The organism is Rickettsia endosymbiont of Orchestes rusci (genome assembly GCF_964030945.1).
Lineage (GTDB): Bacteria > Pseudomonadota > Alphaproteobacteria > Rickettsiales > Rickettsiaceae > Rickettsia.
On sequence record NZ_CAXIQG010000002.1, the window covers coordinates 171300 to 228970 of the forward strand.

Below are 57671 nucleotides of genomic sequence, written 5' to 3' on the forward strand. Positions count from 1 at the left end.
TGAAATTAAGCGAAAATAATTCTATAATTACTATAGCAGAAGCAGGAAATATTACAATTGATGGGCCTTATAATATAAATAATATGAGCCTTCTTACAATACGTGGTCTTACTGATATTGAAGTTCACGACAATTGTAACCTTACAGTTACTAGTAGTGAATTACCCTTAAATAATATAGATATTATTCATGGTATTATAGATTTAAATAATAATTATGAAGGAACAGTGCCTGTAGCTGTTTCTGTAGGAGAAAATAGTAAATTGACTCAAACCGGTAAAGATTTACCAATGAACACAGTAACTATAGGTGCGCAATCAGATTTTAATTTTACTCATCATGGAGCTGATTATACTATTCATAATTCAGCCCCGGCAACTAATAGTGCGGCTAATGGAGCATACGTTGCTTCAATTACTGGAGCAGGAACTAAGATAGAATTTAAAAACCCCCATGAAAAATTAGATTCAATAATAGAAATTGCTAAAAACCTTGAATCAGCTAGCCTTAATGACTTTAAGAAATATGAAGAAGGTAAAGAAGAAAGTAAAAAATTCATAGATTTACTGTCAGGAACAAATAATTTATCTGATAAAGTGCAAAAGATTGATTCTCATATCAATCAGCATTATTTTGAGCTTACAAAGGTTGTACAACATAATAGTACTGTAGAGAGTGATCTAGGACTGCCTAATGAAATACTAGCACATATTAGCTCTTATTTAAATTTGAGTGATATAAAACTAGATTTAGCAGGAGAAACCCATAATTTTACAGGTGAGTAAAATTATAATTATTACAAGTACGGTGTCATACCGTGGTCAAGCCCACTACTGTACGAACGTTGAAAAAAGGCTGTGTCATGCCGTGACTTGATCACGGCATCCAGGAAAATAAAGCCATATTAGACTTATTTTAGAATCTTTTTATGATATTATAAGCTGGATTCCGTGGTCGTAGCCACGGAATGACAGAATTTTTACCTCTTTATTTAAACGTTCGTACAGTAGTGGGTCAAGCCACGGTATGACACCGCACGCTTTACAAAAATTCGATCCACGCAACAATGCCCCCTTACCCCAACATATACATAATAAGCGACAAAGTAATTACCGAGAAGAAAGTAGTAAATGTTATGATAGACGCCATTGATTCCGGATCACCGCCAAGTTGACGAGATAGTACGTAAGCCGTACTTGCACAAGGCAAGCAACTATATAGTACTCCCACGGATTTAGTAACTCCTTCAATTGACATTAACCATAAAACTATTACCGTTACGATCGGAAAAGCTATTAATTTAACAAAACCCGTTAATATTACGTTAAACAAAAGCTCTTTATGAATAGTGAAATTAAGACCTGCGCCGACATTCAACATTCCTATAGCTAAAGCAGCATTAGATAGACTATCTAATGTTTTTTTCAAACCTAGATGTAGTTCAAGGTTAGAATAATTAAACATAAACCCGAAAATAGTTGCGATAATTAACGGATTGCGAATTATTAGCTTAACCATTAAAAGAATGCTGGTTTTAAGAGTAGTAGCTACTGATTTATCGGGAATATAATAAGCAAAGATTATAACCGATAAAATATTAGTAAAAATAATCATATAAGAAGAGATGACGGCAACTATAGCCAGCCCTTCTTGACCTAGTAGCGGAGCGCTTACACCAAAGAAAATGTAACTATTATAACGAATTGAACCTTGAAATATTGAAGTGAATTGTATTTTATTAATATTATATTTTTTCTGATAAATAGCTAAAATAATCGAGATAATACAAGTGGATATAATAAGAGCGAATACTAATTTAATTATTGATGAAACACTTAGGTCGGCAGTGGACACATAATTAAACAGCATCGCCGGAAATAATACGAAATATGATAATTTTTCTATCCCTCGCCAGAATTCTTCCGAGGTCAACCATTTTGTTTTGATAATACTACCAAGGATAGTAATCAAAAAAATAGGTAATGTACTGGAAAAAATATCGTTCATTTGTTAATAGTTTTGTTTTTATTTTAGCGTTGATGTCATTCCTACGAAAGTATAATTTTGTTGTATAACTCTATGTCATTCCTGCGAAAGCAGGAATCCAGAAAACTATTCAATTAAATTATCCCATTCAGGATTAGTTTTTTCTATAAGTTCTATTTTCCAACTACGCTTCCATTTTTTCAAGTTTTTTTCTCTTGCAAGTGCTTCTTTAATATCAGCAAATTCTTCTGTATAAACAAGTTTTGTAATATTATACTTTGAGGTAAAACCTTTTATTGTTTTTTGTTTATGTTCATAAGCACGACGTATTATATTATTAGTAATACCAATATATAAAGTACCATTGCGGTCAGAACATAATATGTATACCCAATACATTTTTATTTTTTGGATTCCTGCTTTCGCAGGAATGACATTAGAGCTATGTGACAACGTTCGTACAAGTAGTGAGTCAAGCCACGGTATGACATAGTAAACATTTTTATCAGCACAACTATCAATACCCTAAGCACTTTTACCTAGCTTCTCATTAATCAATTCTATCGTTTCCGCTACTCCGAAAAGCTTAATAAAGGTTCCAAGCCTTGGACCTTCGCTTTGCCCAAATAGTATTTGATATAATTCTTTAAAATAATCACGTAAATTTTCATAACCGGCTTTCATGCCGATATCATATATTGCAGTCTGAATTTGTTCAGATTCTATATCACTCGTTAAACTAGTCAGCATTTTTAAAATATCTTCTAAAATAATCTTATGTTTGGCCGTCGGCATTAAATATGATTTATGCGTTTTAATAAAGTCATTAAAGTATTTTACCGCAAAATCTGCTAAATGATCAAGATATAAAGCAGTTGCAGGCGTTGCTCTCGGTTCATATCTTGTAATAAACGCCCAAAGCACTGATTTATCTGAAGGATTACATACTGATGCGAGGTTTAAAAGTAATGCGTAAGTGATGCCGAAAGTTTCAATTTTAGGAACCTGCCCGTGATGAATATGATAAACGGGATTTGCTAATCTCTTTACGGGGTCTTCTTCTGCATGATATTTTTTATTAAAAGTAATATATTCATCGACATTTTTAGGTATTATATCAAAATATAAGCGTTTTGCTCTGGTCGGCGATTGATACATAAAAAGCGACATACTTTCCAGCGGCGCATATTTTAGCCAATCATCGACGCTAATACTATTACCTTTAGATTTAGAAATTTTTTCGCCGTTCTCATCGAGAAATAATTCACAACATAATTGCACCGGCGGAACGCCCCCAAGAATTCGGCAAATCTCGGAATAAAGCCGTGCATTTGCTAAATGATCTTTGCCGTACATTTCATAATCGACGCTTAAAGCTGCCCAGCGCATACCGAAATCCGGCTTCCATTGTAATTTACAATGTCCTTTTGTTACCGGCACTTCTACAAAATTATCTTTTTCATTTTTATAAGTAACTGTTCCGCTACTAGGATCAATTTTTTCAATAGCCACTTGCAAAACTTTACCGGTTTCGGGGCAGATAGGCATAAAAGGCGAATAAGTTGCTTTTCGCTCCGCTCGAAAAGTCGGCAGCATCAACTCCATTATTTCGTCATATTTTTTAAGTACCCTAATCATCATCTCATCAAACATGCCGGATTTATAACAATGCGTGCTACTATAAAACTCATATTTAAAACCGAATCTATCAAGGAATGACCGCATTTTAGCATTCATATAATGACCGTAACTTTCATATTCACCGAACGGATCGGGAATAGCGGTTAACGGCTGATCCATATGAGCAGCTACCATTTCAGGATTCGGGATATTACTAGGCACTTTACGCAAACCGTCCATATCATCGGAGAAACAAATTAATTTTGTCGGGATATCGGATAATTGTTTAAATGCTTCCTGTACCATAATTGTCCGTGCATTTTCCCCAAATGTTCCGATATGCGGCAAACCAGAAGGTCCGTAACCCGTTTCAAATAATACATAACCTTTAGCCGGAACTTTGCCTTTTAAATGATCTAATATTTTTTTTGCCTCTAAAAAAGGCCAAGCATTCGATCTAATCGCCTCTTCAAATATTTCTGACATTTTTTTATTTTACTTGTACTATATTAACAATGAAAGACAATCTACACTAAATTTAATTAATTGTAAAATATGACTTGTGTTTTTTATAGTTTTATACAATTTTATTCTTTAAGATTATAATAAAAACCTCGTCATTGCGAGGAGGCGTTGTTGCATGGCTCGAATTTTCTATGTCATTCCCGCGAAAGCGGGAATGACATAGAAAACACTTTATCTATCCACGCAACAATGCGATAAAGCCTATACTTAGTTAAGAATACTGCATTTAAAAAGATTTAAATATGTTAATCGCTTCAGTTATAAATTTCATTAGAAAAGACAGTTTCCGTATTCTTCATTTAGGTCTAATTACGATTTCTATAATCGCTTTAGCTACCGCCTATTTCGCAGAATATGTATTACACTACACCCCCTGCCCTTTATGCGTATATGAAAGATTTCCTTATTTAACTTTAATTAAAATTTCTCTAACTGCTTTAATAATCAGAAAATTAAGCAAATATACCTTAGGTTTTATTTTCCTTACCTTATTTTGTTCTTGTCTATTATCCGCTTACCATAGCGGTGTAGAGAGAGGAATTTTTGAGCCGAGCGCTCTTTGCTCTTCAATGATTCATATCCCGAAAGGTTTATCTATAAAACATATCAAAGAAATATTTTATAGCCAGCCGATAACCTCATGTACCAAAGCAGCATTAAAGATATTCGGCTTATCAATAACCGAGTATAATTTGCTTTTAAATCTTTGCCTTTTATTTGGGCTATTAGTTATTTGGTTTTATCCAAAAGATAAAAATTTAGAATCATAAAGCAATTATTGACATTGAACAAGCAACCGATTATCTTTATACTAATCTCTTAATATATTTAGGTCATTTATGAATAAAAATTATTTGATACTTTTTTTTGCTGCTGCTATTTTAATAGGCTGCAAAGATAAAGCACCTACTAAACCAAATCCTGTTTTAACAATTGAGGCCGATCCGAGTCCGGCTATTATGAGAACGATAGAGGATACGAATAGGAATATAGGCAATAATATTTCAAGAGTTCCTACTCCCCCTACTCGTTAATATCTTTAAAATGGTTTATGTAGGCTTTCTTATACTAACTTGAAAGCCTTACGATCGATATGTTATAAATATAATGCTTAGTATAATTTCCCCCGCAAAAACCCTTAATTTTAAGGCTATCTCGTTTCAAGAGTCAACCGTACCGGTATTTTTAAGCACGACAAATTACTTGCTTGGCATAGTTAAAAATTATTCTCAAGAGCAATTAACGGAAATAATGAATATAAGTTCCAACCTTGCACAGCTTAATCGACAAAGATTTCAAAATTTTGAGAAGCAAGAGCTTAAACAAGCAATTTTTGCTTATGACGGTGATGTCTATAATAATATTAAAGTCGAAGAATTAAAGTATAAACAATTAAATTTTTTACAATCTCATTTACTAATTATATCCGGGTTATACGGCGTTTTAAGACCTTTAGATGTTATTAGACCTTATCGGCTAGAAATGGCAACTAAATTACCTGATATAAAGAACCTTGCCGATTTTTGGCAAGAAAAAATTACTAGCTATATCAATCAAACCCTTGAACAACATAAAAATAAGTATTTGCTTAATTTGGCTTCTATTGAATATTCTTCCGCTATTGCTATTAGCCATCTTCAATATCCAATGATTAATGTATTTTTTAAAGAAAATAAAAACGGTAAATTACAAACTATCGGAATAAATGCTAAAAAAGCACGCGGCAATATGGTTAATTTTATAGCTACCAACTCAATCGATAATCCTTGCGAATTAAAAAATTTTTCATATTTAAATTACAAGTTTAGCGTAGCCGATTCTTCAGAAAATAATTTAGTGTTTATTAAATAAGATTAACCCTGATACTATATCTTTCTTTAATTCAAATATTCGTTAACTCTACTTCCTCGTCGCTTAGATTAATATCTACCCCCTAAATAATCCTTAGCTTAGCTTTCAGGTTGAAATAGGCTTTGTTGCATGGCTCATAATTTACCGTATTATGGTTATTACAAGTATGGTGTCATACCGTGGCTTGACCGGCGTTGTTGCATGGATGGTTAAAAACGCTCTCGGTGTCATTCCCGCGCAGGCGGGAATCTAGATATTTAAGCGAATTATATAGTAAATTTTTATATAATTTTGTTTATTTTAAGTGTTTTTTCTAGATTCCCGCCTGCGCGGGAATGACATACTGCTGCTTTTATCGAGCCACGCAACAATGCTTTGCGAGGAGGGACGTAGTCTAGAGCGGCAATCCAGTCTTTGTCATGCTGAACTTGTTTCAGCATCTCTTACAAAATATCCTGAAATAAATTCAGGATGACTTAAAAAGTGTTTTTTCTGGATTCCCGCTTTCGCGGGAATGACATCCTTTTTATGGCAATTTCCAATTCACGCAACAACGCCTCCAGCCGCTCGCAATGACGATTCCGGTAGCCATACAACAACGCCGTTGAAATATCGTTCGTGTATTTTTAACATCACTACAACCGAAAATTAGATTAATATCTTAAGGAAACAACTTAATTTCCTTGATTATCTAAATTATTCTGTTACAGTACCATCCGTTAATGGTGTTTAAACTCCATCATTGCAAAACATTTATTAAACCTTAGTGTTATTATGCTAGGGGGCCGTTTCATGAGTGCTGCAGCATTAAATGCAACGGGAAATTATTGTTTTCAATGATTGAGTTTATCCCCTAGCACCCGGCTCTAATTAGTTTAAGATATGATTGAATAATTATAACAATCTCTTATATCTGTTTAGCTTTATGCTAAAATTACTATGCAAAAAAATTTTGCTTTTAAAGTAAAAATAAAATATTAAGCTACAGCTAAATTCAGAAAGCTTCAGACAAGATAAATTTAAAGACGAGCCTGCGCAAGCAGTACCAAAAGTACGTGAGCACAGGCGAAGGTCGAAAAATTTGCTTGTATCAAGCTTGGCGTTGTTGCATGGCTAGAATGTGACATACGGCACTTTTTTAGAGCCATGCAACAACACCATCAAGCGATCGAGATGACGCTGTACGAGATAGGAGGAAAGAGAAGTTGGCATCGTCAAGTTAAATAAAATAGCTTTCCCTTAAACTGATTTTTTACGATATATTTTCAAGAACACTATTATAAATAACATACTAAATAAAGCATTGCCTAAAAAAAATTGTGACCAAGGGATATATTTTGCACAAAAACCGCCTAAAGAAGCAAGCGTAATTCTAGCAAACGAGCTAAGAGAGGCAATTAATGAATATTCCGTTGCGATAAACTCACTATTACAAAGGCTGGCAAGATAGATAGTAATTACCGTTCCGGCGAGACCGCAGCAAAAATGTTGTATAGTAATAGTAGCTATAAATGCCGGAATATTATGCCCCATAATCGCAAGTATCATAAACATTAGAGGCGATAATAATTGGATAGTGCCGCTAATTAGCACACTTTTAAATATGCCGATTTTTGAGGTTAAAATTCCTCCTAATCCTCCCCCTATAATCATCACTACCAAACCGTATGCTTTGGAGATTGAAGCAATTTCATGAGCGGTAAAAGATAAATCAAGAAAGAAAGGGGAGCTCATAGCCATCGGCACCGAATCACCTGCTTTATATAGGAAAATAAATAAAATAGTTAGTAGCCAACGAGGCTGACTTAATTTTAACGATAAAATACTCTTGCGGATAACCTCAAAATATTGCTTTATCGATATTAAATGTAGAGTAGCATGGCGTTTTTCTTTCGGTTTCGGCTCTTTAATACATAAGATTACTATAGGTCCGGCTAAGGCTACGACAAATGCTCCTTGATAAGCCGCCTGCCAGCTAAAAATACTAGATAAATATAAAGCCCCGACACTAGCTATTAATATCCCAAGACGAAACCCTATACCGCCAAAAGTAATTGCGAGCGCTAATTCTTCTTTATTAGCAGGGCGCTCTATGCGATAAGCATCTAGTACGATATCCTGAGTAGCCGCGCAAAAAGAAATAATAAAGGCAATAATTGCGGTAATATATAAATTATCACTCGGATTAATAACTAAAAAACCTACTATAGATAATAATAAACATATTTGAGCCGTCAACGCCCAGCCTCGTCTTTGTCCGAATTTAGCACATAGAAACGGTACGGAATATTTATCGATAAAAGGTGCCCATATTATTTTTAAACAATAAGGAAATGCCGCTAAAGACATCGAGCCTATTATATCGGTAGTATATTTTGCTTCGGATAATTGATACGGAATAGTGAAAAATACTAAGGTAAACGCAAAACCGGAGGTTAGACCTAATAATAAAATTCCTATTAGATAATATCGATTGGGGTTAATTAATGTTATTAACAATTTTTTCATTTTATTTATTTGTAATATAGGTTTAGGCTTTGATGTTATTCTCTGCACTCTTATGTCATTCCCGTGAAAACGGGAATCCAGGCTTTTCTTTGTCATGCTGAACTTGTTTCAGCACCTTTAGTAGATCCTGAAATAAATTCAGGATGACTATAATTTTTCTGGATTCCCGCTTTTAGCTAGAATGACATAGAACATGCTTAACCTATCCGCACAACAATTTAATACTTCACTTCCAGCGAGTAAGGTGCTACTTTAGAAAATATTTTACCTACTACCGGTATTTTTGTTATAATAGTACTAATTAAGAAAAATGACGGGATAACATTTCCTGTGAGCTTAATTTGCTGTTTCTTAGTATCAATATTACCTTTCATCGTAAAATCAAAAAACGGTCCTTGCGCTTCTGCATCGGACAAGGTTATAATATTGCCGTTATAGCTAAACTTACCTGTCATATTTTCAAATAAAACATTTTTATTATTCACCACGAAACTAATAAAACCGGGTAGCGACACAAAAGATACTATTCGCGTTAAAAAAGGCGTATCCGTTATCACAAAACGTTTGATAGTAAACCTGCCGTCTAATATCGGTATTATTTCGCCTTTCTTAACCTCATATCTTTTGGTGTTGAGAGTAAGCTGAATATTACCGTTTTTCATATTATTATATAGACCGATTCCTCTAAGCAAGCTACCTGCATTATCACAATCAATTAACCATTGTTCAAAACCTTCTTTAGCTACCAGAGACATTTGAACTTTTTTATCCCCGATAGCTGCGTTTAAGGAGCCGGCAAAACACTTTACTTTATCGCAATTTATTTTTAAATCTAAATTATTGAGCATTACGTTATTCTTTAGCCTTACCGTTCCTATATTAGCTTTTAAGGAGATATTACGAGCCTCTCCTTCTTTTTCTAAAAATTGCAACATATTAGAGTGTGATAAATCAAGGTTAGCCCCCGTAAGCTCGCTAGTGAGACTATTCTTATTCATAGTAATTTTTCCCCTCAAGCTTGTTTGAGCGTAGTTAATGACCGGTAAAGTAATGTTATAGGTGTCATTTTTTATTAGAGTATTGCCGATAATTTTTAAATTATCTTCTCCCGAAAGGTTAAACTCAATATTATTGCTTGAAGAAGTATTGCTTAATCTAGATTTTAAAGTTAAATTGGCTTTTTTATGCAATTTTTTATGGATAGATATTTTATCGATATAAAATTCTAAATTATCTAAGTTAGAGCTAACATTGATAAAATTTTTATTATTTTTTTGTTTGTTATATTCAAAATTAAAAACGCTACTGCCGGAAATTAATTTAAATATTCCTATTTTTTGGTTTGCGGCAGTAATATTAGTTTTAATTTTTAACACACATTCATTAGTATTTTCTGCCATATTATGATCATACGTAAAACTACTAGTATAATCGTTAATCTTACCCTTGCCGCTAAAACTTATTTTATTATCTTTATAAGTGCCTTTTGCTTCAGCATTTCGTAACAATATATTATTATTAAAAGCATCAAGCGAAATATTTGTTAATATTGAAGAAACATTATAGCTATTCGGTATATCGGGACTAATAAAAATTATTAGTTCAATTACGGAGCTTGCCGTCCCTTTAATTTTTTTAAGATCGATACCTTGAGCTTTAGTATTTTGATATGCCTCTTCAGGAATAAAATCAATTAAATCTACGACTTCACCTTTGGCGGTAGCGTTAAAAATAAATTCCGATTTTGCAAGCCCCTTCCATTTAAAACTCATAATTCCGTTTGAAATAAGGCTTTTGCCGGTATAAGCCTGTTTTACTAAAAACTTTACATTAGGTCCGGACACCACAATATTAGTATCAATATTTTTAAGAGCCGGTAAGTCTTTATGATATTTATATTCAAAATCTGATATATGCAAATTGGCTTTTAACGCCTCTTCTTCTAAAATATCATCTTCAACAAAATTTTTATCGAGCTTTAAGCTAACTTCACCGTTCTGGATATAACCGGATTTAATATGTTTTTGTAAATATAATATTACCCCGTTATTTGGGATAATTTTTTCTATTGTTTGATAAATCATTATCGGGATATTTGTAGCACTAGCAGTTGCTTCAATATTTTTATCGGTTATTATGCCGTTAAACGATAAAAAAGCTTGCTCTTCAAAGGTAAGTTTACAATCAATCTTTTTTTTATTACCTTGCAAAGGATTAGTTTTATATAAGCATGCGGCTTGTCCAAGCGGTAAATTGGCACCCTTTTTATCGGCTAAGATATCGCTTCTTATTTCAGCTAAATTTAACTTAGTAATAGCACTCTTTTTTATTATATTTAAAGTATAATCACCGTTTATTTTAGTATTTATAATTTCTTCATTATTATTTGAGATAACGGCAAACTTATCGATATTAATATTAGCCGATAACGAAGAATGAGATATTAAATCATGCAAATTAAAAACAAGCTGAAAATTAGAAATTTCTCCTTGTGCATTATCTATAAAATTTAATGAAATTTTATTAATTGATAGATGATTTTCCTTAAATTTCAAATCACTTATTACGGCTTTTATATCTTGCCTATTTAAATAAAATTCGATTATTTTTTTAATCGGCTCATCCATATATCCTTTATTAGCTCTATATATAAGAAAAGTCATAATTATCGAAAATATAACAAGAAATATAAAGAGGTTAAGGAAAGTTTTTTTGATAAAATTCATTTTATAATTATATGTAGATATACTGCTCGTAAGTGAAGCATTGTCATACCGTGGCTTGACCCACTATTGTACGAACGTTGAAAAAAGGCTGTGTCATGCCGTGACTTGATCACGGCATCCAGGAAAATAAAGCCATATTAGACTTATTTTAGAATCTTTTTATGATATTATAAGCTGGATTCCGTGGTCGTAGCCACGGAATGACAGAATTTTTACCTCTTTATTTAAATGTTCGTACAGTAGTGGGCTTGACCACGGTATCCAGATTGTTACTTTCTGGACCCCGTGATCAAGTCACGGGGGGACAATTCCCAATTCTTAAAAGACGAGCAGTATAATTAAAAAAGTCTTGTCTAAATTAACGCTAATCAAGTATAAAGTATACTCTAAAGTTTTATAATACAAAATTAAATAATACATAATAAAAATTTTATGAATATTACCTTTATCGGTTGTGGTTATGTCGGACTCGTATCGGGGACTATAATGAGCTATCTTGGTCATAATGTCGTGTGTCTTGATACCGATCAATCTAAAATTGCTAAGCTAAATAGAGGTATATCGCCGATTTATGAAGCCGATCTTGATAAATATTTACGGCAATCGATAAAATCCGGAAGATTAAAATTTACCCGTAATTATGATGCCGAGCTTGCAACTGCCGAGGCGGTTTTTATTACCGTCGGGACTCCGCCGTTACCGTCAGGTGATGCGGATTTAAAATATGTTTTTGAAGTTATCGATAAAATTTGTAATCGGATAAATAAGGATTGTCTGTTAGTGGTTAAATCTACTGTTCCACCGACCAGTTGCAATAAAATTATTAGTTATTTAGCAGAGAAAAACTTTACATTTAATGTTGCGTCAAACCCTGAATTCTTAAGGGAAGGAACAGCCGTTAATGATTTTTTAGTTCCTGACAGAATAATTATCGGAGTTAATAATAAAAAATCGGAAGAATTGCTTAAAGAAATTTATTTGCCTCTAACTAACCAAAATATAAAGCTGCTAGTGACTGATTTAGTTACGGCAGAACTTATTAAATATGCTTCCAACAGTTTTTTAGCCGCTAAAATTAGCTATATTAATGAAATGGCAAATTTATGTGAAAAAACAGGCGCAAATATTCAAGACTTAGCTTACGGTATGGGTCTTGATCAAAGAATAGGCACAAAGTTTTTAAATGCCGGTCCCGGCTTTGGCGGCTCTTGCTTTCCGAAAGACATTTTAGCCTTAAGGGTGCTTGCTAAAAATTACCGTGCTGATTGTAAAATCCTTGAGGCGGTAATTGATAGTAACCGGAAGCGCCCTTTTGATATGGTAGATAAAATTAGCAATTTAATAGGTAATGATTTACTCGGTAAAAATATCGCCGTTCTAGGGCTTACTTACAAAGCCGGCACCGATGATATCAGAGCTAGTCCGGCAATTGAAATTATCAAAATTTTACTAACTAAAGGTGCGTATGTTAAAGCATTTGATCCTGTAGGCTTAGATAATGCTCAAAAATATTTTGAAAATGAAAATTTATTATATATAAAATCGGCAATTGAGACCTGCTCCGGAGCGGATGCAATTGTTATTACTACCGAATGGTCGGAATTTAATGAATTAAATTGGGAAATAATTTATAATTCGGTTAAATCGCCGATAATTATCGATCTTAGAAATATTTTAGATGCAGACTCAGTAAAAGCGGCAGGTTTTGAATATTACGGAGTTGGGTGTAGGGTATGATGAGCATCGTGTTCTGTCACCCCGTGGCTTGACCACGGGGTCCAGAAAAATTAAATACTGGATACCGTGGTCAAGCCCACTACTGTACGAACGTTTAAATAAAGAGGTAAAAATTCTGTCATTCCGTGGCTACGACCACGGAATCCAGCTTATAATATCATAAAAAGATTCTAAAATAAGTCTAATATGGCTTTATTTTCCTGGATGCCGTGATCAAGTCACGGCATGACACAGCCTTTTTTCAACGTTCGTACAATAGTGGGTCAAGCCACGGTATGACACCGAGCTATTTTATAAATCGAACAATAATTTATATACATAAAATGCAAGCTGAATTTGTACATTTAAGAGCGCAAAGTTCTTATTCTTTTTTAGAAAGCGCGTTAACGATCGACAAAATAGTTGAATTAGCCGTACGGCAAAAAATGCCGGCTATTTGTCTTGCCGATCGGGGTAATTTATTCGGCTCGTTGGAGTTTGCCTTGCAAGCTGCTAAAAAAGGCGTGCAGCCTATACATGGTGTTATTCTTAATATAGAGAATAATATCGATAAAGTAGCTATTGATAATATTAGGGGGTCATTTGACTATAAAGCCGATTTTGCCGAGATTCTACTTATTGCAAAAGATGAAATAGGTTATAAAAACTTACTTAAGCTATCTAGCTTAATCTTCACTAAAAATGATCGCAAAATTTGTGATCACATCACTTTTGACGACCTTATTACTTATAATGAAGGCTTAATTGCGCTTTGTTGTTATACAGACGGTATTATCGGTAAAAGCTTGCTCGCCAAAGATGAAACGCAGGCTGTCCTAGCCGCTCGTAAATTAAAAGAAATCTTCGGTGACCGGTTTTATTTTGAAATTATGCGGCATAATTTACCGGAAGAACAATTTATCGAAGCCGCTCATATTAAAATAGCATATGATTTAGATATTCCGCTTGTTGCTACTAATAAACTATTATTCAGTGATGCAAGCATGCATTACGCGCATGACGTATTATTGTGTATTTCTGCCGGCGTTACCAAAGAATATCAAGATCGTAAAACGATTAGCGATAATTGCTATTTTAAATCCCCTAAGGAAATGAGAGAGCTTTTTGCAGATTTGCCGGAAGCAATAGAGAATACCGTAAATTTGAGTCAGCGTTGTTACATAGCGGCGCATCCCAACCCGCCGATGCTTCCTAATTTCTCTACCGAAAATATTAGCGAAACGGATTTAATTAAAAAAGACGCAGAAGACGGTTTGCTTGCGAGATTATCGACAAAATTTAAATTAGAAAATATTTCTCCGAAGGAGCAAGAAACAATTAAGGAGGAATATTTTACTCGTCTTAATTATGAATTAGAGATTATTTGTAAAATGGACTTTGCCGGCTATTTTCTCATAGTATCGGATTTTATAAAATGGAGTAAGGAGCAAGGAATATTAGTCGGTCCCGGTAGAGGTTCGGGAGCGGGTTCAATAGTAGCTTGGAGTCTGTTAATTACCGATCTTGACCCGATTAAATTCGGTTTATTATTTGAGCGATTTTTAAATCCGGAACGTATTTCAATGCCGGATTTTGATATTGATTTTTGCCAAGAAAGACGTGAAGAAGTTATAAATTACGTTCGTTCAAAATACGGCAATAATAGGGTCGGTCAAATAATTACTTTCGGAAAAATGCAAGCAAAGGCGGTAATTAAAGATGTCTCCCGCGTACTTGGCTTAGCATATAGATATGCCGATTATTTAACGGAGCTAGTACCGTTTAGTGCCGTTCATCTCATAACTTTAGATCAGGCTATTAAGGAAGTCCCTGAGCTTTCAAGTGCGGCTAAAGGCAAAGGATTATATAATTTAGAGGGCGAAGAGGAGTTAATAAAGCAAGTTTTAGATACTTCGCTAATTTTGGAAGGACTACATAGGCACGCCTCTACCCATGCCGCGGGAATCGTCATAGCCGGCAAAGATTTAGTCGAAATAGTACCCGTTTGCAAAGATACTAATTCCGATATGTTAATAGTGCAATATTCGATGAAATACTCGGAAATTGCCGGTTTAATTAAGTTTGATTTTCTAGGACTACAAACTCTTACTGTCATTACCGACTGTAAAAAGCTTTTAAAAGAACAAGGCATCGAGATCGACTTTAATAACATGACGTTTGACGACGAAAAAACTTATCAAATGTTATGCAAAGGTAAAGGGGGCGGGGTTTTCCAGTTTGAAAGTGCGGGTATGAAAGATACGCTTCGGCGTCTAAAGCCTGATTCCGTACAAGACTTGATAGCTCTTGGCGCCTTATATCGTCCCGGTCCTATGGAAAATATCCCGACCTATATCGCTTGTAAACACGGCACGCAGCAACCGGACTATTTACATGAATTACTAAAGCCGATACTTAAAGAAACTTACGGCGTAGTAATATATCAAGAGCAAGTATTAGAAATTGCTAAGAAACTTGCCGGTTACACTCTTGGCAGCGCTGATTTACTCCGTAAAGCTATGGGTAAAAAAATCAAAAAAGAAATGGAGGAGCAGGAGGAAATCTTTGTTAAAGGGGCGGTAGCTAATAATATTTCAGCAAGTCAAGCTAAATCAATTTTTGCGACGCTTGCTAAATTTGCCGGATACGGTTTTAACAAAGCACATGCTTCGGCTTACGGAGTTATTTCGTATCAAACGGCTTATCTTAAAGCTAACTACCCTGCTGAATTTTTGGTAGCATGTTTGAACCTTGAGTTAAGTAATCACGATAAGATCGGCTTATTTTCGCAAGAAGCAAAAGATAATGATATCAAAATCATCCCGCCGAATATTAATATTTCCACCGGTTATTTTAGTATAGGATGTCATGCCCGCCAAGGAGGGAATGACATCGAAGCTACTATATCGGCAGAACAAAAGTCTATAATATTCGCTTTGGGCGCAATTAAAGGTGTTACCGTGAATTTCGGTAAGTTAGCGGCGGAGGAAAGAGAGAAAGGAGGGCGATTTACGACCATTATCGATTTCATCGAGCGTATGCCGCCTAAATCTATCAATAGTAAGTTACTGGAAAATCTTATCAAATCCGGTTGTTTTGATGAGTTACACGATAATCGTCAGCAATTATTTTTAAGTATTGCTAAGCTTTTAGCCTATTCAATTTCTTATTATGAAGAACAAGCTTCTAATCAATTTAGTTTAATTAAGGTAAATAGTTTAAGCCCGCAGCTTTTAATAGCAAGCGACCATGCCGATAAAAATACGCTAGCCTTTTATGAATTTGAGGCATTGGGATTATTTATAACTCATCATCCGTTATCGGAATATCAAGAAATATTTAATCGATTAAATATTTTAAGTTCGGCAAATTTGCATAATGATTTACCGCACGGCACTAGCCGAGTAACGCTTGCCGGCGTGATTCAGAAAAAAGATTCTCGCATGTCGGCAAGAGGAAGATTTATTACGCTACAGCTTTCCGATCCCGATGATATTTTTGAGTTAACTATTTTTAGCGAGGAGGTGTTACGCGATTATAATCACTTGCTGAATGTTAAAAGCCTAGTGATCGTTAATTGCGATATAATAAAAGACGAAGGTGGCATAAAGCTGACCGCTAAAAGCTTCATGTCTATTGAAGAAGCAATTAACAATCAGCAAATTGAGTTACAACTTTTCCCAAGTAGTTATACGGAATTGGAACAGATAGTAAGTTTATTAACAAAATGCTGCGGACTAGAGCAGAGTAACACAAAAATAACTTTATTCGTAAAAACGGAAGTAACTGACGGATTTGTAGCTAAAATAACCTTGCCGGAATCTTTTTGCTTACAAAGCAAAGACTTTGAGTTTTTAAAGAATTTTCAGTATTGCGAGAAGCTATAAGCGTTGTTGCATGGTTCTAAAAAAGTGCCGGATGTCATTCCTAGCTAAAGGCGGGAATGACATCCTAGCAAACCCCAAACGCCTACTTATTTGCTGCTTTTAATTTTTCTAAAACTTCCTTAGCATGATTTTTGACACTTACTGCAGGCCAGATATGAAGGATTTTACCATGGGTATCAATTAAAAAAGTTGCTCTATTAATTCCCATATATTTCTTACCGAACATTGATTTTTGAACCCACACCCCATATTGCTCGCACATATCAGAGTCTGCATCAGAGGCTAGGTCAAACTCTAAACAATATTTTTCTTTAAACTTATCATGTGATTTTAAATTATCTTTTGATACTCCTATAATTACGGCATTTAATTTTTCAAATTCCGGTTTTAATTTATTAAAATCCTGTGCTTCGATAGTACAGCCGGGAGTATCGTCTTTCGGATAAAAATATAGTATAACAAATTTTCCTTTTAAATCTGATAATTTGATATTTTTATTGCTACTTACCGGCACTGAAAAATCAAATGCAACATCACCTATTTTTAACATCATAAAACCCCTATATAATTAAAATTGTATACTATAATAAATTTTAACAAAAAGCATTTGTTTTTTATATAGTTTTTCTATTAATAATTTTTGTAGTAGTTGCTTTTTTATATAACATAATTTATTATTTAAATAACTTACATTTTAAGTTATAGTTTATAGTATTTATTTTCAATAATGAGGTTATTATGAAAACAATAGGCAAAGCGATTGAAGAATTACAAAATACCCTTAAAGATTCCGCTAAAATTATCGCTGCTGAATTTAATAAGAAATGCCATGATATAGCCGATAATTTATCTTCTAAAATAGATGAATTGAAAAAGCACGCTAAAGATAATAAAGATCGCTCTTTAGAATCGATACAAAAACAATATGACGGCATAAAAGAAAATATGACGGAATATCAAAAAGCGACAGGTAAGAAAGCAGAAGAATATCACAAGGTTTTAGTGAAAAAACTTAGTGAATTAAGTAAAAAAATCGAAGACTATAATAACAAACATAAAAATTAAAGCCCATTTAAAAATTATTTTGGAGTCCTAACAATGAAAAATAAAATTTTATTAACACTTGCAACAACTGCTGCTTTAGTATTTGCCTCTAACGCTTTTTCTTCAGCAACAACGCAAAACGAAGAGGATAATGCAGAAACTACCTCGAAAACTAGAACAGTAACCGAAAATCTTCAGGAATTAAAAGATAATTTGAAAGATTTAGCTAAAACCGGCATAGATAAATTTAATCAAAGCCTTAGCGATACCTATACTCAATTATCCGATCAAGTAACTGCAATTCAGGAAAAGATGAAAGATAAAAAAGATGAAGGAGCCAAAAAGCTACAGGAATCTTTAGATCATCTAAACAAAAAAATGGCAGAATATAAAAATGCTAATGCCCAAAAACAAGAAAAAATGCGCAAACATATTGTTAATAAGTTAGAAAAGCTAAATGAAAATATTAGCGAGTATAACGAAAAGGCAAAAGCAGATTCGTGATTTACCGTATTATGGTTATTACAAGTATAGTGTCATACCGTGGCTTGACCATGTGTTGTACGAACGTTAAAGAAAAGGCTGTGTCATGCCGTGACTTGATCACGGCATCCAGAAAAAAACTTAATAAAAAGAGTGGATACCGTGGTCAAGCCACGGTATGACACCGAACGCTTTGCAAAAAGGTTATATTTTATGACCGTTACCAAAGAAAAAATTACCGCTATGTTAAGCTCTAAATTGGGGTTATCAAACAGTTTATGCGAAGAAATTGTTAATGCTATTTTCTCTAATATTTTAGAAACAGCATTTACCGAAAAATTAACTTTAAAAAATTTCGGTAGTTTTGAAATTAGCGAAAAAAAACCACGACCCGGTATAAATTTCCATACTAAATTACCGGTTACTATAGAGTCAAAAAGAATATTGCGTTTTACCCCTTCTGCTAACTTAAAAACATTAATTAACGAATCTTCGGAAAAAAATGTCTCAAAAAAAGATACCGGAAAAAATATTTAATAAGAAACTAGATAAAAAATATTATTCTACTAGCGAAGCAATAAAATTTTTAAATATCTCTTCTCATCAATTAAGGTATCTAGAAGATAATATCCTTAATTTGAGCATTTATAAAATAAAAAACAGAAGATACTACACCGATAGGGATCTTAAAACTATACAAGATTATATAACTAATAATAAAAAAATATCGGTAAAACAAGATACTACTCCCCTCTCTTATAAAATCGATATACTGATTAAAAATCTTAATATTTTGTCAAATGATATTACAAAATTCCTTGCTAATTTCTCTGCGCCGCCTGTATAAATGCTTTACAAAAATAGTTGATTAATCTTTATAAATATAGTATTATACGTATAATACACGTATGAAAGGTATATTATGCAGAAGAAATTAACACTTACTATTGATGAAGCTGTTTATTATAAGTTACATTCAGTAATCGGTGAACGTAAAATTAGTAAATTTATAGAGCGTTTAGTAAAACCATATGTAATTAACGAATATCTTGAAGCAGCTTATCAAGATATGGCTCATGATATAGCAGCAGAGCAAGAAGCATATAACTGGGTAGAAGGATTGGCGCAAGATGGGTTTCATGAAAAGAGGTGAAGTATGGTGGGTAGACTTTAATCCTTCTATTGCCGGAGGAATATATAAAACAAGACCGGCGATAATTATTAGCAATGATTATTCAAATCAAGCATTAAATCGCGTACAAGTTATTCCTTTAACTAACAATACTAGTAAATGTTATCCTTGTGAAGCTTATATATTGCTAAACGGTAAACAAAGTAAAGCAATGGCTGATCAAATAATGACGATAAGTAAGACAAGATTAAAATCAAAAATTACAATAATTTCTAATAATGATATGCAGTTGCTTGAATATTCCCTTAGAATACAATTAGGCTTGTAGTACAACTAAATTCAGAAAGCTTCAGACAAGATGAATTTAAGGAAGAGCTAAGCTAGAGTACGTGAGTACAGGCAAATGTCGAAAAATTTGCTTGTATCAAGCGATCGAGAGGACGCTGTACATACAAAATAATATCAAGAGGTATCTTTATGAAAGAAAAACAAGTAAAGCCGATAATTATCGGTATAGCAGGTACTGAATTAACTGCGCAAGAAATAGAGTTATTTCAAAATCATCCTCCTCTAGGAGTAATTTTATTCAGGCGTAATATAAAATCGGAAACTATTACGGATGGTTTAGGTGAAAAAATACAAATTCAGGATAGAGAACAACTTACTAACCTTATCGGTAGTATAAAAGAGGTGTTAGGGGAGCATTGTATAATTTCCGTCGATCAAGAAGGCGGCAGAGTTAAAAGGCTTATCTCTCCTACTTTCAAATCAGCGCCTAGCGCTAAAACATTCGCCGATATAGCCGAGCAGAAAGGGATAGACATTGCAGTCGAAAGATGTAAACAAAATTATAAAGAAATAGCAAAAGAGCTTAAAGAACTAGGCTTTAATTTAAACTTCGCGCCGGTAGCGGATTTAAGACATGAAGGAGCGCATGATATTATCGGCGATAGAAGCTTCGGCTCTACTCCCCCTACCGTAATTCGCTTATGTCAAGCTGCACTTGAAGGGTTGGCTGAAGCAAAAGTAACCGGCTGCATTAAACACATACCGGGGCACGGGCGAGCTACAAAGGATAGCCACAAAGCCTTACCGAGCGTAGAAGCTTCTTTAGAAGAGCTAGAGAAAACGGATTTTTATGTTTTTAAGGAGTTGGCTATATTGCCGGTTAGCAAACTCGCTATGACGGCGCATATAATATATAAAGCACTTGATCCGGATAATCCCGCTACCTTATCAAAAAAAGTTATTAATTATATCAGAGAAGAAATCGGCTTTAAAGGACTGATCATTTCCGATGCGATAGAGATGAAAGCGTTATCCGGCGGGATGGCTGACATTACCGAAAAAGCTTTTGCCGCCGGCATTGACATAGTGCTTGAGTGCAGCGGTAATTTCGATAACATGACTGCGGTTTTTGGTGCTGCTCCGGCATGCGGGGTAGAAAATTTTTCCGAGTTGTTTATCGGTTGAAGTTTAAGCTTGTGCTTTTTCAAAAATTGCGGTGATGGCGTTGCCCGCGTGGACGGCTGAAGCCGCCATTGCGAAGAGGCAATGCCCACGTGGATCAAAAATTGCTATATTTCGGATATTTTTTAAAAGTACTGCGGTGTCATACCGTGGCTTGCCCCACTACTGTACGAACATTTAAATAAAGAGGTAAAAATTCTGTCATTCCGTGGCTACGACCACGGAATCCAGCTTATAATATCATAAAAAAATTCTAAAATAAGTCTAATATGGCTTTATTTTCCTGGATGCCGTGATCAAGTCACGGCATGACACAGCCTTTTTTCAACGTTCGTACAGTAGTGGGCTTGACCACGGTATCCAGAAAAAGCCTTAATAAAAAGACTGGATTCCGTGGTCGTAGCCGGCTTTGTTGCATGGATCGAATTTTCGATGTCATTCTAGCTAAAAGCGGGGCGTTGTTGCATGGCTACCGGAATCGTCATTGCGAGGAGGCATTTATGCCGACGTGGCAATCCAGTTAAACATATTTTTATACTAAACTTGTTTAGTATTCTAATTAAATCCCTCGTTACATTCGGGATAGCCTGGATTGCCGCGCTCCTTCCAGTCGCTCGCAATGACGAGTTTTTTATTAATTTTCGAGCCATGCAACAACGCCCGAAAGCGGGAATCCAGCCTTTTCTTTGTCATGCTGAACTTGTTTCAGCATCTATTAACAAGATCCTGAAATAAATTCAGGATGACCTAAAAAGTGCTTTTTTCTAGATTCCCGCTTCCGCGGGAATGACATACTAGTGCTTTTATCAAGCCATACAACAACGCCTACGGCTCCTCGCAATGACGACTTTGATATCCACGCTGGCAACGCCGGTCAAGCCACGGAGTTACACATAATTCCCCAAATTTTCCTTCTTAAAATACAAATCTAAGTAAATTTTAAATAAAATATTATCAAATAATTAAATAAATATATTGAAAATATCTAATTTTAATATTAATCTGTTTTTTAAATTTTAAGTTAAAGAATTAATTTCACCTATCATACCGGGTGTGTTATGGTTGTTATCAAATTGCAAAGCGTGCAATAATTTGAAGTTGCTAACAAAATGATTTTTTAAAATAAACACTCACGGCAACACTTATATTTTATATAACGTAACAGATTTATAAATTTAAAAAACAATTTGAATTAATCTCATATTTAGTTTTAATAGGAGGAGTACTTGATTCACGAAACTATTAACCTGCTTCAAAATATGCTGCATAAAAACGGAGTAGGTGCTGAAATATACGCCAGACTAAAGGATCCTTATTCTATTTTAAAGAAAATGAAAAGGAAAGAAATTACTATTGACAAATTGAGCGATCTTATTGCGTTCAGGGTTATTGTTGGTTGTAAAGCCGAATGTTATACGTCTCTCGATATAATTAATGATTTTTACCATTTTAGTTTAAAACATATCAAAGATTATATTGAGAAACCTAAAGAAAACGGTTATCAATCTATTCATGCGATAGTGGAATTCCTTCATTCTAGGCGTAATGCCGAAATTCAGGTGCGTAGTCGTGAAATGCATAAAGTGGCTGAACTCGGTAGAGCCGCGCATTTAAATTATAAGCAAGAACAAGATAAACATTTAGAAGAAGTTTTTAATAAAAATAATAATACGGTGCTTCAAGCGGCAAATGAGATGTTTCACAAATTTAGCTGGTCTGAAGCGGAAATTGTTGCTTATGAGCAAGAAATTATGCGAATTTGGCATAACAAAATCGATGAAATATTAAGATGGGAAAACAACCCGAAAGAATTAGCGTTTGAAGAACGGTAAGTTGCTATATCATTATTGTTGCGTGAAGGCTTTGTTGCATGGCTCAAATTTTTGATGTCATTCCCGCGCAGGCGGGAATCTAGCTTTTTTTGTCATGCTGAACTTGTTTCAGCATCTCTTGAAAAATATCCCGAAATAAATTCAGGATGACTATAATTTTCCGGATTCCCGCTTTTAGCTAGAATGACATACGGCACTTTTTTAGAGTCCTGCAACAACGCTTTTGGTCGCTCGCAATGACGATTCCGGTATCCACGCAACAATTCCTGCTCGTAGTCAAATACGGTATCCACCTAGAGCAAAAATAATTTACAAAAATTAATTAATATTTTGTGATAAAAATATCGCGACGTTTAAAACTATATAAAAAAACTTAACGCGGTTCTTGTAATTGTGTAGTTTTTATATTATACTGACCGAGGTGTTTAGAGACCTTTGATATAGGCTTTAAGTATTTGCGGTAATCATCGGCAAACACTGATTATTACAGCAATAAATCGTTAAGATATACTACTTAAAGTGTATTTCAATGTTTATACTAAAATTTTTAAACTTAAAATAGGAAAAAATATGGCTCAAAAACCAAGTTTTTTAAAAAGAATAACGACCGCCTCGACCGTGGCTTTCGCTGCGGCTGCAATCGTCGGAACCGGAAGTACGGCTTTTGCGCAAGCTAGTAGAACGACAATAGCTGCTCCTGCTACTACTCTTGATGGTACAGGGTTTGATCAGACTGCTGCGCCAGCTGACTTACCAGTTCAATCTGCAGCTGGAGCTGTGCCCGGTGCAGTTATTACTGCTACTTTTAATGGAGCAATCAATTTTAATACCCCGAATGGTGATTTTAACGGTATACTTTTAAATACTGCGAACAATTTAGCTGTTACTATTACTAACAATACTCAGTTAGGGTTTATATCTAATCTTGGTAATGCTGCCAACGCCTTTAACTTCACTCCCGCTGCTAATCAATCACTTACCATAACAGGTCAAGGTATTACTGCTGCTAATGCTGCTTTAGCACAAAGCGCTGCTGGTGTTGCTGGATTTAATGGTAATGCTGCTATTAACAATAACGATATTAGTGGTCTTGGAAATTTTGATTTTGCTGCCGGAGGTATTACCCTTAATCTTAATTCTGCTGATGCTACAAAAGCTATGACTGCTACCAACTTTAAAGTTGCTAATGGTGCAGCAGATGGCGTTATTACCGTTAATAATAATGGTGCTACAGCAGGAAATCTTGATATATTAGAATTTAATGATGCAAGCGTTGCTACTACAAAAACTATCACTGTTGCTGCTGGCAGTGCTATCAGGTTTAATTCGACTCCAACGGCCGGTAATTCTTTAACACTTCAAGCTGTAGCAAATAGTACAATCGGTCTTACTAATGATGCTACCCTTATACTTAAGAGTAAAGCAGCGGCAGCTTTTAGTTTTGCCGTTGCTAATGGAACTCTTGGAGCAACTGGCGGAGATAATAACGGTGTAATCGTTTTTGATTCTTCTCTTGCTGGTGCAGCCGCTAACCTTACAAGTAATAAAGCAGGAAATGCAGTTGCGGTAGTTGGTACTAACAATACTACTAGAGCTCAAGGATTTATATTAAAAGGTATGGCAGCTAATGCTACCACTATTGATGGTCAAGTTTATGCTAAAGCTATTGAGTTACAAGGAGGACAACTTACTTTCGGTCAAGCAGTTGATGTTGGAGCTAATGGTACTACTAACTTTACTACAGCTGCTTCGCAAGCTACAATTAGTAAAACTTCAAATCTTGGTGCTGTAACTTTCGGTGCCTTTGCAGGTAACACTCTTACTGTAAATAGTACTGCAGATAACACAACTCTTACAGGTAACTTTACCGGGGATGCAACAGGCCTTAATGGTGCTAATTTTCCAACAATACTCTTTACCGGTGCAAATACTGCTAAGTTAGCTGCTGCCGATGCTACCCAGCCTGTAGCAACAAATATAAAAGCAATTGAAAATAACACAGCTGTAGCCGTAACATTAGGAGCAGGTGATTATACTACCGATCTTAACCTGTCAAATGTTGGTGGTAGCTTTATTCTTGCCGACGGTTTCGAGTTGACAGGTAATGTTAACGCAACAGCAGGAGCTAATGCTCTTCAAGCTGGAACACTTGTTGCTCAAGGAAATGCTACAATTAGCGGTGACATCGGCTTTAACGCCACTGCAGCTAAGAATCCTGTTCCTCTAGGTAATATTACCGTTGCTGATGTTGCGAATAAAGTCTTAACTCTTGGCGGAGCAAATATTATTGGTAGTAACGCTCCTGGTGCAAGTATTAATTTTGGAGCAAATGTTGGTGGTGTCGTTAAACTTACTAATGCTACACCTAATGGTAATATTAAAGTTAATTATAATTTAGTATTAGCAGCTGATGGTAAAGGTACAGTTGATGCAAGCACTTTAACACAAGGACAAACCTTAACTATTAGCGGTAAAATCGGTGCATTTGATGCTGCGGCACCTATTAAAAATGCAACTAACTCTCTTGCACAATTGGCTATAGGTGAAGGTAATCTAGTGTTAAGTGGCGGTGATGTGGCTATTAACAGTTTAGTTATGGGTGATAATTCAATAGTAACATTATCGCACAATACTTATAAAATTGTAACCACAACAGATACGCCAGGTAATGGTACAGTCATTATTAACCCAGATCAAGCTGATCCTAACAACATAACTACTCTTGCACCAGGAACACAATTAGGTAGCAATGGTTCTTTATTAAAAGCAATTAAATTCCAACTTGTTGGTGTTGCTAATGGTGCTACTGATGTTACATTAAATGTCGGCAAAGATGTTAATTTATATGCTACCAACATTACTACTGATACAAATAACAAGGGTTCATTCTTCTTTACCGGCGGTGGTACTAATATAGTTGGCGGTGCAATCGGTACTGCAGGTACCGGTTTATTTAACAACATTACCGTAGATGCCGATACCACCGTAACATTACAAGGAGCGTCGCTATTTAAAGGAATAACGACAATAAATAAAGGCGGTACATTACAATTAAGCGGTAACTATCAAACAGATAGTATTAATACAAGCGGTGCAGGTGAAGGAACTTTAGAGTTTACTAATACTAATACTATTAGCGTTAATCTTCAAAATACCGGTGCTGCTGCCAATAACTCTTTAGCGGCATTAAAAGTTTCCGGCGGTAATGTTACTATACTCCAAGCTGTTAACGGTAATCAGCTTGCTATGGAAGTGCCACAGCTTATTACTTTCAATAACAAAAATCTCGGAGCTTCTTCTATTTTGACTTTACCTGTAGGTATGGAACTTGACGGTATAAATATTACCAGTAATGCAGGTAGTACCAATTTACGTGCAGTTGCAGTAAGTGGAGCTGATAGTATTATAGCGGCTACTGAAGTAGTTGGTGGTAACGGTAATCCGGTAAGTATTATTTTAAATAGTAATAATGATATTGAAGTTCAAACACCGAATTTCTTTGGCGGCATTTTCACTAATAAAGATAAGCAAGGAACTGCAACATTTAACGTTGCAAACGGAGCCGGACAAGTTAACGGTTTAGGCGGCGCAACTCAAAAATTAAAAACAGTAACTTTTTCGACTAATACAATAAATACCGGTAATACTCGTGTATATGACTCTATAATTGAAGATGGTGTAACTTATACTGCAGGCGGTATTATTGATACTTCACTTCAGTTAGGAAGTACTGCCGGTACCGGTAATGTAGTCTTCTTAAACGGCGCGGATTTATTACCTACAACTACTATTAATGCATTAGTACCTAACAAAGGTAACGTAACATTCCAAGGAAGTGCTACAGTCGGTGATATAGCCGAATCAGGTACATCTGTTGCATTAGTAGAATTTACCGGTGCTAGCGGTTCAGTAGCCGGTTTACAAGGTGATATATATTCCAAAACTATTAATTTTAATGGATATAATCTAACTGTTTTGGATGAGCAAGTAGTGCTTAGCGGTGCTTCATCAGTAAACGGTCAAATTACCCTTGGAACTAATGAATTAGTATTTACGGGCGGTGCTTCTACATGGGGACCTAACACTTCTCTTAATACAACCTTGGCCGGCGGCGATCTCGGTCACATCGTGATCAACGGCGGAACTATTACGGCATCAGGTAATGTGTTAACTAACGTAACAATTAACGATCAAGATAGCGTAAATACACCTACTACCAAATACTTATTGATAGGAGGCGGGACTAACCTTACTCTGCCAAACGGTAATTCCGTTAGTTTAGACGGCACGACTTTCACTTCTAATCAAAGATTCTCTGATTATAGTATAATTCAAGATGCTACAAGTAAGGATTACTTCTTACAGCGTACGAATATTGCAGGGAAAGTAATAGCCGGTGATTTAGCGTCAAATACCCAATATAGTAACATTCCCGGTTTAGCTTCAAACGTTGGGGCAATTTTAAATCCTAATAATACGGGTGATGCGGAGAAGTTCCTTACTAATATAGGTAACTTAAATTCAGCGGATACCGCTCAAGCCATCGTAGCTCTTACTGCACAAGACACTAATAACCTTGCAGTAATGCAAGATATAGCTGCAGAGAATATCAGTGTTTTAGCTAACAGGGTACACGGAGTTAGATATCTTCACGGTCCTGCCGGAGCTCCTGAAGGCGTACTTGCAAGTCCTGAGGGCGGAGTAGTCGGAGCTGCCGATGATGCTGAGGATAATGTTAGTTACGGCGGTTGGGCTAAAGCTATATATAGTGATGCAACTCAGAAATCAAAAGGCGGTGTTGCCGGTTATAGTGCTAAAACTACCGGCGGTATCTTCGGTTTCGATACCATGGCTAATGATAACTTAATGATCGGTGCCGCTATCGGTGTTACAAAAACCGATATGAAGTATAAAAATTATAGAGCAGGCGATAAAAGCACAATTAACGGCTTCTCATTCTCTTTATACGGTGCGCAACAACTTGTTGATAATTTCTTCTTCCAAGGTGCAACAACATTTAGCACTAACCAGGTGAAGAACAAAAACAAACGTTACCTGGCAAATGATAGCGCTCAGAAAGTTACGGAAACTGCTAGTGCTAGTTATGATAACTTGACATATGCAGTTGAAGGAATGTTCGGTTACGATGCTAAAGTAATGGAAAATGTGTTACTTACTCCGATGGCCGGAATCAGATATATTAAATCATCTGATGAAAGTTATAAAGAAACCGGTACTACATTCCAGAACAAAAGCGTTACTAGCAAGTTTAGTGATAAGACGGATGTAATAGTCGGTGCTAGAGTTATCGGTGATTCTATGAATTTAAGTCAATTTATGTTCTATCCGGAAGCGCATGCTTTTGTTACTCACAAAGTAAGCGGTAAACTGGCTAAAATTCAGTCTAGCTTAGATGGACAAGTTACTCCGTTCATCGGTCAACCTGACAAAACTGATAAAACATCTTATAATTTAGGTTTAAGCGTAACTACAAGACCGGGTCCTCAAATGGAGTATGGAATTGGTTATGATGCAAACTTAGCAAGTAAGTATGTTGCTCATACTGGTACATTAAAAGTTCGCATAAACTTCTAATTACCGATCTATAGACTTTCCCAAATATATCTTTGGGATTCTAACGGAAGGCTCTCTTTGCAAAAAGAGAGCCTTTTTGTTTATGTACAGCGTCATCGCGATCGCTTGATACAAGCGAATTTTTCTGGATTCGCCTATGCTCACGTACTCTAGTACGGTAGCTTAGCTCACCTTTAAATTCATCTTGTCTAAATCTTTCTGAATTTAGCTGTATATTACTTCATGGATAATCTATGTGCCATTGTGAAAAGGCATTGCCCGCGTGGATACCGGAATCGTCATTGCGAGCAACCGGAGGCGTTGTTGCATGGATCAAAAAAAGTGCCGTATGTCATTCCCGTGCGATATTGTTGCGTGGATCGAAAATTAATAAAAACCCGTCATGGCGAAGCCACGAAGTGGCTGTGGCCATCCAGACTATCCCGAATATAATGAGGGATTTAATTAGAATACTAAACAAGTTTAGTATAAAAATATATTTATACTTAGATGGCCACGGCGCCAAGAGGCGCCTTACCATGACGGTTTGGGTATTCACGCAACAAGACCTTCCCGCGCAGGCGGGAATCTAGAAAAAACAAAAAAGTCATCCTGAATTTATTTCAGGATCTACTAAAAAGATGCGCAAAACTTGTTCAGCATGACAAAAAAAGCCTGGATTCCCGCCTTTAGCCATAACTGTCCGAAGTTAAAAAATTAAGATTATTAAATAGTACTTTTTTTGCCGTTAATGCTAAAAATACTACTATTTTGATATATAATAGAGTGAAAAACTCAAATAGTTTCTCTATTTATTTTTCAACTTCGGACAGTTATGGCCTTTAGCTAGAATGACAAGCGTTGTTGCATGGCTCAATATTTTTGCATAGCAATTCGGTGTCATACCGTGGCTTGACCCACTACTGTACGAACGTTTAAATAAAGAGGTAAAAATTCTGTCATTCCGTGGCTACGACCACGGAATCCAGCTTATAATATCATAAAAAGATTCAAAATAAGTCTAATATGGCTTTATTTTCCTGGATGCCGTGATCAAGTCACGGCATGACACAGCCTTTTTTCAACGTTCGTACAGTAGTGGGCTTGACCACGGTATCCAGAAAAAATCTTAGTCAAAGGCTGGATGCCGTGGTCAAGCCGGCGTTGTTGCATGGATCGAAAATTGCCATGAAAAGGGTGTCATTCCCGCGTAGGCGGGAATCCAGAAAGTTAATATGAGCAAATTAAATAGTAATTTATTATATAATTTTACTTATTTTAAGTATTTCTCCGGATTCCCGCCTACGCGGGAATGACACCGAGGGCGTTTTTAACCATCCATGCAACAACGCCGGTCAAGCCACGGCATGACACCATACTTATAATAATCATAATACAGAAAATTATGAGCCATGCAACAAGGCGGGAATGACATCGAAAATTCGAGCCATGCAACAACACCTTTTAAACTACAATCCTGCTAATTATATTTAATTTTATAATCAAGGGTGAAACCGCTTTTACCCTTGATTATTCAATATTTTAAACCGAACTATGGATAATTCTTATCCATAGTTCGCGTTGTCTAAGGTTGTAGTGTTTTAACGCGTATAAACTTAACTTGACGGTGCAACCTCCTTCATTACCGACTCACTTAACCGGACGATGCTTTGAGTTGCACAATGCTACTAAATATGGTATGTTGCCGCTTAAAATTAAAAATTATTAACTAGTACGGTTTTATTGGCTTAAAATAAGTAAAAAATCGGTAAGAAATTGGTTGTTAGAACTAGCTCATAATGATTGTAAAATAATAGAGTATTCATGGTGGGGACATGGGTGTCAACTTAAGGGCATTGCCCGCGTGGCTCAAAAACTCTACGTCATTGCGAGGAGGGACGCAGTCCCGACGTGGCAATCTAGTCTTTGTCATGCTGAACAAGTTTTGCGCATCTTTTTAGTAGATCCTGAAATAAATTCAGGATGACTTTTTTGTTTTTTCTGGATTCCCGCTTTTAGCTAGAATGACATACTGCCGCTTTATCGAGCCATGTAACAACGCCGGCGTGACCACGGTATCCAGTTAGGCTTTTTAATTTTTTCTGGATACCGTGGTCAAGCCCACTACTGTACGAACGTTTAAATAAAGAGGTAAAAATTCTGTCATTCCGTGGCTACGACCATGGAATCCAGCTTATAATATCATAAAAAGATTCTAAAATAAGTCTAATATGGCTTTATTTTCCTGGATGCCGTGATCAAGTCACGGCATGACACAGCCTTTTTTCAACGTTCGTACAGTAGTGGGTCAAGCCACGGTATGACAAGTTTTAAGCGATTTTAACCATCCACGCAACAACGCCGCATTTGTGCGGAGCGCGGCAATCCAGAAAATAATAGTCATCCTGAATTTATTTCAGGATATTTTTGTATTAGATGCTGAAACAAGTTCAGCATGACAAAGACTAGATTGCCGCGTCGGGACTACGTCCCTCCTCGCAATGACGTAGAGTTTTTGATCCGCGCAATGACGGACTTTATAGACCTTTATCGCTTAAATTTAACGCCTATACCTTAATAATCTTTGCTATACGAAGTAAGATCAAATTTAACAGCCGGTAAAATCGGTAGAGTTATTTTTTGTATTGAAGATAATCAAATGATTTTTCTAAGAATTCTTCCTCTTTAATCTATTACAACTTAACTTGACGGTACCTGATTGTGATATAGGAAAATATACTAGGGTATAATTAAGACAAATATCTAATCTAATTTAGTAAATAACAGTAAATTAAAATAAGAAAAAAATCATGAACAAGAATAAACAAATAATTCAGAAAATAATCAGAGCGGGATTAGTAACAATATCGGTATTGACGGTACTATCAGAGGCACAAGCATACCAGCCTAGTTCTTATAGCCGTGTTTCCGGGTCAGAGCGTATTAGCACACAAGGAGCAACAGCACTAATAGACCCGTTACCTGAATTAGATAGGCAGCCATTACTACGAGCAGTATCAAGACCAAGAACACCGGGCAGAAGGCCATCAAAATATTCCAAAGTGCAGCAGTTAAAGCAGGAGCAAAAAGACGGGACGCCTCAGGATGAGGATAACGAAGCTATCTTGACATGGGATGATAGCGATTATACTACTTTATTATATGGAGTAGATAGTGAGGTAGAAGATGTTAGGCTTAGCAATAAAATATTAGAGGATTGGGACGTAGATGATGATTCAAACCTTGACCGGGACGTCCTAGATTCGCTATGCCCTGCTCCGGCTTCAATCACCTATATTTTAGATAGTGTGTTACAAACTAATAAAGAAGCAGATGCCTTGCTATCTAGAGCATTGCCTAATAATAACGCGGATAATGCCCTAACTTTTGAAGATATAGAGCTTGTGCTACAAGAAATAGAGCAAATGGCTTTAGTTGAAGGGAATAATAGCTTATCGGTAGCCGGGGCATTAGAAACTAATGATGCATTGGATGATAATAGCGTTGCTTATGAAGATGAGAAAAAAATAGGAGTTACGGCGGTTATTAAAGAGTTTTTAGAGCAAACTAGTTTAGAAGAAGATTTAGAAAATGAAGAAAATAGTAAAAATAATGCTGCCAATCATGCCGATAATAGTATGACGCAGCAAATAGAGGAGCAAGTAAATAAGCCGTCAGATGAGCCTGTAGTAAAAGGAGCAGAACAAATACTAGCAAATGCCGGGATGTACCATGCAGAGCGGGCATCTATGGTGGTTAGAGGTCATAACCAATTAATTATGTCAGTTATTAATCAGAGAATGAATACAGATGCATCTAATAGGACGTTAGGAATAGTGGGAGCAGGAGATGAGACCTATAATCAGCACGGCATATGGGTAAGCCCTTTTATCGGTAATTCTGCGCAAAAATTCTCTGCTAGCATCAGTGATTATAAAAGTAAGAATAGTGGGGCAACGCTAGGCTATGATGGCTTTGTCAGTGATAATTTATTATTAGGGTACGCATATACTAGAGCTATAACTAAGATTAAATATAAGAATGAGAAGCTAGGAGATGAGAGCAAAGTAAGAAGTAATATTTACTCAATATACGGCTTATATAATGTTCCTAATAAGAATTGGTTTATCAGCGGCATAGGGTTATATGGGGATAGTATAGTTAAAAACTATGCGCAGAGAGCGGTAGTTATCGGAAATAAAATATCCGGTTATCAAACAGCTCATAGTAAACATAAGTCATATGTCTATACCGGTCAATTAATGGTCGGTTATAATTATATCTCGTCTTCTTCCGTGAGTTTCAAACCGATGATCGGTATGAGATATGACAAAATGCGTGATGCTAGCTATCAAGAAAGCGGTACGGATCATCAGAATTTGGCAGTTAAGGGTATTTCAGCAAGTTTAATAGAGGGGATAGTAGGGGTTAGAGGAGCAAAACACATTAATCTCGGTCATATGGTCATAACGCCGGAAATATATGGTTTTGTGCATCGTAATTTTAGAGATAAAGCATCGGCTATTGATGCGAGATTGTTTGGTATGGAGAACCCGCTGCCGAGTATGACATTAACGAGAGCTAAAACTAGTATTAATTTTGGTGGCGGCATAACTGCGAAATATAAGAGTTATGAATACGGCATTCACTATAATAGTAATATCGCCAATAAGTATTTAGCGCATCAAGCTAGTGTGAAGCTAAGGGTCAACTTCTAGATTTTGGGAACACCGTGGCGTTGTTGCATGGCTCAAAAATTGCTATATTTCGGTATTCTTTAAAAATGCCGCGGTGCCATGTCGTGGTCAAGCCTACTACTGTACGAACGTTGAAAAAAGGCTGTGTCATGCCGTGACTTGATCACGGCATCCAGGAAAATAAAGCCATATTAGACTTATTTTAGAATCTTTTTATGATATTATAAGCTGGATTCCGTGGTCGTAGCCACGGAATGACAGAATTTTTACCTCTTTATTTCAACGTTCGTACAGTAGTGGGTCAAGCCGGTGTTGTTGCGTGGATGGTTAAAAACGCCCAAAATTATAGAGAATAACAAATTAAATCATCCCAATTAAAATATATTGGGCTATTATTTGCTAATTACTGCAAAAGCAATACAAACAGGATAATCATCCGAAATAGATAGATGAATATTTACGGAAGTAAATTTTTCTAAGTAATTTGAGGCAAGCTCAACAAAAGGTTTCCCAAAGCTATCATTTAATATTATGATATCTTTAAAGCTTATTCCTCTACCGACTCCGGTACCGAGGGCTTTACTAATAGCCTCTTTTGCGGCAAAACGTTTTGCTAAAAAACCGGCATGTGCTTCTTCATTTAGTAAAGCAAGTTTTTTTAACTCGCTTACCGCTAGAATTCTTTTAGTAAAACGCTCTTTATATAAAGATAATATTTTTTCGATTCTAGGAATTTGTACTATATCTGTTCCAACGCCGACAATCATAAATATACTGCTCGTAAATGAAGAGTTAGTTTAATTTATTATTTTTCTACTTTTTTGATGTCATACGTTGATATGTAAGGCGTTGTTGCATGGCTACCGGAATCGTCATTGCGAGGAGGCATTTATGCCCACGTGAATCAAAAATTACTATATTTTGAGTATTTTTAAAAACGCGTCGGTGTCAAGCCACGGTATGACACCATACTTGTAATAACCATAATACGGTAAATTATGAGCCATGCAACAACGCCTATATGTAAGCCCAATCGTGATCAGCAAACAATGCAAGTAATACAGGATAATCACCGTCTCTATATTTAATATTTTCATTTATGAAATTCCTATTTTCTAATATTACAATATTTGTATTTATAAAGCAAGGATAGTATAAGCAAATGGCTTGCTCCCTGCTTATACTATTCTCTTTAAAAACTAATAAAAATATAAAATTTATACTAATAATTAAATATTACTTGGCTTTTTTAATTATATTAATATTATACTACCATGTTAATTAGTATTTTAAGAGTCACAATTATTTAACCAAGGAGTATAATATGAAAGAATTCATAGATTTTTTAGAAAAGAACGGATTTACCGCACAAGCTAATAGTTTAAAAAACGGCGCTACTGCTCTTGTCCTCAATAGTACAAATATAGGAGATGAAGGAGCTAAATCTATCGCCGAAGGGTTGAAAACTAATAACTCTATTACTACACTTTCTCTACACACTAATCAAATAGGAGCTGAGGGAGCTAAGGCTATCGGCGAAGGGTTGAAAACTAATAATTCTATTACTACACTTTCTCTAACCAATAATCAAATAGGAGATGAAGGAGCTAAGGCTATCGGCGAAAGGTTGAAAACTAATAACTCTATTACTACACTTTATCTACACAATAATCAAATAGGAGCTGAGGGAGCTAAGGCTATCTGCGAAGGGTTGAAAACTAATAATTCTATTACTCAACTTCATCTCTACTATAATCAAATAGGAGATGAAGGAGCTAAAGCTATCGGCGAAAGGTTGAAAACTAATAATTCTATTACAATGCTTTATCTAAGCAATAATCAAATAGGAGATGAAGGGGCGGAGGTTATAGGCGAAGGGTTGAAAGCTAATAATTCTATTACTACACTTAATCTAAAAGGTAATCAAATAGGAGATAAAGGAGCTAAGGCTATTGGTGAAAGACTTAAAACTAATAATTCTCTTACTCAGCTTAGTCTAGACTTTAATCAAATAGGAGATGAAGGAACTAAAGCTATTGCCGAAGGGCTGAAAACTAATAATTCTATTACTTACCTTAATCTTTACAATGATAAAATAGGAGAGGAAGGAGTTAAGGCTATTGCCGAAGGGTTGAAAACTAATAATTCTGTTACACAACTTTATCTTTACAATAATCAAATAGGAAATGAAATAACAAAGGAAATACAAGAATATTTACAAAGAAATACTAGAATTGCACAAGGAAATAACCCCCAGGCAGAAGAGTTAAACACTCAAGGTAATATTCTTGCTAATACAGGGGAATATAACACAGCAATAGAAAAATATAATGAAGCAATCACAATTGTTAAAAATCCTTTATATATCGCTAATAAAACAAATGCCGAAAAGAATTATGAGAAGCAAAAGGCAGACCTAGAAGCAAAAAAACAACAAGAAGAATTATTAGCTAAGCAACAAGCAGAATTAGAAGCAAAAAAACAAGCAGAGTTATTGGCTAAACAACAGGCAGAACTAGAAGCAAAAAAACAAGCAGAGTTATTGGCTAAACAACAGGCAGAATTAGAAGCAAAAAAACAACAAGCGGAGCTATTGGCTAAACAACAGGCAGAACTAGAAGCAAAAAAACAAGCAGAGTTATTGGCTAAGCAACAGGCAGAACTAGAGACAAAAAAACAAGCAGAGTTATTGGCTAAGCAACAAGCAGAATTAGAAGCAAAAAAACAAGCAGAGTTATTGGCTCAAATACAACAAGAGCAACAAAAAATAATTCAAGAAACGATGACATTAATAGCCGAAGGGAATGATAGGATAACAGAGGAAAGTGACAAAGGAATATTAATATTAGGCAAAACCGGAGCAGGTAAAAGTACCCTAGCTTACTACTTAGCTAAAGAAGAGCTAACTGTAGTTAAATATAGTGGGGGTTTTCGCTTACAACCTAAAAACGATAAAAACGGTATTATAGTTAATCACTCCATGAAATCAGAGACTAAAATTCCAGCTAAACTTATCGACACAAACGGTATAACAATTTGGGATTGTCCGGGTTTTATGGATACAAGAGAAATAGCGCAAGAAATTGCAAATGCTTTTTATATAAAACGATTATTTGAGACTAGCAAACAATTAAAATTTATTTTGGCAATACCGGATACACTATTAGAAGATAAATTTGACATTATTAAACCAATATTCTGAGGTGGTACCCTTTGTCTAGACAAATTTTTTAAATTTTAGAGGTGTAATTCTCCTTTATTAATGTATTGGTTTTTCAAAGTAAAGTTTGCATTTTCTATGTCATATAGCCTCTTGGTAATTTTCTAGTTTTTCTGCAAAATGTATCATTTTAGGTGTCTTATATTCAAGCGATTGATGAGGTCTTTGCTTATTATAAAATTCTATATAATCTCTGATAGCTATCTTTGCTTCACGTACCGTTTCAAGATCAAAACGATAAATCTTCTCTTGTTTCAAAGATCTCCAAAAACGTTCAATAAATACATTATCTAAGGCTCTGCCTTTGCCGTCCATACTAATAGCTATGCCTTGTTGCTCAAGTATTTGAGTAAAATCTTTTGATGTAAACTGTACTCCCTGATCCGTATTAAAAATGTCAGGCTTGCCATGTATAGATATTGCTTCATTTAGAGCTTCAATACAAAAATCATTTTCTAAACTAATCGACACCCGCCAACTCAAAATATAACGACTATACCAATCCATTATAGCAACCAAATATACAAAACCTTGCTTTAATCTTATGTAAGTAATATCTGCACAGTAAACTTGATTGGAGCAAACCACCTCTATATTATTTAATAGATATGGGTATACTTTATGAGCCTGATTCCTACGGCTTAAATTAATTTTTGGGTATACTGCTTCAATACCAAGTATTTTATAATATTTTCTTATCATCTTACGACTAACATTTAACCCTTCCGATTTTAAGACATGAGACATTCTTCTAGTACCATAATAGGGATGCTCTGTAAAAATCTCATCAATTCTGTTCAGTACTCTATACTCCTTATCATCTAAGGTATTCCTAGCTCGGTAATAGTAACTTGAGCGGTTTAAATCTAAAAGTTCGCATTGTCTTGCTATGGTTAATTTTGAAGCATAACTTATCATTTTTTTCCTAACCTCTAAATCCAAAGATACTAGATTTTTTTTTGAGCCAGTCTCTTTCAACTGTTAACTGGCCTATTTGCTCAAATAATGATTTAATTAAATCTTCTTGGCCGGTATCTTGTTGTTTAGATTTCGATTTAAATCCAGAAACCATAAAATCTAAAGCTTCTTTCTTCCATTTATAAATCTGATTAGCGTGAACACCATATTTGCTGGTAATTTGAGCTATAGTCATTTCTCCAGATATTGCTTCAATTGCTATTTTTGCTTTTTCTTCTGCGCTATATTTTTTAACTTGTTTTTTCATTTTTTGCTCCTTTTCCTAGGAGATATTATACCTACTTTTCTCTATTTTCTTGTCTAGTTTTTGGGTACCATTATATTCGATCAATTTAGTAAAACTTTTACTAATACTGAACCTTTAAAAAATAGTTTATCACTAATAGTCACAAAAGCAGATACTAATAAGAAAGTGATAGATATTCAAGAAACTCTTAACGAAATTTCCCAACAATATAAACTAACCCACCCTAAAATTTCTGAAATATTAGAGATTTTACGGGAATCCGTATACTCTTTTGTTCGTCCTACGGGTGAAGGAAACATACCAAATTCTGATTTATTGGAAGCCATTGAGGATAACACCGAATATGTAGATTTATCTACAACCCCTAATCTTGCTAATATATCTATTTCAGATGAAGCAGATAAATGTGCAAAAGTCTTGCTCCAAATTACTTATAACAATATTAATCAATTATTAGGAATTTTTACAAAAGCCATTAGTGATCCTAATAAATGTATGACAAGTATTAAAGGTAACACGTTTATAGATTCTTATAGCATTGTGGAATCTTTACCTAAATCATCAACTTCGGAAAAAAATGCTTCATTTAACAATTTACCTTTACACGGTTCTCTCGATCCATTTTTAAAGCTTGACCAAATTAAATCTTTACAAGAAAAATTGTTTGAAAATTTATCCAATAATAATTCAAATTCTACTCAAAATATTTTTCAAAACGTACTAAAAGTATTTGCAGAATTTGTAATAAATGATAATAAATTAAAGCAAAAAATACAAGACTATGACTATGTATTTAAACAACAAATAGATATTAATAAATGTTTTAGTGAAGTATGCGGAAATAAACCGGTATATAATATGGAGCAAGATTTACAGGAATGTAAAGAGAAGATAGAGGAGGCATTAAAAAGAGAAATCAAACTCCTAGAAGTAGAAGAGGGTAAAATAAATGCTGAAAACGGTGAGCCTGATATAGCTTATTACACAAAAGCCATCGAATATTTAGATATCTATAAAGATGATCAAAATTGTATTAAACAAAAAGCTAAGGCATATAAAAACTTAGGGCATATATATAATGATCAAAATAAGTATAAGGATGCGGCATTAAATTATGAAAAAGCCTTAGAATTAAATAAAGAACTACCGGATGTTTATGAGAAACTAGGAAATATATTATTTAACAATAAACAATATATAGAAGCTATAGAATGCTTTAAAATAGTAGACAAATCAATAAAGATTGAAAACTGTTTTAAAGAGGTTATTAAGTTAAATTCAGATGATCCAAATATTAGAATAGATAAAGGGGATTATTATTTTTCAATCGGTCGACATGATAAAGCGATGGGATGCTATACAGACGCTTTAAGTTTAAGCCAAGATGACAATAATCGCTTAGCCGCTAGCAAAAAAATAGATGGGTTATCCGAAATTATTGGAGTACCGATTAGGGGAGAAAAATATCATTATGAAAAGTTTAATTTCGATGCATTACATCAAGCTCTTTGTAAAATGACGGGACAAAAACAAAGTTTAGAATGTACCGAGTCAAATAACTTACTACTAGCTGCTAGTAACGACAATCATGAAGTACATATCAACGGTGGTATATTAGATTCACATATTTCATAATAACTTACATAAGTACATAAGAAATTTCGCTGTCCATAAAATTATAATATAATGGACAGCAGAAAAACCCCTAAAAATACTGTATATTAAATCATGAAATTATACTTAGTGGACGGCTTTGTTTACTAATAGATTTAATATACAGTATTAAATCTTTATTGTTAATAAGTTAGAAAAGCTAAATGAAAATATTAGCGAGTATAACGAAAAGGCAAAAGCAGATTCGTAATTTAACATAAAAATTTACCGGGGCATTTCCTGTTTTTTGGTGTCATTCTAGCTAAAGGCGGAAATCTAGGCTTTTCTTTGTCATGCTGAACTTGTTTCAGCATCTTTAGTAGATCCTGAAATAAATTCAGGATGACTATAATTTTTCTAGATTCCCGCTTTTAGCTAGAATGACATACGGCACTTTTTTAGAGCCATGCAACAACGCCCCTTTTTCAAGAATCGGTAAGCCTGAAGCCTTAAAGTATAATTTATCGGGCAATTGTCACGCAGAATAAACCATGAACATAGATTATGTATATACTATTAAAAATAAAACTATTTATATATTACAATGTAGATACCATTATTAAGCATGGTATGAATTACACATATTATAAAACTCTGTTATTTTCTCTTTCACGGCTATCGGATCATTCATTAAATTAATAGCTCCCCTAAATTCCGCCGAGTTAGGCAGACCGCTACTATACCAACCTATATGCTTTCGAGCAAGCGGCACGCCGGTATTATTGCCGTAATATTCTAGTAGTGCTTCATAATGCTCAATTATTACGTTAAGCTGTTCGGTTATAGAAGGAGGTGGGGTTTCTTCGCCTGTTTCAAGATAATGAGCGATTTGGGAAATAAGCCAAGGCTTGCCGTAAGCACCTCGCCCAATCATAACCCCATTTGCTCCCGATTGTTTTAAAGCCTCTTTAGCTTTGTCAAAACTATTAATATCACCGTTAGCAATAACCGGAATTTTTACCGCTTCTTTGACGTGTCTTATAAACTCCCAATCAGCACTGCCTGAATAAAACTGGCATCTTGTCCTGCCGTGGACGGTAATCATTTGAATTCCGGAGTCTTCGGCAATTTTTGCGAGTATCGGCGCATTTCTGGTTTGATCGTCCCAGCCTGTGCGCATCTTAACGGTTACCGGAACTTTTACCGCCTTAACGGTTGCTTCAAAAATTTTTGCCGCCAGTCCCTCATCTCTCATTAAAGCCGAACCGGAATAGCCGCCTACTACTTTCTTTGCCGGACAGCCAAAATTAAGGTCAATAATCTTAGCACCCATATCTTCGTTCATTTTTGCCGATTCCGCTATAACTTCAGGCTCGCAACCGGCAAGCTGAACGCATGCTCCGGTTTCGTCGTCATGAATGATTGCACATTTTTGCAAGGATTGCCGTGATTCTACAATCATTGCCCTACTTGCTACCATTTCAGAGATAACGAGTCCCACCTTAAATCTTCTGCCGAATTTTTTGACTAGCTTCCTAAAAGGTAAATCCGTAACGCCCGACATAGGCGCCAATATCACGTTAGAAGCTAGTGTTATATTACCGATTTTAATCATTTATACTACTCTTCTTTCAAGAATTGGAAACTGTCATACTGTGTTGTTGCATGAAATCCTCATTGCGAGCGACTGGAGGCGTTGTTCCATGGCTAATAATTTACCGTATTATGGTTATTATAAGTACGGTGTCATACCGAGGCCCCTCCCACGGTATCCAGAAAAATCTTAATAAAAAGACTAGGATACCGTGGTCAAGCCGGCTTTGTTGCATGGATGGTTAAAAACGCTCTCGGTGTCATTCTAGCTAAAGGCGGGAATCTAGGCTTTTCTTTGTCATGCTGAACTTGTTTCAGCATCTTTAGTAGATCCTGAAATAAATTCAGGATGACTATAATTTTTCTAGATTCCCGCTTTTAGCTAGAATGACATACGGCACTTTTTTAGAGCCATGCAACAACGCCATTGCCGCGCACTACTGTACGAACGTTGAAAAAAGGCTGTGTCATGCCGTGACTTGATCACGGCATCCAGGAAAATAAAGCCATATTAGACTTATTTTAGAATCTTTTTATGATATTATAAGCTGGACTGAAGTGGTCGTAGCCACGGAATGACAGAATTTTTACCTCTTTATTTAAACGTTCGTACAGTAGTGCATTGCCACCAGGGAATGGCATCCCAAGCACTTTTACCTATCCGTGTAACAAAACAAGCCCCCCTTACTTCTCCGACGATAACGTGGAGTAAATACCGTTTTCTTTTCTAATAATATCATATTGCCTTTGCGCTATTGAGTCGACAAAATGAATATTACCGGATAAGCCGATATAAGGTTGTCGGCTTTTCATTCTATTTAAAAATCTTTCAATGGCAAATTCTTCGCCGATATAGCTAGCGGTCACCTTGCCGAGATCATAGGCTAAGGCGTGCATAAAATTTATATGATTAATTCCGAGTTCCTTAGCTCTTTCAGGTACATTGCTATTAAGAATATTTAAAGAGCCGGTAAAATTAATATTAATATTCTCCGGATAATCGATATCAATACGATTATCGCCGATTAAAATAGCTTTTTTATCTAAATTATGTTTTCTTATGCTGCTTGCAACTAAATTTAAATTCTTTGGATCGTCCGATAAATAAATCACCGGTTTTGCCGCATCTTCTCTTTCATTGATGATATCGACGTTATCGGAAATAATCGCTGCCGCTTTTGCTATCGATTCAGGAGTATCAAGATAAAGTTCAGTGCGTACCAAAGTCGCGCTTTTCTGAATTAATATATTTTGTATTACTTGATTAACGGTTTGAGAATGCTTTCCTTCAGGTAAGAGAGCCATAAAATCCTTATAATTATTATTGCCGAAATAATTGATGATTCTAATTAACTGTTTTAAAGGCGCATGTCCGAAAACAAATAATTTTTCTTCCGCTAATGCCGGATTATTAGACATGGTGATTATAACAATGTCATTAGCTTTTGCTTTCTCGGCTATTAGCGAAGTAAAATTAGAATATAAAGGTCCAAGGATAATCTTAGTTTTGCGCTTTACTATCTTATCCATAGCGGCAAGCACGTTTTTTTCATCCGAGCCGTCATAAGAAGTAACGTGGATATAAGATTTTACCGCATCGCTAAGACCCATTTTAATTAAATCTTTATATTGCTTGCCGGCTACTCCATCTGCTCCGGTCGTCGGCATTAAAATTGCAATCTCAATTTCTTCTTTCACGGATTTTGGTTTTGTTACAGGTATATCTTCCTTAAAGCTTTGACAAGCCGATAAGTAAATTAAGCAAAAAAATGATAAAGTGATTCTCAGGTTCAGTGAAGATTTCTCAAATAATCTAATTATGGTTCTTTTTTGCTGCAAATTATAAGATTTTTTTGAAATAGGAGTGCAGCTAAATTCAGAAAGGTTTAGACAAGGTGAATTTAAAGATGAGCCTGCGGAGCGTACAGAAGTATGTGAGCATAGGCGAGTTCTGAAAAATTCACTTGGATCAAGCGATCGCGATGACGCTGTAGCTATTCCTTCAAAAATCTTATTAATCTTCGCTAAAAAATATCCTATAATATAAATTATTTGAGAAAACTTTACTGAACCTGGAAATTTTTGTTTTATACTAGCCATAAAATATTATTATAAAATTTAAAAAATTATGATTTTAAGAGCAGGGCTATATATTGTTTCAACTCCTATAGGGAACTTAGAAGATATAACGTTAAGAGCATTAACAACCTTAAAAAATTCAAGCGTTATTTTGTGTGAGGATACCAGAATATCGCAAAAATTACTAGCAAAACATGGCATTCGCGTAAAATTACAAGTTTATAATGATCATAGTGATGAAAGCAATAGGAAAAATATTATGCGGCTAATTGATCAAGGGGAAGTAGTCAGTCTTATCTCCGATGCGGGTACGCCTTTAATTTCCGATCCGGGGTATAAGTTAGTACGAGAATTACGTAACCTTAATTATCATCTAGAAATAGCACCCGGAGTTTCATCGCCGATTGCTGCTTTAACTTTATCGGCTCTTCCGACCGATCGTTTTTTATTTTGCGGTTTCTTGCCTAAAACAATCGAGGGTAAAAAGAAAACTTTTAATGAATTTGCAAATCTTCGTGCTACTTTAATCTTTTTTGATACGGCAATACGGCTAATAGAGTCGTTAGTTATAGCTAAAGAAGTTTTAGGTAATAGAGAAATATGCGTAGCGCGGGAGCTGACTAAGCTTTACCAGCAAGTAAAAACAGCTCCTATTAACGAGGTAATTGAATTCTATAAAAATAATCCTTTAAAAGGTGAAATAGTTTTATTAATCTCCGGCTTAGCAGATGAAAATGATGAAAAATTAGCAAGCGATTTACAAGCTTTCATAAAACTGTCATTAGCTGAAAATTTAACCGCTAAAACAATTACCGATCTTGCCTATGAACGATTCGGCAATAGCTACAGCAGAAAGGAAATATATAAGGAAGTGAATAAAGTGAAGGGATTATTATAATTACTACAGCCCATATCTACATATAATTTATATTCTTGATAAACATAAAATTACGAGCTGTAATTAGTACTTAATTTGATATTTATTATAGGTACAATAATGGAGCATATTTATGCAAATCTTACGGCTAGCATATCAGAATTTAAAAAAAGTCCTACCGCTTTACTAGATAAATCTAGCGGTGAACCTATTGCTTTACTAAATCACAACAAACCGACAGCTTACTTAATTCCGGCTAAGTTGTATGAACAAATAGTTGAGGTTTTAGATGACGGGTATTTACTTGAACTTGCTCAAATTCGATTGAAAGAAAAAACCAACGCCGTTGCGGTTGATTTGAATGACTTATAAGCTGGCATTTATTCCTACTGCAAAGAAGGAGGGATAAACTAGATCAGGCAATAAAAGAGCAATTTAAAAAGAAATTAGCTGAGAGGCTAAAGCATCCTCATATATTAAAAGATGCAATAAGTGGCGGTAGTAATCTATATAAAATAAAGTTAAAATCTGTAGGATATAGATTGGTTTATGAAGTAGATGACAAACGCGTAATAATTCTTGTTTTAGCTACAGGTAAAAGAAACCGTAGCGAAGTATATAAAAAGCTATTTACTCGGATTTAAATAATATTATACTTATGATAGAATATGATCAGATGGAAGAACCTCCCCTGCTCTTTTTTCAAAGGCATTAATCATTTTTTCCGTTGCTTTGACAAAATACCCCCCTATCAACTTATCTAATATAATCGATTGCATTTTAAAATCGATATTAAACTCTACTAAACTTCCTTTAACATCAGGTGAAAATTGCCATATATTCTTTAAATATTTAAAAGGTCCGGAAATAGCTTCGACATTAATTAAATATCTTTCGCCGTCTAATATTTTACAGGTAACACTTGATTGATATTTTTCCGAAAACCCTTTTACCCGTAGCACTAACTCGGCAATAATTTGTTCATTATTTTTAGAAATAATTTTAGCAGCCGCACACCAAGGCAAAAATTTAGGATATGCTTCTACATCAAGCACTAAATAAAATAATTCGGCAGGGCTATACGGCAAGATTTTTACTTGACTGAATGAAGGCATAAAAAAACTCGGTTAATTTCATATAATGAAAAATTGATAGACGAAGATCAACTTCAAAAAGTGTAAGGCAATTTTTGAAGTTCTATCTGAGTATAGTGAATTCAGTTGAATTTTGTGACAGGCGCGAGGAGCGAAGCCTATATATTAATAGGCGAGACGACGAGCAACGAAGCACAAAGTTCAAATCAATTTACTATATACTAAAAGTCTGTTACTTTGCCCTTATGCTGCCAATCACCGTATCTTGTAGGTTCTAACCCTTTGACTCCGCCTATTTCTTTACTGCTTTCTTTTTCTTTTGGCAAATTTTCTTGTTCTAATATATTATCTTTTTTATTATCCATAATTTGATATTTTTTAATTTATGAAATTTTCCAATCTTAATAGAATTTATATTAATAATGCTTTAGCTGCAAATAGTAAAATAGAATTAACGGGCAATCATGGACATTATATTAAAACAGTGCTTCGATTAAAAATACAAGATCAGTTTCGAGTTTTTAATAATGTCGACGGTGAATTTATAGCACAAATTCATGATATCGGCAAAAATAATTTATCGATAAATATTACGAAACCGTTAAGGAAAGCGACCTTAATGTTGCCCTTAACTCTTGGGCTGGCAATAATAAAACCGGAAAAATTTTTATTAGCGATAAATATGGCGGTGCAACTCGGCGTGACTAAAATTGTGCCGTTAATTACCGAAAGATGTCAATTTAAAATTATTAATAACGAACGATTGCTTAAATGCACTATTGAAGCGACGGAGCAATCGGAACGCCTTACCCCGCCGATTATCGAGCCGGTTATTTCGCTTGAAAAATTTTTAAAAAACCATAGCAACAACCTAATATTATATGCTAATGAGTGCGAGGATAAAACTAATTCTTTGCTTAAAATCTTACCTAGCGGCTTAAATAATATATCGGATATTTTATTTATTGTCGGACCGGAAGGAGGATTTAGTAGCGGCGAACTCGAAAAATTAGCAGCACAAGAAAACGCTAAATCCTTTAGCTTCGGCTCTCATATCTTACGAACCGAAACTGCCGTAGCCGCGGGACTCTCACAAATAGGGTTGGTGAGGGCAGCGATTTAGTAGGCTTTTACGTCATTAAGAATGGGAATGCCCGCATGGATAATTAAAAGCACCTAAAACTGTCACCCCGTGGTCAAGCCGGTCTTGTTGCATGGCTACCGGAATCGTCATTGCGAGCAACTGGAGGCGTTGTTGCATGGCTCGAATTTTTGATGTCATTCTAGCTAAAGGCGGGAATCCAGAAAAGTATTTAAGCGAATTATATAGTAAATTTTTATATAAGTTTGTTTATTTTAAGTATTTTTTCTAGATTCCCGCCTTTAGCTAGGAATGACACACGGCACTTTTTTAGAGCCATACAACAACGCCGCGACTGAAAGGAGCGCGGCAATCCAGCTAAATATAGTCATCCTGAATTTATTTCAGGATATATTAAAAAAGATGCTGAAACAAGTTCAGCATGACAAAGATTAGATTGCCACGTCGGCATAAATGCCTCCTCGCAATGACGATTCCGGTAGCCATGCAGCAAAGCCGGTCAAGCCACGGGGTGACACTGACACACTTTAAGAATACTCACTCATCAATAAAATACAGCCGGTTCTTAAATCAAGGTCGTAATCGATAGTGTCATAGATTAAACGCTTAATTTTAGTAAATTTTTCAAGTAAATAAGAGGGAGTTTTAGTCGGTAATTTATTTAATATTTTATCTTCTAACTCCGTAAGCTCGATATTAACGCCCGAAGATTTTTTTATAATTCGATTCATTAATTGTAAAATATTATCAATAAACTCTAACCATAATTCTCTATCTTTACCGGAAAATTGATTAATGAAAGCTAGCCTAGTATTTAAATCCGCATAATCGGCAATCGGCTTAATGAATTTTGCATATGCTTCATTACCTATAAAATATTTCGGCGATCTAATACTAATCTTAAAACATCTTGATCTTATAGTAGTAAGGATACTCGCGGCTTTTAAAGTAATTAAAAAAATATAACTATTTTTTGGGGTATCTTCTAAGATTTTAAGGCAGGAATTTGCGGCATTTAAATTCATTAAATCCGCTTGATAGATTATAGCAACCTTGTAACCGGAAATGACCGAAGTTTTATTTAAGAATTCTTGAAGCTTTCTTATCTGATCTACAGAAATATCTTTAGAATTGGTTGTAACTGAAATTTCTTTTGCTACAAAATAATAATCAGGATGATTTTCTAAAGCAATATTCTCTCCGAATATTTTTTGACGTATAAATTCTTGAACATCTTTTAAAGATTGATCTACGTCTCCGGTTTCAATAAGCCAGCTATTATAAAGTTTTTTTTGGTTGAAACTAAATTTAAGACGTTCGATTATCATGTTATTTGAGGTGTTATGAGGTATTGACGTAAATGTTTTGATGTCATTCTAGTTCAAACGGGAATCCAGAAAATAATAGTCATCCTGAATTTATTTCAGGATATTTTTCAATAGATGCTGAAACAAGTTCAGCATAACAAGAAAAGTCTGGATTCCTGCTTTCGCAGGAATGACATCGGATGTGTTCGTACAGTAGTAGGTCAAGCCACGGTATGACACCGTACTTTTAAGAATTACTCGCTTCCTTCATTCTAGTACCAGCTCTAAAAACCGGTTGCTTATAAGCAGGGATGGTCATTTTTTCTTTTGTTTTTGGGTTACGCCCTTCACGTGTTGCTCTATGTTGAACCACAAATGAACCGAAGCCTATTAAACTAACACCTTTACCGCGTTTAATTGCTTCAAGAATACTATCTAGAACTAAGTTAAGTGATCTTTCAGCTTCGGCTTTTGTCGGTGATTTATCCGTAGAATTTTTAGAATGTCCTAAATCAACCATTAAATTAATTAATTCTGCTTTATTCATTCCTTTATTTACTGCTTTATTCATAATGAAATTAACTCCTATTTGATAATTTATAGTATTAAACCTGAAGTACTAATGATAATATATACAACTAGCTATAATATACATCAATACATATTTTTATTTTTAATGTATGAAAATGATTATAACAAACCGTTAATTGACTGCAAATGAGAGTTATTTGTAAAGTTTAAATATCTATGTTTATTATGTAATTTTATAAAAATATGTAACCATATTACATCAGTTTTGTCTTTCAAGCTAAATATAATTGAATAATTTTAATGGAAACATATAATCATGGGATAGTACGAACTTTATAAATATATACTTATTTGCTTAGAAAAAGTTACTCATCCCTATTTTTGGTTATATAAATGCTATTATCTGAAATTTGTATAAAACGTCCTGTATTTGCAACGGTCTTAAGCCTGATTATCGTAACACTCGGAGCAGTATTTTTTACTAAATTACAAATTAGAGGTACACCTGACATTTCAGTACCCATTATTAACGTAACGGCTCTTTACCCGGGAGCCGATGCTTTATATATGGAAAAAGAAATTACCACCCGCATTGAAAAAGCTTTAAAGACGGTAAAAAACCTTGATTTTACAACCTCCCAAAGCTCAACCGGTCAAACTAATATAACTTTGTCTTTTTTGTTATCTACCGATATTGAGGTAGCTCTAAATGACGTACGCTCCAAAGTCTCCGACATAACTTATATGTTTCCTAAAGATATGAAAGCACCGTCGGTAGCAAAGCTTGATGCCGATAGTTTTCCGAGTCTTTTTTTAAGCATTGAAAGTAATCAATATAATGATTTAGAATTAACAAAAATTGTTGAAGATAGTTTGCAGACTCCTTTAGATAAGCTTGAAACGGTCGGACAATCAAATATATACGGCGGATATGATTATGTAATGAAAATAGAACCTGATCCTAAAAAATTATATCAGTATAAAATTTCTCCGTTAGAAATTGAAGCAGCCATTACTGAGCAAAATAAGGATTATCCGGCGGGAACAATCAAAACGGGTATCAATAATTTTATAGTAACTCTTGCAGGGTCTTTAACAAAACCGGAAGAATTCGGTAATATTATACTAAAAGCCAGAGACGGCGGAATAATAAAATTAAGGGATGTAGCAAAAGTATATTTAGGTGCTCCCGATCAAGACGTTATTTTTAGATATAACGGCAAAAGCTCTATTGCTCTTGGGCTTATAAAAGAATCAAAAGCTAATATTATAGATTTATCAAATGAGGTGAGAAGTGTTTTAGATCAAATTAAAGCATCATTGCCGAGCGGTATAAATATCAGCATTGCCTATGACGGGGCAACACCGGTCAACGCCTCGGTCTATGCGGTGTTTAATACTATTTTTGAAGCTTTAATATTAGTAATTTTGGTTACTTATTTATTCCTGGCATCAGCTAGAATTACTTTAATTCCCTTTGTAACGATTCCGGTGTCGTTAATCGGTACTTTTAGCGTTATGTATGCAATGGGCTTTTCCATTAATATTTTTACTCTTCTAGCGATGATTTTAGCTATCGGGTTAGTAGTCGACGATGCAATCATCATGCTTGAAAATATTTTTAGATATAACGAAATGGGGCATCCTTCAATGGAGGCAGCTTTTCTTGCTTCCAAGGAAATCGGTTTTGCTATTATCGCCATGACTATTACCCTTGCCGCCGTATTTTTACCGATCGGCTTTATCGACGGCTTTGTCGGCAAATTATTTATCGAATTCGCTTGGACTTTAGCATTTTGCGTTTTACTCTCAGGCTTTGTCGCACTAACGTTAACACCGATGATGGCAAGCCGCATGATCAAAAAACATGATAAGCCGCTACCGAAATTTTTAGCTAAATTTAATGAAATTCTGCAGCTTGTGCAAAGTAAATATCTTTATTATTTAAATCTTACCTTTGATAATAAAAAGAAATTTTCTCTTATTATTGCTTTATCTTTCATAGTGCTAATAATCAGCTCTAAATTTGTACAAAAAGTTTTTGTTCCGCAAGAAGATGACGGATTTTTGCAGCTTTCTTTTACCGGACCTGAAGGGTCGAGTATTGAACACTCGACAGCAATAGTTATGGAAGCCGAAAAAATCCTAGAAAATTACAGAGAAATACTCGGTTACTTAATGGTAATCGGCGCAAATGGCAGCGATAGCGTTTTTGCTTATGTTCCCCTTAAAGACTGGAGTGAAAGAGCGCGTTCACAAGAAGCTATTAAAAATAAGCTTAACGAACAATTCGCACAAATAGCCGGTATGTCAATTTTTGTTATGGATCCCCGTTCCATGATTAGTAATAATGCTCAAAGCCCGATCGAATTTACTTTGCAAACAACGCTTGAATATGACGATTTAGATAAATTATCCGATAAATTTGTCGATTTGATGAAAGCAAATCCTGTATTTTCTAACGTAAATAGGGATTTGCAGTCCGCAATGCCGACGATTAATATCGATATTGATCGTGATAAGGCGTATTTATACGGGATGAGCATGGGTAATATAGGAAGAACCGTACAATATTTACTTGCCGGTCAGCAAATCGGCGATTTTAGAATGGGCAACGATCTATATAATGTCGTATTACAATATAATTTAAAAGATCGTAGCAATGTTAATGACTTTAGTAAAATTCTAATTCCGGCAAAAAATAATACTATGCTACCGCTTGGAGTAATTGCCGAGATGACGGAAAAAGTATCGGTAAAATCATACGGTCATTATAATAATTCAAAAGCGGTTACTATCTCCTCGGATTTAGCACCTAATAAGAAAATCAGCGACGCGATAAAAGAAATTAATAATATAAGCGACAAGCTACTCGATCCTAACACGACGATACTTGAATATATAGGCGAAATTAAACAAATGAGTGAATCGGATAGTAATATGCTTATGACTTTCTTATTTGCGCTAATATTTATTTATTTAGTACTCTCCGCACAATTTGAAAGCTTTATTGATCCTTTGTTAATATTGCTTGCCGTGCCTTTCTCGATAACAGGGGGAGTATTAACTCTTTGGATATGCGGCAATAGCCTTAATATGTATAGTAATATCGGGCTTATTACTTTGGTCGGATTGGTTACTAAAAATTCTATTATGATAGTAGAATTCGCAAATCAGCTAAAAGAAAAAGGAGCGAATGTAAGGGAGGCGATAGTTAAATCCTGTAGCCTCCGACTGCGACCGATATTAATGACGACACTTGCCTCAATAGTAGGTACGCTGCCGCTAGTCTTTGCTTCCGGCGCAGGTGCCGCCGCCCGTAACTCTATCGGTCTGGTAATAGTCGGAGGTATGAGCATCGGGACTATATTTACTATTTTCGTTATTCCCGTAATATATCAAACCTTTAAACGGGATTAGTTGCTTTCAGTGTATGAAAATCAGGTTAACGAGGCCCAATGCCCCGCGTGGATGGTTAAAATCGCTTAAAACTTGTCATACCGTGGCTTGACCCACTACTGTACGAACGTTTAAATAAAGAGGTAAAAATTCTGTCATTCCGTGGCTACGACCACGGAATCCAGCTTATAATATCATAAAAAGATTCTAAAATAAGTCTAATATGGCTTTATTTTCCTGGATGCCGTGATCAAGTCACGGCATGACACAGCCTTTTTTCAACGTTCGTACACTAGTGGGCTTGACCACGGTATCCAGAAAAAATCTTAGTAAAAAACTGGATGCCGTGGGAGGGGCCACGGCATGACACCGAATTGCTTTGCGAAAATATTGAGCCATGCAACAACACCTCAATTCGATTCAAAAACAATTTATTACTTTAAATTATTAATAGAAAATGTTATAAAGATTGATCTAATAAATTTGGATTAATTTTTGTGGAAGATATCAATTGGTGGGAAGAAAAGTTTGAGATGTGCGGTTATGCCGCAAGGCTATTAGATAAGGTTACTTCCTTAAACAAATTAGTACAATATCCTATAGACATCAGAGAAATTAAAAAGGGCATTTACTACGCGCGGAAATATCACGGTAATCAAATGCGGCAATCAGGTGACCCGTATTACTCCCATCCGATAGAGGTGGCGTACATGTTAGCCGAGTTTACGGCTTATGAAGCTCCTAAGCTTTTCATCCCTACTATGTTAAATGCTGCTTTATTACATGATACTATAGAGGATACACCGCTTACAGAAGATGATATAGCTAAAATTTTTGATAAAGATATAGCAAAACACGTGGAAGGTTTAACACGAGTTAAGCCTTCCGGAAAGGTCAGTGTTGAGGAAAGTTTAAATTTATTAATTCAGCAAAAACGCCATAATACGGCCCTTATAAAAATCTTTGATCGAGTACATAATATACAAACGTTAGGAGCAAAATCTCCGGAAAAAGCAAAAAAAATAATAAAAGAAACGTTAAAAAGTTTTATAACACTTGCTGTATATCTTGCAATACCGAAAATAGAGCAACAGTTTTATCAACTTTGCTTCCAGGTACTTAATAAAACTCCGTTCATTGAGAAAACTCTTTTGTCTTATGATATTAATTTGCCGCCTCTAGCTTTTCAAAATGATTTCTACCGTAATAATAGCCAATAAGTGCTGGGGTGATAAGGACCAATAACCCCCAATGACCTAAGTATTCTACTAAATATACAAGTCCAAAAGAGGTAACAATATACATTACAGCTCGCGATAAAGCATAGATAAAGCTAGAGCATGTAAAACGTTTAAACACAGGAAAATGTTTATAAAGTATTGGTACTGCTGGAAATCCGGTAGGACCTAAAATAATTATTAATAATTGAAACACTAGCAACTCAGTAACGGTGGTCATATTATATAATAAATAAATACAAGGAATAATAATTATTGCAAAGATAATGAACCTTATTTTAAGAATTTTTAAAGGATTTATAATATAAGATAGCCAGGTTAAAACTATAGCATTTAATGCAGATATTAAAGCAACAACTAAATTATGACTAATAATTTGTTCAGCAGAATACCCAAAAGAAGTTTTAAGAATATTACCACTATATATATAAGTGGTGTAAAACCATATTGGCCAAACAGATATTAAAGCAAAATTAGATAATATGGTTTTTATATTTACTTTTTCATGCAAAATAGGATTATCTTTAAATACGTCAACTTCGATATCTATTAATTTAATGTTTTGTTCTACACGACGCTTAGCGTTAACAAATTCTGGTGTTTCGCGGAGAGTAGTACGTGCTACTGATCCAATCAATGCGATCCCTGCTCCTAATATAAAAGCAAAACGCCAGTTTAACCCCATCGCCATAATAAAATTTGCTGTACCTAAAGCTACAGTAGTACCTATAGAAATAGCAACCGACATAAAGGCAACGGCTGGATACTGGGCAGGAGGTTTAATTAATTCTGTTAAATATAGTTCAGCTCCTACAACTTCCCCCATAGAAGACATGCCTTGTAACATACGACATACTGTAACTAGTACAGTAGCAATTATTCCCTTTTCTGCATAAGTTGGAATGATAGCCATAACTACGCACGTAATAGCCATCATGAAAGTAGTAATAATAACAGTAGATTTACGACCGATATTGTCACCTATCCAACCAAATATAAGTGCTCCAAACGGTCTAAAAACAAATGTAGAACAGAAGGCAGCAGCAGAATAAATAGCTGCAGTATGAGGATCGGCTTTAGGAAAAAATAATTCATTAAGTAGTACTGCCTATGGACATAAAGCATAAGGTCAAAATACTCTAGGAAAGTACCTATGGATAGTAACCCGATAGCTTCCTTTTGTTGTCTAGTTAAACTCTTTTGTTCTACTTCATAGCCTAACATTTTTTGCAACATTTTAATTAAATGTGCAAAGAAGTTATATTTTTTTTGTTGAAAGTCAATAAAAAAATGAAGAGATTAAAGAATTTTTAGAAAAGATAAGAAGTTAATTAACCAAGCTAATAATTTAAAAAACGGCGGGCGGCACTTCTCTTAACCTTTATAGTAAGGTTGATAATAAAAAGGCGTTGTTGCATGGCTCGAAATCCTTATAAAAAAACCCCGTCATTGCGAGGAGGGACGTAGTCCCGACGTGGCAATCCAGGAAAAAATAGCAAAAAATGTTATGAAACTTATTATTTTCTAGATTGCCGTGTTCCGCGCAAATGCTCGCAATGACGATTCCGGTAGCCATGCAACAATGCCGCGCGGGGAATGGTATCAAACCCCAACTATGTATAAGTTTTAGCTTAAAAACTTATACATAGTTCGCGTTATTTAAATTATTACCCTTTCACTACGGCGGCTACTTCATCGGCAAAGTTTTTTTCTTCCTGTTCTATGCCTTCACCAAGTTCGTATCTAATGAATTTTGTGATTTTAATATCGGCCCCTAATTCTTTAGCAGCATTGGCAATAACTTCGGAAACTCGAAGTTTAGTATCAAATAAAAAATTCTGCTCAAGTAATACAACCTCCGCTAAAAATTTACGTATTCTTCCTTCTACCATTTTAGCAATTATATCGTCGGATTTACCGGCAGCTTTTGATTGCTCAAAGAATATTTTCCGCTCATGCTCTATTAAGGCAGGGTTTAAGCTTGATGCATCCAAACTTTGCGGATTGTTACCCGCGATATGAACGGCAATTTGCTTCCCTACTTCTTCTAGTCTGGCTTTATCTTTAGCAGTTGATTCGAGTCCTACTAATACGGAAATTTTACCCAAATTTTTTGTAACTTCATTATGAACATATGAGCCGATTACTCCTGCAGATACTTTTAATATATCCATACGACGCAAAGTTAAATTTTCGCCGATAGTAGCAACATTTTCTAAAATTTCTTCGTTAACCGACTTACCGTTTGCTAATTTAACTTCTTTTAGCTCGTCAATATTTTCTAGTTTTATTACACAATCAGCAATATTTCTTACTAAATCTTGAAATTGCTCATTACGCGCAACAAAATCCGTTTCGGAATTCACCTCAACGAGTACACCGATTAGACCATCAACTTTTACGGCAGTTAACCCTTCCGATGCAACTCTACCGATTTTTTTTGCCGCGGCAGATAAACCTTTTTGCCTTAACCAGTCAACAGCCGCTTCAAAATCACCTTTAGCTTCAATTAAAGCTTTTTTGCAATCCATCATACCGGCGCCGGTTTTTTCTCTTAATTCCTTGACGCTTGCAGCACTTATAGTTACTTCACTCATATTTTATTTGCTCCTTTTATTTGTTCTATTTTACGTAGGGATATCATTCTAGTTCAAATGGAGCGTTGTTGCATGGCTCGAAATTTATAGCAAATTCCCCGATGTCATTCCGTGATTTATTCACGGAATCCAGGAAAATATATAAATAATACCATTATAAGTTACTTTTCTGGATACCATGGACAAGCCACGGTATGACAAGCTGAGGTCTTTTTAAGAACCATGCAATAACACTGATAGCATTTATTTACCCTTCCTTTTTATCCGATGTTGCCGTTAACGCTTGTTCAAACTCGGTAGTTATCTCTTCACTTATATTTTTAGTTTGAGAGAATTTTTTAGTTGACTTTAATTTAGAAATATTTTGAGGTGCTTTACCTTTTTCCCCATGATCTTCTATAGCGCCGAGATCTACTCCTGAAGCTCTCATTGCTTCCTCAAGTCCCTGCAATGCGGCATCGGCAAATAAGCTACAATAAAGTCTAATTGATCTGATTGCATCGTCATTACCCGGAATCGGATAATCAATATTATCAGGGTTAGAATTAGTATCAACGACTGCAATAATAGGAACACCTAGCTTTACGGCTTCATTAATTGCTATATGTTCTTTGTTAGTATCGATTATTACTACTAAATCCGGTTTAGAATTAATATTCCTAATTCCGCCTAGCGAAAGAAGTAATTTATCTTTTTTGCGGCTCATATCCAATATTTCTTTTTTGGTATAACCGGCGCAAGCTTCTTCGCTTTCTAAAGTCTTTTCAAGCTTATTTAATTTCTCTATTGAACCGGAAATAGTTTTCCAGTTAGTAAGCATTCCGCCGAGCCATCTATGATTTACGTAATATTGCCCGCATTTTTCGGCATATTCAGCTATTATATCGCTCGCTTGAATTTTGGTACTTACAAATAATATTTTGCCGTCCTTCTTCACCGTTTCATAGATTGCATTTAGCGCAACTCCCATTAAAACAGAGGTTTGCCTTAAATCAATAACATGAACGTCATCGCGTTCTCCATAAATATAAGGAGCCATTTTAGGATTCCAGCGTGAAGTTTTGTGACCGAAATGCACGCCGGCATCAAGTAAATCTTTAATATTAACTGGTTGTATTTTCGACATTATAATAAATCTCCTTTAATGTTAGTTTTATACCTCCGCAAGATGTGATTCATTTAAATAAATGAACTAACCTTAATATCTTACGTGCGAATTTTTATATTGTGTTATGCTTATAAAAGTGATGTGTCTGTCATACCGTGGCTTGACCCACTAGTGTACGAACGTTGGCTTTCAGGTTGTTTTTCCGTCATTGCGAGGAAATTTACTATAGTAAATTGACGAAGCAATCCAGTAAAAATGCTAATTTTAGCATAATTTTATTATGTTTTATGGATTGCCACAGCCACTTCGTGGCTTCGCAATGACGATTTTGCAACGTTCGTACACTAGTGGGCTTGACCACGGTATGACAAAGGTATATAAGCCCTACCATTATATATATTTATTTCAATATTTACAAGGGTCTACTTGTTTTTTCTCCAAATAGTCGTGCCGTCTGTTTTATCTTCGAGAATTATTCCCTCTTCTAATAACTGTTTGCGTATTTGATCGGCGAGCAGCCAATCTTTCTGTTTCTTTGCCTCTAAACGTTTATCAACTAACTGATTAATGTAAATTTCGTCTATTCCGGCATGAAACCATTCTTGCGGTTTTTGGGTCATTAAACCGATGAAATTAGCACAAGCAAGAAGAGAAGAGACGTTAATCCGTTTTTCTTCGACGGTTTGTACCAAAAAAACCTGTTTGGCATAATCATTGATTATTTTTATCGCCAGCGGCGTGTTCATATCATCAAGCAGTGCCTGCATAAAATCCTGCGGCATCGTAGAAAGCTTTATAGTATTAACATTTTCAATTGCTCGATACCAGTAATCCATAGTTTTTTTGGCATCATCTAAAGCTTTATCGTTATAATCAAGCGGCTTACGGTAATGGACAGTTAGTAACAATAATCGCACTATATCCCCCGGAATTTTTTTATTTATCAAATCTTTTACCGTAATAAAATTCCCCAGGGACTTACTCATCTTTTCGCCGTTTGACGTTAGAAATCCGTTATGAACCCAATATTTGGCATATAGAGAATCAGGAAAAGCGCATTTACTTTGGGCAATTTCGTTAGTATGATGGGGGAAAATTAAATCCGCACCGCCGCCATGTATATCAAAATTCTCGCCTAAATATTTATAACTCATGCTAGAGCATTCAATATGCCAACCAGGACGCCCTAATCCCCATGGACTCTCAAAATTTGCCTCTAAAGATTCATTCGGTTTTGCCGGCTTCCATAACACAAAATCGTGCGGATGTTTTTTTGCTTTACTGTTTTCTATCCGTACACCGTCCGCCATTTCGTCTAAATCACGATTAGATAACTCCGTATAATTCGGTGCAGTCGAAATATCGAAATAAACATGATTATCGACAATATAAGCATGATTTGTCGCTATTAATTTTTCTATCATCTCTATCATTTGATCGATATGCTCGGTGGCTCGCGGCTCTAAGGTTGGAGTCTTACATCCTAAATAATACATATCCTGATGGAATTCATCGGTAATTTTTTTAGTTAACTCCCCGATAGTAATTTTAAGCTCTGCCGCTCTATCAATGATTTTATCATCCACGTCGGTAATATTCCGGACATATTTTACATTCGCCTCGCCGAATATTTCTTCAAGCAAACGATATAATATAT

General features: G+C 35.2%; 66 protein-coding genes and 1 pseudogene (2 of these 67 cut by a window edge). 37 read left to right on the forward strand and 30 right to left on the reverse strand.

Features of this window, described 5'->3' with window-relative positions:
• Positions 1-785: the 3' portion of a hypothetical protein gene (locus tag AAHM91_RS02295; protein WP_342269732.1), read on the forward strand. It extends 43 nt beyond the left edge of the window; 785 of the gene's 828 nt are visible here — the last part of the coding sequence; the start codon falls outside the window, past its left edge; the stop codon is at positions 783-785.
• A gap of 141 nt (positions 786-926) precedes the next feature.
• Here the strand turns inward: AAHM91_RS02295 and AAHM91_RS02300 are convergent, their stop codons facing one another.
• From AAHM91_RS02300 to AAHM91_RS02315, 4 genes are all read right to left on the reverse strand, one after another.
• On the reverse strand, positions 927-1064 hold the full coding sequence (locus AAHM91_RS02300; RefSeq protein WP_342269733.1) for a hypothetical protein: 138 nt from the start codon (positions 1062-1064) through the stop codon (positions 927-929).
• A 10-nt stretch (positions 1065-1074) separates the two neighbouring features.
• Positions 1075-2007, reverse strand: coding sequence for an AEC family transporter (locus AAHM91_RS02305; RefSeq protein WP_342269734.1), 933 nt, complete (start codon positions 2005-2007; stop codon positions 1075-1077).
• Positions 2008-2112: 105 nt separating this feature from the next.
• Positions 2113-2385 carry a GIY-YIG nuclease family protein gene (locus AAHM91_RS02310; protein ID WP_342269830.1) on the reverse strand — a complete coding sequence of 91 codons (273 nt, stop codon included), beginning with the start codon at positions 2383-2385 and terminating at the stop codon, positions 2113-2115.
• Positions 2386-2511: 126 nt separating this feature from the next.
• Complete coding sequence (locus tag AAHM91_RS02315; protein ID WP_342269735.1) at positions 2512-4092, reverse strand: lysine--tRNA ligase; 1581 nt, start codon at positions 4090-4092, stop codon at positions 2512-2514.
• Between the two features lie 281 nt (positions 4093-4373).
• Here AAHM91_RS02315 and AAHM91_RS02320 point away from each other — a divergent pair, with 281 nt between their 5' ends.
• The 3 genes from AAHM91_RS02320 (at position 4374) to AAHM91_RS02330 (ending at position 5982) form a co-directional block, all read left to right on the forward strand.
• On the forward strand, positions 4374-4901 hold the full coding sequence (locus tag AAHM91_RS02320) for a disulfide bond formation protein B (RefSeq protein ID WP_342269736.1): 528 nt from the start codon (positions 4374-4376) through the stop codon (positions 4899-4901).
• 69 nt (positions 4902-4970) lie between these two features.
• A complete protein-coding gene (locus tag AAHM91_RS02325) occupies positions 4971-5165 on the forward strand; it encodes a hypothetical protein (protein WP_253308510.1) in 195 nt (64 codons plus the stop codon).
• Between the two features lie 73 nt (positions 5166-5238).
• Entirely contained in the window at positions 5239-5982 is a 744-nt protein-coding gene (locus tag AAHM91_RS02330; RefSeq protein ID WP_253308509.1) for a YaaA family protein, read from the forward strand.
• A gap of 281 nt (positions 5983-6263) precedes the next feature.
• Here the strand turns inward: AAHM91_RS02330 and AAHM91_RS02335 are convergent, their stop codons facing one another.
• The 4 genes from AAHM91_RS02335 to AAHM91_RS02350 all read right to left on the reverse strand — a co-directional run bounded on the left by AAHM91_RS02335 (position 6264) and on the right by AAHM91_RS02350 (position 11216).
• Complete coding sequence (locus AAHM91_RS02335) at positions 6264-6422, reverse strand: hypothetical protein (RefSeq protein ID WP_342269737.1); 159 nt, start codon at positions 6420-6422, stop codon at positions 6264-6266.
• Between the two features lie 579 nt (positions 6423-7001).
• A complete protein-coding gene (locus AAHM91_RS10925; RefSeq protein WP_410526153.1) occupies positions 7002-7130 on the reverse strand; it encodes a hypothetical protein in 129 nt (42 codons plus the stop codon).
• 91 nt (positions 7131-7221) lie between these two features.
• Positions 7222-8490: an MFS transporter gene (locus AAHM91_RS02345; RefSeq protein ID WP_253310120.1), complete on the reverse strand. Its 1269-nt coding sequence runs from the start codon at positions 8488-8490 to the stop codon at positions 7222-7224.
• A gap of 218 nt (positions 8491-8708) precedes the next feature.
• Entirely contained in the window at positions 8709-11216 is a 2508-nt protein-coding gene (locus tag AAHM91_RS02350) for a YhdP family protein (protein WP_342269738.1), read from the reverse strand.
• Between the two features lie 200 nt (positions 11217-11416).
• Between AAHM91_RS02350 and AAHM91_RS02355 the strand changes: the two genes are divergently transcribed.
• From AAHM91_RS02355 to dnaE, 4 genes are all read left to right on the forward strand, one after another.
• A complete protein-coding gene (locus tag AAHM91_RS02355) occupies positions 11417-11554 on the forward strand; it encodes a hypothetical protein (protein ID WP_341793051.1) in 138 nt (45 codons plus the stop codon).
• 94 nt (positions 11555-11648) lie between these two features.
• A complete protein-coding gene (locus AAHM91_RS02360) occupies positions 11649-12953 on the forward strand; it encodes a UDP-glucose dehydrogenase family protein (protein WP_342269739.1) in 1305 nt (434 codons plus the stop codon).
• A complete protein-coding gene (locus AAHM91_RS02365) occupies positions 12922-13116 on the forward strand; it encodes a hypothetical protein (protein ID WP_342269740.1) in 195 nt (64 codons plus the stop codon). The genes AAHM91_RS02360 and AAHM91_RS02365 overlap by 32 nt, the downstream gene beginning before the upstream one ends.
• A 160-nt stretch (positions 13117-13276) precedes the next feature.
• The gene (dnaE, locus tag AAHM91_RS02370; RefSeq protein WP_342269831.1) at positions 13277-16819 is read left to right on the forward strand and encodes a DNA polymerase III subunit alpha; all 3543 of its coding nucleotides are present in this window, start codon (positions 13277-13279) and stop codon (positions 16817-16819) included.
• Positions 16820-16901: 82 nt separating this feature from the next.
• Here the strand turns inward: dnaE and bcp are convergent, their stop codons facing one another.
• Positions 16902-17372, reverse strand: coding sequence for a thioredoxin-dependent thiol peroxidase (gene bcp / locus AAHM91_RS02375; RefSeq protein ID WP_253308505.1), 471 nt, complete (start codon positions 17370-17372; stop codon positions 16902-16904).
• 185 nt (positions 17373-17557) lie between these two features.
• Here bcp and AAHM91_RS02380 point away from each other — a divergent pair, with 185 nt between their 5' ends.
• The 9 genes from AAHM91_RS02380 (at position 17558) to AAHM91_RS02420 (ending at position 21472) form a co-directional block, all read left to right on the forward strand.
• Complete coding sequence (locus AAHM91_RS02380) at positions 17558-17884, forward strand: apolipoprotein A1/A4/E family protein (RefSeq protein ID WP_253308504.1); 327 nt, start codon at positions 17558-17560, stop codon at positions 17882-17884.
• 33 nt (positions 17885-17917) lie between these two features.
• On the forward strand, positions 17918-18367 hold the full coding sequence (locus tag AAHM91_RS02385) for a hypothetical protein (RefSeq protein WP_342269741.1): 450 nt from the start codon (positions 17918-17920) through the stop codon (positions 18365-18367).
• Between the two features lie 192 nt (positions 18368-18559).
• Entirely contained in the window at positions 18560-18883 is a 324-nt protein-coding gene (locus AAHM91_RS02390) for an HU family DNA-binding protein (RefSeq protein WP_253308502.1), read from the forward strand.
• Positions 18849-19193 carry a MerR family transcriptional regulator gene (locus AAHM91_RS02395; protein WP_410526154.1) on the forward strand — a complete coding sequence of 115 codons (345 nt, stop codon included), beginning with the start codon at positions 18849-18851 and terminating at the stop codon, positions 19191-19193. The genes AAHM91_RS02390 and AAHM91_RS02395 overlap by 35 nt, the downstream gene beginning before the upstream one ends.
• Before the next feature lie 75 nt (positions 19194-19268).
• A complete protein-coding gene (locus tag AAHM91_RS02400) occupies positions 19269-19499 on the forward strand; it encodes a hypothetical protein (RefSeq protein ID WP_253308501.1) in 231 nt (76 codons plus the stop codon).
• Entirely contained in the window at positions 19486-19806 is a 321-nt protein-coding gene (locus AAHM91_RS02405) for a type II toxin-antitoxin system PemK/MazF family toxin (RefSeq protein WP_342269742.1), read from the forward strand. The genes AAHM91_RS02400 and AAHM91_RS02405 overlap by 14 nt, the downstream gene beginning before the upstream one ends.
• A 149-nt stretch (positions 19807-19955) precedes the next feature.
• Positions 19956-20951, forward strand: a complete 996-nt coding sequence (gene nagZ / locus AAHM91_RS02410; RefSeq protein WP_342269743.1) for a beta-N-acetylhexosaminidase — start codon at positions 19956-19958, stop codon at positions 20949-20951.
• Positions 20952-20991: 40 nt separating this feature from the next.
• Positions 20992-21129 carry a hypothetical protein gene (locus AAHM91_RS02415; protein WP_342269744.1) on the forward strand — a complete coding sequence of 46 codons (138 nt, stop codon included), beginning with the start codon at positions 20992-20994 and terminating at the stop codon, positions 21127-21129.
• Between the two features lie 127 nt (positions 21130-21256).
• Complete coding sequence (locus AAHM91_RS02420; protein ID WP_341793059.1) at positions 21257-21472, forward strand: hypothetical protein; 216 nt, start codon at positions 21257-21259, stop codon at positions 21470-21472.
• A 31-nt stretch (positions 21473-21503) separates the two neighbouring features.
• Here the strand turns inward: AAHM91_RS02420 and AAHM91_RS02425 are convergent, their stop codons facing one another.
• Together AAHM91_RS02425 and AAHM91_RS02430 are read right to left on the reverse strand one after the other, a co-directional pair.
• Positions 21504-21641, reverse strand: a complete 138-nt coding sequence (locus AAHM91_RS02425) for a hypothetical protein (RefSeq protein WP_253308498.1) — start codon at positions 21639-21641, stop codon at positions 21504-21506.
• A gap of 22 nt (positions 21642-21663) precedes the next feature.
• Positions 21664-21816, reverse strand: a complete 153-nt coding sequence (locus AAHM91_RS02430) for a hypothetical protein (protein ID WP_342269745.1) — start codon at positions 21814-21816, stop codon at positions 21664-21666.
• Positions 21817-22174: 358 nt separating this feature from the next.
• Between AAHM91_RS02430 and AAHM91_RS02435 the strand changes: the two genes are divergently transcribed.
• The gene (locus AAHM91_RS02435) at positions 22175-22780 is read left to right on the forward strand and encodes a bifunctional (p)ppGpp synthetase/guanosine-3',5'-bis(diphosphate) 3'-pyrophosphohydrolase (protein WP_341793062.1); all 606 of its coding nucleotides are present in this window, start codon (positions 22175-22177) and stop codon (positions 22778-22780) included.
• Between the two features lie 92 nt (positions 22781-22872).
• On the opposite strand, the gene AAHM91_RS02440 is transcribed toward AAHM91_RS02435, so the two are convergent.
• Positions 22873-23073: a hypothetical protein gene (locus AAHM91_RS02440; protein WP_342269746.1), complete on the reverse strand. Its 201-nt coding sequence runs from the start codon at positions 23071-23073 to the stop codon at positions 22873-22875.
• Positions 23074-23350: 277 nt separating this feature from the next.
• Here AAHM91_RS02440 and AAHM91_RS02445 point away from each other — a divergent pair, with 277 nt between their 5' ends.
• The 3 genes from AAHM91_RS02445 (at position 23351) to AAHM91_RS02460 (ending at position 29593) form a co-directional block, all read left to right on the forward strand.
• On the forward strand, positions 23351-28375 hold the full coding sequence (locus tag AAHM91_RS02445; RefSeq protein WP_342269747.1) for an autotransporter outer membrane beta-barrel domain-containing protein: 5025 nt from the start codon (positions 23351-23353) through the stop codon (positions 28373-28375).
• Positions 28376-28629: 254 nt separating this feature from the next.
• A complete protein-coding gene (locus AAHM91_RS02455) occupies positions 28630-28947 on the forward strand; it encodes a hypothetical protein (protein ID WP_342269748.1) in 318 nt (105 codons plus the stop codon).
• A 472-nt stretch (positions 28948-29419) separates the two neighbouring features.
• Positions 29420-29593: a hypothetical protein gene (locus AAHM91_RS02460; protein ID WP_342269749.1), complete on the forward strand. Its 174-nt coding sequence runs from the start codon at positions 29420-29422 to the stop codon at positions 29591-29593.
• Positions 29594-29656: 63 nt separating this feature from the next.
• On the opposite strand, the gene AAHM91_RS02465 is transcribed toward AAHM91_RS02460, so the two are convergent.
• Positions 29657-29809, reverse strand: coding sequence for a hypothetical protein (locus AAHM91_RS02465; protein ID WP_342269750.1), 153 nt, complete (start codon positions 29807-29809; stop codon positions 29657-29659).
• A gap of 325 nt (positions 29810-30134) precedes the next feature.
• Here AAHM91_RS02465 and AAHM91_RS02470 point away from each other — a divergent pair, with 325 nt between their 5' ends.
• From AAHM91_RS02470 to AAHM91_RS02480, 3 genes are all read left to right on the forward strand, one after another.
• Positions 30135-30341, forward strand: coding sequence for a hypothetical protein (locus AAHM91_RS02470; protein ID WP_342269751.1), 207 nt, complete (start codon positions 30135-30137; stop codon positions 30339-30341).
• A gap of 468 nt (positions 30342-30809) precedes the next feature.
• On the forward strand, positions 30810-30932 hold the full coding sequence (locus AAHM91_RS02475; RefSeq protein WP_341793068.1) for a hypothetical protein: 123 nt from the start codon (positions 30810-30812) through the stop codon (positions 30930-30932).
• 232 nt (positions 30933-31164) lie between these two features.
• On the forward strand, positions 31165-33072 hold the full coding sequence (locus tag AAHM91_RS02480; protein WP_342269752.1) for an autotransporter outer membrane beta-barrel domain-containing protein: 1908 nt from the start codon (positions 31165-31167) through the stop codon (positions 33070-33072).
• Here the strand turns inward: AAHM91_RS02480 and AAHM91_RS02485 are convergent.
• Positions 33062-33202 carry a hypothetical protein gene (locus AAHM91_RS02485; RefSeq protein ID WP_341793070.1) on the reverse strand — a complete coding sequence of 47 codons (141 nt, stop codon included), beginning with the start codon at positions 33200-33202 and terminating at the stop codon, positions 33062-33064. The genes AAHM91_RS02480 and AAHM91_RS02485 overlap by 11 nt on opposite strands.
• A gap of 241 nt (positions 33203-33443) precedes the next feature.
• The gene (gene acpS / locus AAHM91_RS02490; protein WP_253308494.1) at positions 33444-33818 is read right to left on the reverse strand and encodes a holo-ACP synthase; all 375 of its coding nucleotides are present in this window, start codon (positions 33816-33818) and stop codon (positions 33444-33446) included.
• A gap of 557 nt (positions 33819-34375) precedes the next feature.
• Here acpS and AAHM91_RS02495 point away from each other — a divergent pair.
• Complete coding sequence (locus tag AAHM91_RS02495; protein WP_342269753.1) at positions 34376-36253, forward strand: hypothetical protein; 1878 nt, start codon at positions 34376-34378, stop codon at positions 36251-36253.
• A gap of 99 nt (positions 36254-36352) precedes the next feature.
• On the opposite strand, the gene AAHM91_RS02500 is transcribed toward AAHM91_RS02495, so the two are convergent.
• Complete coding sequence (locus AAHM91_RS02500) at positions 36353-37189, reverse strand: IS3 family transposase (protein WP_342269489.1); 837 nt, start codon at positions 37187-37189, stop codon at positions 36353-36355.
• 7 nt (positions 37190-37196) lie between these two features.
• Positions 37197-37496 (reverse strand): transposase, encoded by a 300-nt coding sequence (locus tag AAHM91_RS02505; protein ID WP_045812944.1) that lies wholly within the window; start codon positions 37494-37496, stop codon positions 37197-37199.
• A 60-nt stretch (positions 37497-37556) separates the two neighbouring features.
• On the opposite strand from AAHM91_RS02505, the gene AAHM91_RS02510 reads away from it, so the two are divergent.
• Entirely contained in the window at positions 37557-39131 is a 1575-nt protein-coding gene (locus AAHM91_RS02510; protein WP_342269754.1) for a tetratricopeptide repeat protein, read from the forward strand.
• A gap of 364 nt (positions 39132-39495) precedes the next feature.
• Here the strand turns inward: AAHM91_RS02510 and AAHM91_RS02515 are convergent, their stop codons facing one another.
• Positions 39496-39621, reverse strand: a complete 126-nt coding sequence (locus tag AAHM91_RS02515; RefSeq protein ID WP_342269755.1) for a hypothetical protein — start codon at positions 39619-39621, stop codon at positions 39496-39498.
• 87 nt (positions 39622-39708) lie between these two features.
• Positions 39709-40704: a tRNA dihydrouridine synthase DusB gene (dusB, locus tag AAHM91_RS02520; RefSeq protein ID WP_253308492.1), complete on the reverse strand. Its 996-nt coding sequence runs from the start codon at positions 40702-40704 to the stop codon at positions 39709-39711.
• A gap of 50 nt (positions 40705-40754) precedes the next feature.
• On the opposite strand from dusB, the gene AAHM91_RS02525 reads away from it, so the two are divergent.
• Positions 40755-40928, forward strand: coding sequence for a hypothetical protein (locus AAHM91_RS02525; RefSeq protein WP_342269756.1), 174 nt, complete (start codon positions 40755-40757; stop codon positions 40926-40928).
• A gap of 438 nt (positions 40929-41366) precedes the next feature.
• Here the strand turns inward: AAHM91_RS02525 and AAHM91_RS02530 are convergent, their stop codons facing one another.
• Positions 41367-42476: a penicillin-binding protein activator gene (locus AAHM91_RS02530; protein ID WP_253310117.1), complete on the reverse strand. Its 1110-nt coding sequence runs from the start codon at positions 42474-42476 to the stop codon at positions 41367-41369.
• A 70-nt stretch (positions 42477-42546) separates the two neighbouring features.
• Between AAHM91_RS02530 and AAHM91_RS02535 the strand changes: the two genes are divergently transcribed.
• The 4 genes from AAHM91_RS02535 to AAHM91_RS02550 all read left to right on the forward strand — a co-directional run bounded on the left by AAHM91_RS02535 (position 42547) and on the right by AAHM91_RS02550 (position 44282).
• Positions 42547-42729: a palindromic element RPE3 domain-containing protein gene (locus AAHM91_RS02535; protein ID WP_341793077.1), complete on the forward strand. Its 183-nt coding sequence runs from the start codon at positions 42547-42549 to the stop codon at positions 42727-42729.
• 81 nt (positions 42730-42810) lie between these two features.
• Entirely contained in the window at positions 42811-43659 is an 849-nt protein-coding gene (gene rsmI, locus AAHM91_RS02540; protein WP_342269757.1) for a 16S rRNA (cytidine(1402)-2'-O)-methyltransferase, read from the forward strand.
• A 99-nt stretch (positions 43660-43758) separates the two neighbouring features.
• On the forward strand, positions 43759-44010 hold the full coding sequence (locus tag AAHM91_RS02545) for a type II toxin-antitoxin system Phd/YefM family antitoxin (RefSeq protein WP_253308489.1): 252 nt from the start codon (positions 43759-43761) through the stop codon (positions 44008-44010).
• 17 nt (positions 44011-44027) lie between these two features.
• On the forward strand, positions 44028-44282 hold the full coding sequence (locus AAHM91_RS02550) for a type II toxin-antitoxin system RelE family toxin (protein WP_458693707.1): 255 nt from the start codon (positions 44028-44030) through the stop codon (positions 44280-44282).
• 12 nt (positions 44283-44294) lie between these two features.
• On the opposite strand, the gene AAHM91_RS02555 is transcribed toward AAHM91_RS02550, so the two are convergent.
• Positions 44295-44753 carry a type II toxin-antitoxin system RatA family toxin gene (locus tag AAHM91_RS02555; protein WP_342269758.1) on the reverse strand — a complete coding sequence of 153 codons (459 nt, stop codon included), beginning with the start codon at positions 44751-44753 and terminating at the stop codon, positions 44295-44297.
• 200 nt (positions 44754-44953) lie between these two features.
• Positions 44954-45079: pseudogene (locus tag AAHM91_RS02560) on the reverse strand (DUF1674 domain-containing protein); the annotation flags it as partial.
• 38 nt (positions 45080-45117) lie between these two features.
• On the opposite strand from AAHM91_RS02560, the gene AAHM91_RS02565 reads away from it, so the two are divergent.
• Positions 45118-45855: a 16S rRNA (uracil(1498)-N(3))-methyltransferase gene (locus tag AAHM91_RS02565; protein WP_342269759.1), complete on the forward strand. Its 738-nt coding sequence runs from the start codon at positions 45118-45120 to the stop codon at positions 45853-45855.
• 15 nt (positions 45856-45870) lie between these two features.
• Here the strand turns inward: AAHM91_RS02565 and AAHM91_RS02570 are convergent, their stop codons facing one another.
• Positions 45871-45993: a hypothetical protein gene (locus AAHM91_RS02570; protein ID WP_342269760.1), complete on the reverse strand. Its 123-nt coding sequence runs from the start codon at positions 45991-45993 to the stop codon at positions 45871-45873.
• Positions 45994-46125: 132 nt separating this feature from the next.
• On the opposite strand from AAHM91_RS02570, the gene AAHM91_RS02575 reads away from it, so the two are divergent.
• Complete coding sequence (locus AAHM91_RS02575) at positions 46126-46269, forward strand: hypothetical protein (RefSeq protein ID WP_342269761.1); 144 nt, start codon at positions 46126-46128, stop codon at positions 46267-46269.
• A 92-nt stretch (positions 46270-46361) separates the two neighbouring features.
• Here the strand turns inward: AAHM91_RS02575 and AAHM91_RS02580 are convergent, their stop codons facing one another.
• Positions 46362-47162: a DNA polymerase III subunit delta' gene (locus tag AAHM91_RS02580; protein ID WP_342269762.1), complete on the reverse strand. Its 801-nt coding sequence runs from the start codon at positions 47160-47162 to the stop codon at positions 46362-46364.
• Positions 47163-47388: 226 nt separating this feature from the next.
• Positions 47389-47688 carry an HU family DNA-binding protein gene (locus AAHM91_RS02585; protein ID WP_253310114.1) on the reverse strand — a complete coding sequence of 100 codons (300 nt, stop codon included), beginning with the start codon at positions 47686-47688 and terminating at the stop codon, positions 47389-47391.
• A gap of 377 nt (positions 47689-48065) precedes the next feature.
• On the opposite strand from AAHM91_RS02585, the gene AAHM91_RS02590 reads away from it, so the two are divergent.
• The 3 genes from AAHM91_RS02590 (at position 48066) to AAHM91_RS02600 (ending at position 52291) form a co-directional block, all read left to right on the forward strand.
• Positions 48066-51092, forward strand: a complete 3027-nt coding sequence (locus tag AAHM91_RS02590; RefSeq protein ID WP_342269763.1) for an efflux RND transporter permease subunit — start codon at positions 48066-48068, stop codon at positions 51090-51092.
• A 342-nt stretch (positions 51093-51434) separates the two neighbouring features.
• Positions 51435-51563 carry a hypothetical protein gene (locus tag AAHM91_RS02595; protein ID WP_342269764.1) on the forward strand — a complete coding sequence of 43 codons (129 nt, stop codon included), beginning with the start codon at positions 51435-51437 and terminating at the stop codon, positions 51561-51563.
• A gap of 5 nt (positions 51564-51568) precedes the next feature.
• On the forward strand, positions 51569-52291 hold the full coding sequence (locus AAHM91_RS02600) for an HD domain-containing protein (protein WP_253308485.1): 723 nt from the start codon (positions 51569-51571) through the stop codon (positions 52289-52291).
• On the opposite strand, the gene AAHM91_RS02605 is transcribed toward AAHM91_RS02600, so the two are convergent.
• From AAHM91_RS02605 to rpsB, 4 genes are all read right to left on the reverse strand, one after another.
• The gene (locus AAHM91_RS02605; protein WP_342269834.1) at positions 52236-53363 is read right to left on the reverse strand and encodes an MFS transporter; all 1128 of its coding nucleotides are present in this window, start codon (positions 53361-53363) and stop codon (positions 52236-52238) included. The two genes, AAHM91_RS02600 and AAHM91_RS02605, sit on opposite strands and share 56 nt — an antisense overlap.
• A 327-nt stretch (positions 53364-53690) precedes the next feature.
• Positions 53691-53885, reverse strand: coding sequence for a hypothetical protein (locus AAHM91_RS02610; RefSeq protein ID WP_341793086.1), 195 nt, complete (start codon positions 53883-53885; stop codon positions 53691-53693).
• Between the two features lie 91 nt (positions 53886-53976).
• A complete protein-coding gene (gene tsf, locus AAHM91_RS02615; protein ID WP_342269765.1) occupies positions 53977-54906 on the reverse strand; it encodes a translation elongation factor Ts in 930 nt (309 codons plus the stop codon).
• Between the two features lie 247 nt (positions 54907-55153).
• Positions 55154-56032, reverse strand: a complete 879-nt coding sequence (gene rpsB / locus AAHM91_RS02620; RefSeq protein WP_341793088.1) for a 30S ribosomal protein S2 — start codon at positions 56030-56032, stop codon at positions 55154-55156.
• Positions 56033-56306: 274 nt separating this feature from the next.
• Here rpsB and AAHM91_RS02625 point away from each other — a divergent pair, with 274 nt between their 5' ends.
• Positions 56307-56459: a hypothetical protein gene (locus AAHM91_RS02625; protein ID WP_342269766.1), complete on the forward strand. Its 153-nt coding sequence runs from the start codon at positions 56307-56309 to the stop codon at positions 56457-56459.
• Here AAHM91_RS02625 and cysS read toward each other — a convergent pair.
• On the reverse strand, positions 56437-57671 hold the 3' portion of the coding sequence (gene cysS, locus AAHM91_RS02630) for a cysteine--tRNA ligase (protein ID WP_342269767.1). It continues 145 nt past the right edge of the window; only the last 1235 of its 1380 coding nucleotides appear in the window; the start codon falls outside the window, past its right edge — the gene reads right to left on this strand; it ends in the stop codon at positions 56437-56439. The genes AAHM91_RS02625 and cysS overlap by 23 nt on opposite strands.

What these genes read in the sequence shown, in the direction of transcription:
- AAHM91_RS02305 (WP_342269734.1), bottom strand. Translation starts at nt 2,007, where the DNA reads ATGAACGATATTTTTTCCAGTACATTACCTATTTTTTTGATTACTATC.
- AAHM91_RS02310 (WP_342269830.1), bottom strand. Translation starts at nt 2,385, where the DNA reads ATGTATTGGGTATACATATTATGTTCTGACCGCAATGGTACTTTATAT.
- AAHM91_RS02315 (WP_342269735.1), bottom strand. Translation starts at nt 4,092, where the DNA reads ATGTCAGAAATATTTGAAGAGGCGATTAGATCGAATGCTTGGCCTTTT.
- AAHM91_RS02320 (WP_342269736.1), top strand. Translation starts at nt 4,374, where the DNA reads ATGTTAATCGCTTCAGTTATAAATTTCATTAGAAAAGACAGTTTCCGT.
- AAHM91_RS02325 (WP_253308510.1), top strand. Translation starts at nt 4,971, where the DNA reads ATGAATAAAAATTATTTGATACTTTTTTTTGCTGCTGCTATTTTAATA.
- AAHM91_RS02330 (WP_253308509.1), top strand. Translation starts at nt 5,239, where the DNA reads ATGCTTAGTATAATTTCCCCCGCAAAAACCCTTAATTTTAAGGCTATC.
- AAHM91_RS02335 (WP_342269737.1), bottom strand. Translation starts at nt 6,422, where the DNA reads ATGCTGAAACAAGTTCAGCATGACAAAGACTGGATTGCCGCTCTAGAC.
- AAHM91_RS10925 (WP_410526153.1), bottom strand. Translation starts at nt 7,130, where the DNA reads ATGGCTCTAAAAAAGTGCCGTATGTCACATTCTAGCCATGCAACAACG.
- AAHM91_RS02345 (WP_253310120.1), bottom strand. Translation starts at nt 8,490, where the DNA reads ATGAAAAAATTGTTAATAACATTAATTAACCCCAATCGATATTATCTA.
- AAHM91_RS02350 (WP_342269738.1), bottom strand. Translation starts at nt 11,216, where the DNA reads ATGAATTTTATCAAAAAAACTTTCCTTAACCTCTTTATATTTCTTGTT.
- AAHM91_RS02355 (WP_341793051.1), top strand. Translation starts at nt 11,417, where the DNA reads ATGACAGAATTTTTACCTCTTTATTTAAATGTTCGTACAGTAGTGGGC.
- AAHM91_RS02360 (WP_342269739.1), top strand. Translation starts at nt 11,649, where the DNA reads ATGAATATTACCTTTATCGGTTGTGGTTATGTCGGACTCGTATCGGGG.
- dnaE (WP_342269831.1), top strand. Translation starts at nt 13,277, where the DNA reads ATGCAAGCTGAATTTGTACATTTAAGAGCGCAAAGTTCTTATTCTTTT.
- bcp (WP_253308505.1), bottom strand. Translation starts at nt 17,372, where the DNA reads ATGATGTTAAAAATAGGTGATGTTGCATTTGATTTTTCAGTGCCGGTA.
- AAHM91_RS02380 (WP_253308504.1), top strand. Translation starts at nt 17,558, where the DNA reads ATGAAAACAATAGGCAAAGCGATTGAAGAATTACAAAATACCCTTAAA.
- AAHM91_RS02385 (WP_342269741.1), top strand. Translation starts at nt 17,918, where the DNA reads ATGAAAAATAAAATTTTATTAACACTTGCAACAACTGCTGCTTTAGTA.
- AAHM91_RS02390 (WP_253308502.1), top strand. Translation starts at nt 18,560, where the DNA reads ATGACCGTTACCAAAGAAAAAATTACCGCTATGTTAAGCTCTAAATTG.
- AAHM91_RS02395 (WP_410526154.1), top strand. Translation starts at nt 18,849, where the DNA reads ATGTCTCAAAAAAAGATACCGGAAAAAATATTTAATAAGAAACTAGAT.
- AAHM91_RS02400 (WP_253308501.1), top strand. Translation starts at nt 19,269, where the DNA reads ATGCAGAAGAAATTAACACTTACTATTGATGAAGCTGTTTATTATAAG.
- AAHM91_RS02405 (WP_342269742.1), top strand. Translation starts at nt 19,486, where the DNA reads ATGAAAAGAGGTGAAGTATGGTGGGTAGACTTTAATCCTTCTATTGCC.
- nagZ (WP_342269743.1), top strand. Translation starts at nt 19,956, where the DNA reads ATGAAAGAAAAACAAGTAAAGCCGATAATTATCGGTATAGCAGGTACT.
- AAHM91_RS02420 (WP_341793059.1), top strand. Translation starts at nt 21,257, where the DNA reads ATGACACAGCCTTTTTTCAACGTTCGTACAGTAGTGGGCTTGACCACG.
- AAHM91_RS02425 (WP_253308498.1), bottom strand. Translation starts at nt 21,641, where the DNA reads ATGACAAAGAAAAGGCTGGATTCCCGCTTTCGGGCGTTGTTGCATGGC.
- AAHM91_RS02445 (WP_342269747.1), top strand. Translation starts at nt 23,351, where the DNA reads ATGGCTCAAAAACCAAGTTTTTTAAAAAGAATAACGACCGCCTCGACC.
- AAHM91_RS02460 (WP_342269749.1), top strand. Translation starts at nt 29,420, where the DNA reads ATGACACAGCCTTTTTTCAACGTTCGTACAGTAGTGGGCTTGACCACG.
- AAHM91_RS02475 (WP_341793068.1), top strand. Translation starts at nt 30,810, where the DNA reads ATGACAAAGACTAGATTGCCGCGTCGGGACTACGTCCCTCCTCGCAAT.
- AAHM91_RS02480 (WP_342269752.1), top strand. Translation starts at nt 31,165, where the DNA reads ATGAACAAGAATAAACAAATAATTCAGAAAATAATCAGAGCGGGATTA.
- AAHM91_RS02485 (WP_341793070.1), bottom strand. Translation starts at nt 33,202, where the DNA reads ATGACACAGCCTTTTTTCAACGTTCGTACAGTAGTAGGCTTGACCACG.
- acpS (WP_253308494.1), bottom strand. Translation starts at nt 33,818, where the DNA reads ATGATTGTCGGCGTTGGAACAGATATAGTACAAATTCCTAGAATCGAA.
- AAHM91_RS02495 (WP_342269753.1), top strand. Translation starts at nt 34,376, where the DNA reads ATGAAAGAATTCATAGATTTTTTAGAAAAGAACGGATTTACCGCACAA.
- AAHM91_RS02500 (WP_342269489.1), bottom strand. Translation starts at nt 37,189, where the DNA reads ATGATAAGTTATGCTTCAAAATTAACCATAGCAAGACAATGCGAACTT.
- AAHM91_RS02505 (WP_045812944.1), bottom strand. Translation starts at nt 37,496, where the DNA reads ATGAAAAAACAAGTTAAAAAATATAGCGCAGAAGAAAAAGCAAAAATA.
- dusB (WP_253308492.1), bottom strand. Translation starts at nt 40,704, where the DNA reads ATGATTAAAATCGGTAATATAACACTAGCTTCTAACGTGATATTGGCG.
- AAHM91_RS02525 (WP_342269756.1), top strand. Translation starts at nt 40,755, where the DNA reads ATGAAATCCTCATTGCGAGCGACTGGAGGCGTTGTTCCATGGCTAATA.
- rsmI (WP_342269757.1), top strand. Translation starts at nt 42,811, where the DNA reads ATGATTTTAAGAGCAGGGCTATATATTGTTTCAACTCCTATAGGGAAC.
- AAHM91_RS02545 (WP_253308489.1), top strand. Translation starts at nt 43,759, where the DNA reads ATGGAGCATATTTATGCAAATCTTACGGCTAGCATATCAGAATTTAAA.
- AAHM91_RS02555 (WP_342269758.1), bottom strand. Translation starts at nt 44,753, where the DNA reads ATGCCTTCATTCAGTCAAGTAAAAATCTTGCCGTATAGCCCTGCCGAA.
- AAHM91_RS02565 (WP_342269759.1), top strand. Translation starts at nt 45,118, where the DNA reads ATGAAATTTTCCAATCTTAATAGAATTTATATTAATAATGCTTTAGCT.
- AAHM91_RS02570 (WP_342269760.1), bottom strand. Translation starts at nt 45,993, where the DNA reads ATGCAACAACGCCTCCAGTTGCTCGCAATGACGATTCCGGTAGCCATG.
- AAHM91_RS02575 (WP_342269761.1), top strand. Translation starts at nt 46,126, where the DNA reads ATGACACACGGCACTTTTTTAGAGCCATACAACAACGCCGCGACTGAA.
- AAHM91_RS02580 (WP_342269762.1), bottom strand. Translation starts at nt 47,162, where the DNA reads ATGATAATCGAACGTCTTAAATTTAGTTTCAACCAAAAAAAACTTTAT.
- AAHM91_RS02585 (WP_253310114.1), bottom strand. Translation starts at nt 47,688, where the DNA reads ATGAATAAAGCAGAATTAATTAATTTAATGGTTGATTTAGGACATTCT.
- AAHM91_RS02590 (WP_342269763.1), top strand. Translation starts at nt 48,066, where the DNA reads ATGCTATTATCTGAAATTTGTATAAAACGTCCTGTATTTGCAACGGTC.
- AAHM91_RS02595 (WP_342269764.1), top strand. Translation starts at nt 51,435, where the DNA reads ATGACACCGAATTGCTTTGCGAAAATATTGAGCCATGCAACAACACCT.
- AAHM91_RS02610 (WP_341793086.1), bottom strand. Translation starts at nt 53,885, where the DNA reads ATGGCTACCGGAATCGTCATTGCGAGCATTTGCGCGGAACACGGCAAT.
- tsf (WP_342269765.1), bottom strand. Translation starts at nt 54,906, where the DNA reads ATGAGTGAAGTAACTATAAGTGCTGCAAGCGTCAAGGAATTAAGAGAA.
- rpsB (WP_341793088.1), bottom strand. Translation starts at nt 56,032, where the DNA reads ATGTCGAAAATACAACCAGTTAATATTAAAGATTTACTTGATGCCGGC.